This window comes from Acinetobacter sp. SM34 (assembly GCF_022012365.1).
In the GTDB taxonomy this organism is placed as follows: Bacteria; Pseudomonadota; Gammaproteobacteria; order Pseudomonadales; family Moraxellaceae; genus Acinetobacter.
Genome location: NZ_JAKLTP010000019.1, coordinates 1 through 57,671, shown reverse-complemented (window position 1 = coordinate 57,671; position 57,671 = coordinate 1). Strand labels below are relative to the sequence as shown.

Annotated in this window: 42 protein-coding genes, 1 tRNA gene, 1 pseudogene and 1 CRISPR repeat array; of the genes and pseudogenes, 27 read left to right on the top strand and 17 right to left on the bottom strand. The window is 39.4% G+C overall.

Going from position 1 to position 57,671, the window contains the following annotated elements; all coding sequences use genetic code 11:
- Nucleotides 1-51: 51 nt before the first annotated feature.
- The 3 genes from LZZ98_RS14365 to LZZ98_RS14355 all read right to left on the bottom strand — a co-directional run bounded on the left by LZZ98_RS14365 (nucleotide 52) and on the right by LZZ98_RS14355 (nucleotide 1,749).
- Nucleotides 52-477 (bottom strand): GFA family protein, encoded by a 426-nt coding sequence (locus LZZ98_RS14365; RefSeq protein WP_237788435.1) that lies wholly within the window; start codon nucleotides 475-477, stop codon nucleotides 52-54.
- Nucleotides 478-496: 19 nt separating this feature from the next.
- A complete protein-coding gene (locus LZZ98_RS14360; protein ID WP_237788434.1) occupies nucleotides 497-1,135 on the bottom strand; it encodes an FMN-binding negative transcriptional regulator in 639 nt (212 codons plus the stop codon).
- A 131-nt stretch (nucleotides 1,136-1,266) separates the two neighbouring features.
- On the bottom strand, nucleotides 1,267-1,749 hold the full coding sequence (locus LZZ98_RS14355; RefSeq protein ID WP_237788433.1) for an Lrp/AsnC family transcriptional regulator: 483 nt from the start codon (nucleotides 1,747-1,749) through the stop codon (nucleotides 1,267-1,269).
- A gap of 130 nt (nucleotides 1,750-1,879) precedes the next feature.
- Here LZZ98_RS14355 and LZZ98_RS14350 point away from each other — a divergent pair, with 130 nt between their 5' ends.
- Both LZZ98_RS14350 and LZZ98_RS14345 read left to right on the top strand, forming a co-directional pair.
- A complete protein-coding gene (locus LZZ98_RS14350) occupies nucleotides 1,880-2,509 on the top strand; it encodes a LysE family translocator (RefSeq protein ID WP_237788432.1) in 630 nt (209 codons plus the stop codon).
- A gap of 56 nt (nucleotides 2,510-2,565) precedes the next feature.
- Complete coding sequence (locus LZZ98_RS14345) at nucleotides 2,566-2,991, top strand: GFA family protein (RefSeq protein ID WP_205683573.1); 426 nt, start codon at nucleotides 2,566-2,568, stop codon at nucleotides 2,989-2,991.
- 543 nt (nucleotides 2,992-3,534) lie between these two features.
- On the opposite strand, the gene LZZ98_RS14340 is transcribed toward LZZ98_RS14345, so the two are convergent.
- The 7 genes and pseudogenes from LZZ98_RS14340 to LZZ98_RS14310 all read right to left on the bottom strand — a co-directional run bounded on the left by LZZ98_RS14340 (nucleotide 3,535) and on the right by LZZ98_RS14310 (nucleotide 8,481).
- The gene (locus LZZ98_RS14340; RefSeq protein ID WP_237788431.1) at nucleotides 3,535-3,957 is read right to left on the bottom strand and encodes a MerR family transcriptional regulator; all 423 of its coding nucleotides are present in this window, start codon (nucleotides 3,955-3,957) and stop codon (nucleotides 3,535-3,537) included.
- Nucleotides 3,958-4,000: 43 nt separating this feature from the next.
- A complete protein-coding gene (locus LZZ98_RS14335) occupies nucleotides 4,001-4,501 on the bottom strand; it encodes an SRPBCC domain-containing protein (RefSeq protein ID WP_237788430.1) in 501 nt (166 codons plus the stop codon).
- Nucleotides 4,502-4,772: 271 nt separating this feature from the next.
- Nucleotides 4,773-5,512: pseudogene (locus LZZ98_RS14330) on the bottom strand (DUF4262 domain-containing protein).
- A 74-nt stretch (nucleotides 5,513-5,586) separates the two neighbouring features.
- The gene (locus tag LZZ98_RS14325) at nucleotides 5,587-6,117 is read right to left on the bottom strand and encodes a gamma carbonic anhydrase family protein (protein ID WP_237788429.1); all 531 of its coding nucleotides are present in this window, start codon (nucleotides 6,115-6,117) and stop codon (nucleotides 5,587-5,589) included.
- A 97-nt stretch (nucleotides 6,118-6,214) separates the two neighbouring features.
- Nucleotides 6,215-7,363 carry a D-alanyl-D-alanine carboxypeptidase PBP5/6 gene (gene dacC, locus LZZ98_RS14320; protein ID WP_237788428.1) on the bottom strand — a complete coding sequence of 383 codons (1,149 nt, stop codon included), beginning with the start codon at nucleotides 7,361-7,363 and terminating at the stop codon, nucleotides 6,215-6,217.
- A gap of 118 nt (nucleotides 7,364-7,481) precedes the next feature.
- Entirely contained in the window at nucleotides 7,482-7,871 is a 390-nt protein-coding gene (locus tag LZZ98_RS14315) for an MCR_0457 family protein (protein ID WP_442862720.1), read from the bottom strand.
- Nucleotides 7,872-8,103: 232 nt separating this feature from the next.
- Nucleotides 8,104-8,481 carry an MCR_0457 family protein gene (locus LZZ98_RS14310; RefSeq protein ID WP_237788427.1) on the bottom strand — a complete coding sequence of 126 codons (378 nt, stop codon included), beginning with the start codon at nucleotides 8,479-8,481 and terminating at the stop codon, nucleotides 8,104-8,106.
- A gap of 110 nt (nucleotides 8,482-8,591) precedes the next feature.
- Between LZZ98_RS14310 and surE the strand changes: the two genes are divergently transcribed.
- From surE to LZZ98_RS14295, 3 genes are all read left to right on the top strand, one after another.
- A complete protein-coding gene (gene surE / locus LZZ98_RS14305) occupies nucleotides 8,592-9,362 on the top strand; it encodes a 5'/3'-nucleotidase SurE (RefSeq protein WP_237788426.1) in 771 nt (256 codons plus the stop codon).
- 115 nt (nucleotides 9,363-9,477) lie between these two features.
- On the top strand, nucleotides 9,478-10,287 hold the full coding sequence (locus LZZ98_RS14300) for a peptidoglycan DD-metalloendopeptidase family protein (protein ID WP_237788425.1): 810 nt from the start codon (nucleotides 9,478-9,480) through the stop codon (nucleotides 10,285-10,287).
- A 94-nt stretch (nucleotides 10,288-10,381) separates the two neighbouring features.
- Nucleotides 10,382-11,311 carry a LysR family transcriptional regulator gene (locus tag LZZ98_RS14295; protein WP_237788424.1) on the top strand — a complete coding sequence of 310 codons (930 nt, stop codon included), beginning with the start codon at nucleotides 10,382-10,384 and terminating at the stop codon, nucleotides 11,309-11,311.
- 54 nt (nucleotides 11,312-11,365) lie between these two features.
- Here the strand turns inward: LZZ98_RS14295 and LZZ98_RS14290 are convergent, their stop codons facing one another.
- On the bottom strand, nucleotides 11,366-12,577 hold the full coding sequence (locus LZZ98_RS14290) for an aspartate aminotransferase family protein (RefSeq protein WP_237788423.1): 1,212 nt from the start codon (nucleotides 12,575-12,577) through the stop codon (nucleotides 11,366-11,368).
- Between the two features lie 163 nt (nucleotides 12,578-12,740).
- Between LZZ98_RS14290 and grxD the strand changes: the two genes are divergently transcribed.
- Nucleotides 12,741-13,082, top strand: coding sequence for a Grx4 family monothiol glutaredoxin (gene grxD / locus LZZ98_RS14285; RefSeq protein WP_086175639.1), 342 nt, complete (start codon nucleotides 12,741-12,743; stop codon nucleotides 13,080-13,082).
- A 68-nt stretch (nucleotides 13,083-13,150) separates the two neighbouring features.
- On the opposite strand, the gene LZZ98_RS14280 is transcribed toward grxD, so the two are convergent.
- Complete coding sequence (locus LZZ98_RS14280; RefSeq protein ID WP_237788422.1) at nucleotides 13,151-15,802, bottom strand: Lon protease family protein; 2,652 nt, start codon at nucleotides 15,800-15,802, stop codon at nucleotides 13,151-13,153.
- Between the two features lie 184 nt (nucleotides 15,803-15,986).
- Here LZZ98_RS14280 and LZZ98_RS14275 point away from each other — a divergent pair, with 184 nt between their 5' ends.
- The 4 genes from LZZ98_RS14275 to rpmE all read left to right on the top strand — a co-directional run bounded on the left by LZZ98_RS14275 (nucleotide 15,987) and on the right by rpmE (nucleotide 20,497).
- Nucleotides 15,987-18,149, top strand: a complete 2,163-nt coding sequence (locus LZZ98_RS14275) for an AmpG family muropeptide MFS transporter (RefSeq protein ID WP_237788421.1) — start codon at nucleotides 15,987-15,989, stop codon at nucleotides 18,147-18,149.
- Nucleotides 18,150-18,442: 293 nt separating this feature from the next.
- Complete coding sequence (gene gloA, locus LZZ98_RS14270) at nucleotides 18,443-18,844, top strand: lactoylglutathione lyase (protein WP_237788420.1); 402 nt, start codon at nucleotides 18,443-18,445, stop codon at nucleotides 18,842-18,844.
- A gap of 226 nt (nucleotides 18,845-19,070) precedes the next feature.
- On the top strand, nucleotides 19,071-20,069 hold the full coding sequence (locus LZZ98_RS14265; protein ID WP_237788419.1) for a bile acid:sodium symporter family protein: 999 nt from the start codon (nucleotides 19,071-19,073) through the stop codon (nucleotides 20,067-20,069).
- A gap of 203 nt (nucleotides 20,070-20,272) precedes the next feature.
- Nucleotides 20,273-20,497 (top strand): 50S ribosomal protein L31, encoded by a 225-nt coding sequence (gene rpmE, locus LZZ98_RS14260; RefSeq protein WP_001200845.1) that lies wholly within the window; start codon nucleotides 20,273-20,275, stop codon nucleotides 20,495-20,497.
- Nucleotides 20,498-20,584: 87 nt separating this feature from the next.
- Here rpmE and LZZ98_RS14255 read toward each other — a convergent pair whose 3' ends face one another.
- Genes LZZ98_RS14255 through epmB form a run of 3 tightly spaced genes read right to left on the bottom strand, consistent with a single transcriptional unit; the run spans nucleotide 20,585 to nucleotide 25,456 of the window.
- Nucleotides 20,585-22,699, bottom strand: coding sequence for an EAL domain-containing protein (locus tag LZZ98_RS14255; RefSeq protein WP_237788418.1), 2,115 nt, complete (start codon nucleotides 22,697-22,699; stop codon nucleotides 20,585-20,587).
- The gene (locus LZZ98_RS14250) at nucleotides 22,681-24,426 is read right to left on the bottom strand and encodes a GTPase (RefSeq protein ID WP_237788417.1); all 1,746 of its coding nucleotides are present in this window, start codon (nucleotides 24,424-24,426) and stop codon (nucleotides 22,681-22,683) included. Before LZZ98_RS14250 ends, LZZ98_RS14255 begins: the two co-directional genes overlap by 19 nt.
- Nucleotides 24,427-24,439: 13 nt before the next feature.
- Complete coding sequence (epmB, locus tag LZZ98_RS14245; protein WP_237788416.1) at nucleotides 24,440-25,456, bottom strand: EF-P beta-lysylation protein EpmB; 1,017 nt, start codon at nucleotides 25,454-25,456, stop codon at nucleotides 24,440-24,442.
- Nucleotides 25,457-25,526: 70 nt separating this feature from the next.
- Here epmB and efp point away from each other — a divergent pair, with 70 nt between their 5' ends.
- The 14 genes from efp to LZZ98_RS14175 all read left to right on the top strand — a co-directional run bounded on the left by efp (nucleotide 25,527) and on the right by LZZ98_RS14175 (nucleotide 51,723).
- Nucleotides 25,527-26,096: an elongation factor P gene (gene efp / locus LZZ98_RS14240; protein ID WP_086175500.1), complete on the top strand. Its 570-nt coding sequence runs from the start codon at nucleotides 25,527-25,529 to the stop codon at nucleotides 26,094-26,096.
- A 173-nt stretch (nucleotides 26,097-26,269) separates the two neighbouring features.
- On the top strand, nucleotides 26,270-28,375 hold the full coding sequence (locus tag LZZ98_RS14235; protein ID WP_237788415.1) for a carbon starvation CstA family protein: 2,106 nt from the start codon (nucleotides 26,270-26,272) through the stop codon (nucleotides 28,373-28,375).
- The gene (locus LZZ98_RS14230; RefSeq protein WP_143223877.1) at nucleotides 28,372-28,674 is read left to right on the top strand and encodes a YbdD/YjiX family protein; all 303 of its coding nucleotides are present in this window, start codon (nucleotides 28,372-28,374) and stop codon (nucleotides 28,672-28,674) included. The genes LZZ98_RS14235 and LZZ98_RS14230 overlap by 4 nt, the downstream gene beginning before the upstream one ends.
- A 153-nt stretch (nucleotides 28,675-28,827) precedes the next feature.
- On the top strand, nucleotides 28,828-29,733 hold the full coding sequence (locus tag LZZ98_RS14225; RefSeq protein ID WP_237788442.1) for an AAA family ATPase: 906 nt from the start codon (nucleotides 28,828-28,830) through the stop codon (nucleotides 29,731-29,733).
- Nucleotides 29,734-29,754: 21 nt separating this feature from the next.
- Nucleotides 29,755-30,663 carry a DUF58 domain-containing protein gene (locus LZZ98_RS14220; protein WP_442862721.1) on the top strand — a complete coding sequence of 303 codons (909 nt, stop codon included), beginning with the start codon at nucleotides 29,755-29,757 and terminating at the stop codon, nucleotides 30,661-30,663.
- 3 nt (nucleotides 30,664-30,666) lie between these two features.
- Nucleotides 30,667-32,676: a transglutaminase family protein gene (locus LZZ98_RS14215; RefSeq protein ID WP_237788414.1), complete on the top strand. Its 2,010-nt coding sequence runs from the start codon at nucleotides 30,667-30,669 to the stop codon at nucleotides 32,674-32,676.
- Nucleotides 32,677-32,707: 31 nt separating this feature from the next.
- A tRNA-Val gene (locus tag LZZ98_RS14210) sits at nucleotides 32,708-32,784 on the top strand.
- Nucleotides 32,785-32,954: 170 nt separating this feature from the next.
- Nucleotides 32,955-33,902 carry a type I-F CRISPR-associated endonuclease Cas1f gene (gene cas1f, locus LZZ98_RS14205; protein ID WP_237788413.1) on the top strand — a complete coding sequence of 316 codons (948 nt, stop codon included), beginning with the start codon at nucleotides 32,955-32,957 and terminating at the stop codon, nucleotides 33,900-33,902.
- A gap of 367 nt (nucleotides 33,903-34,269) precedes the next feature.
- On the top strand, nucleotides 34,270-37,650 hold the full coding sequence (gene cas3f / locus LZZ98_RS14200) for a type I-F CRISPR-associated helicase Cas3f (protein WP_237788412.1): 3,381 nt from the start codon (nucleotides 34,270-34,272) through the stop codon (nucleotides 37,648-37,650).
- Between the two features lie 14 nt (nucleotides 37,651-37,664).
- Complete coding sequence (gene csy1, locus LZZ98_RS14195; protein ID WP_237788411.1) at nucleotides 37,665-38,915, top strand: type I-F CRISPR-associated protein Csy1; 1,251 nt, start codon at nucleotides 37,665-37,667, stop codon at nucleotides 38,913-38,915.
- Entirely contained in the window at nucleotides 38,915-39,796 is an 882-nt protein-coding gene (gene csy2, locus LZZ98_RS14190; RefSeq protein ID WP_237788410.1) for a type I-F CRISPR-associated protein Csy2, read from the top strand. Before csy1 ends, csy2 begins: the two co-directional genes overlap by 1 nt.
- Nucleotides 39,797-39,822: 26 nt before the next feature.
- Nucleotides 39,823-40,836 (top strand): type I-F CRISPR-associated protein Csy3, encoded by a 1,014-nt coding sequence (gene csy3, locus LZZ98_RS14185; protein WP_237788409.1) that lies wholly within the window; start codon nucleotides 39,823-39,825, stop codon nucleotides 40,834-40,836.
- A 2-nt stretch (nucleotides 40,837-40,838) separates the two neighbouring features.
- Nucleotides 40,839-41,438 (top strand): type I-F CRISPR-associated endoribonuclease Cas6/Csy4, encoded by a 600-nt coding sequence (gene cas6f, locus LZZ98_RS14180; RefSeq protein ID WP_237788408.1) that lies wholly within the window; start codon nucleotides 40,839-40,841, stop codon nucleotides 41,436-41,438.
- A 131-nt stretch (nucleotides 41,439-41,569) separates the two neighbouring features.
- A CRISPR array of direct repeats spans nucleotides 41,570-51,027; the repeat unit is 28 nt; unit sequence GTTCACTGCCATATAGGCAGCTTAGAAA.
- A gap of 237 nt (nucleotides 51,028-51,264) precedes the next feature.
- Entirely contained in the window at nucleotides 51,265-51,723 is a 459-nt protein-coding gene (locus tag LZZ98_RS14175; RefSeq protein WP_086176375.1) for a DUF2147 domain-containing protein, read from the top strand.
- 564 nt (nucleotides 51,724-52,287) lie between these two features.
- Here the strand turns inward: LZZ98_RS14175 and LZZ98_RS14170 are convergent.
- Both LZZ98_RS14170 and LZZ98_RS14165 read right to left on the bottom strand, forming a co-directional pair.
- Nucleotides 52,288-52,758 (bottom strand): hypothetical protein, encoded by a 471-nt coding sequence (locus tag LZZ98_RS14170; RefSeq protein ID WP_237788407.1) that lies wholly within the window; start codon nucleotides 52,756-52,758, stop codon nucleotides 52,288-52,290.
- A gap of 83 nt (nucleotides 52,759-52,841) precedes the next feature.
- A complete protein-coding gene (locus tag LZZ98_RS14165) occupies nucleotides 52,842-54,092 on the bottom strand; it encodes a YncE family protein (RefSeq protein ID WP_237788406.1) in 1,251 nt (416 codons plus the stop codon).
- Between the two features lie 352 nt (nucleotides 54,093-54,444).
- On the opposite strand from LZZ98_RS14165, the gene LZZ98_RS14160 reads away from it, so the two are divergent.
- The 3 genes from LZZ98_RS14160 to LZZ98_RS14150 are packed head-to-tail and all read left to right on the top strand — an operon-like array spanning nucleotide 54,445 to nucleotide 57,346.
- Nucleotides 54,445-55,233 (top strand): tellurium resistance protein, encoded by a 789-nt coding sequence (locus tag LZZ98_RS14160; protein ID WP_237788405.1) that lies wholly within the window; start codon nucleotides 54,445-54,447, stop codon nucleotides 55,231-55,233.
- Between the two features lie 20 nt (nucleotides 55,234-55,253).
- The gene (locus LZZ98_RS14155) at nucleotides 55,254-56,387 is read left to right on the top strand and encodes a toxic anion resistance protein (protein WP_237788404.1); all 1,134 of its coding nucleotides are present in this window, start codon (nucleotides 55,254-55,256) and stop codon (nucleotides 56,385-56,387) included.
- 41 nt (nucleotides 56,388-56,428) lie between these two features.
- On the top strand, nucleotides 56,429-57,346 hold the full coding sequence (locus tag LZZ98_RS14150; RefSeq protein ID WP_237788403.1) for a hypothetical protein: 918 nt from the start codon (nucleotides 56,429-56,431) through the stop codon (nucleotides 57,344-57,346).
- Nucleotides 57,347-57,671 lie beyond the last annotated feature (325 nt).

Below are 57,671 nucleotides of genomic sequence, written 5' to 3'. Positions count from 1 at the left end.
CCCATTTTAGATTTCTTATAAGGTGTATTATTAATTTTAGGAAATCTTAAATTAATCAAAATAATCCTCTAACTCACTCCAACTTGGTAACTCTAAGTATTCCTGATCTAGTTGTATTACAGGTGCCCAATTACTCTTTGAGTTAATACAGAATCCTAATCTTTTCTTAATTATTGGCGTCTCATCTAGCAATCCAAGTGGAATCCATATGAACGAGCTATTACCAACTTTATTAGGAACTGGAGATCCACAACTTATACAAAAGCAAGAAGTAAAACCTGAGTCTTTTCTAAATGTTCCAATAGAATCTATACCAGAAACCCACTCAAATAATGTTTCATTCACCAAAGTCGCTGAATTTGCTCCAGTACCACTTTGTTTACGACATAAGCTGCAATGACAGTGATACATCGTCTGAATATCTTTGTTGATTGAGAATTTAACCTTTCCGCACAAACAACTACCGCTATTTTTCATTTATTAACCTTATATAATTCTATATTTCTTCCGTACTTGAGATATTCAACATTAGATTACTTAAATTATTTTTACCTTTAGTAGCTAAAACTTTAGCTACACTTGAAATATCATTTTTATTTCTATTTTGACTTAATTTAAATTTTCCCACTAAGTCTGTAATCTCAATTTGTATTCCTACAATATGTTTCATCCTTTCGTTGATAAAGTCCGCTGGTGCATCTGTCATTTTCCAAGGAATCTCTTGATTAGACTCATGTTCTCTAGTAAGACGAGCCAAAATACCTCTTAATATTTTTTCATCTTCAATAATTCTGGCTTTACCTTTTGCATGAATAACTACGTAGTTCCAAGTCGGAACAACTTCATGATGTTCAAATTTTCCTACATACCAATTAGGAGATATATAAACATCATCAATTCGGAATATTACAAGTACATTGGCATCATTCTTTAAAACTTCAGCTAAAGGATTTTGTCTTGATATATGTGCCAGTAATTTCCCAAAATCCCCCTTGTCAGGCACTAATTCAAAGGGAATATGGTTAGCATCTAACTCACCATTGGAATATGTAACGATACAACCAAAAGGATGTTTTTTTACTAAATCATGAAGAATATCTATTCGTCTTTCTTCAAAATGAGGCGGTAAGTACATTTAGTTCTTTCTATAGTTTTGACGTTGTATTACATCAAATTAAGGTAATTAATGGCTACTTATCAACTCTTATTTAACATAATGGCCATTATAGTAAATTCTATTTTTGCTCTATCTAAAGTAAGAATGTTTTATTGAGAGATTTTAATTGGGAATCCTATAAAAGGCTTTATTTCTTTTAGAACAAACATACTTTGCATTTCCTTTATTCCAGGCAATCTTCTAATCGTTGACATTGAGAATTCAGCATAAGTATCAAGATCTGGTGATACAACTTGAAGTAAAAAATCTGCATCTCCTCCAATGCTGTAACATGCAACGACATAATCTAGGGCTGTAACTTCTTCTTCAAATTTTTTAGCTTCCTTTTCGCTATGACTATCAATAGATACACGTATAAATACCATTACGCCTAAATCTATTTTTTTGCGGTCAAGTAATACTCCATATCCTTTAATAATGCTTGTATCTTCAAGTTGTTTGACCCTACGCCAACAAGGAGAGGTAGATAAGTTTAATCGTTCAGATAATTCGACTGTTGTAATACGTGAGTCTTTCTGTAGCAACTCTAAAATTTTTACATCAGTTTTATCGATTTTTTTATTGGCAGGCATAAATATTCAAATAATTAACTAAATTAGAAATTTTATACCCTTTTTAGAGGTTTATATAAAACAAATAGATCAATTTACTCTTTGTTTTTATAAAAAAATAGATCTAATATTTTTCTTGATCTATTTTCAAATGGACTATCTAGCACAACTCACCATATATCTTTTTACTTTATCTTTAGCAGCAATCCTTCCTGGGCCAGGTATGACAGGGCTAATGTTTAAAACACTTACTCAAGGCTATAGAAATGGTGTAATGATGCTCCTTGGCCTTATTACGGGCGATTTAATTTTTTTATTAACGTCTATTTTTTTACTAACTTCTTTAACTCAAATTTTTCCACATTTTTCTTTCTATTTAGTCATGCTATCAAGCATATATTTATTGTATTTAGCTTATAGCTTTTGGTCTTTCAATGGTGATCTCTTACAAACCCAAGATAAAGGTACGGTAAGCGAAACTATCTTTTCTTATCGGGATGGGCTATTTATAACGCTCAGTAATCCTAAAACCATTTCATTTTATCTAGCAATTGTTCCTTCTATTTTTGGAGCATCTAGCTTGAAAGAACAAACTTTTTCTTTAATCGTAATAACAATTATAACTTTGGGGATCACTGGTGGTCTTTATGTATTTTTTTCTTTGAGTCTAAAAAAAATTCTACGTAATTTAAAAATACAAAGTGCTTTGCTTAAAGGTTTATCTCTAATGATGTGTATCTTAGCTTTAAGCATCATATACAGAGAATTCCCACCCATTTAATATAATGGCTGCTATGCAGGATAATGATTTAATAGTTATCCTTTTTTACATTAAAAATGTCCAAACCTCTTTATAAATATAGGCAAAATATGATTCAGGGTAGTTGTTGTTGTGGTGCTGTTAAATTTGAGTTGAATGCTGTTCCTGACATGATGGGAACATGCCATTGTTCACGTTGTCGTAAGCTCGGATCGAGTACGATTATTTTTGTGAAAAAAGAATCCTTTAATTTGCTTCAAGGTAAAGAGTTTATACAAACATATAAGCCTGAACCGCCATTTAGCTATGTGCGAACGTTCTGTAAAAAGTGCGGAACTGCTTTGGGTGAAATCGGTTCAGAGAGTGCATCTTTTCCAATACCAGTTAATTGTTTGGACGATGATCCTATCTTAAGAAATCAGTTCCATGTTTTTGTTTCATCTAAGCCAGCTTGGTATGAAATAGAAGATGCTGCACCTCAGTATCAGGAAAATCCAAATTAATTGATCATTAGAGTAACATCAAAAAAAAGCCCAAGATTAACACTTCTTTAAAAGATGAAAATTCAATGAATGACTGTCTATTTAACATAATGGTGGTTATACGAAACGTGTTTAAAAATATTATTATTTATCAAATACTTAATCGCAAAAAAACCAAAATCAAAAAGATTAAAAAACACACGATTTAACAACTCGTGTGTTTTTTAAGCAAATCTGTAATGTTTAGCCAATAGAATTGGCTAAAAAACGCTCAATTTTAGCATTTTTGTTTGGTTATCAAGGTTCCAGGCTATGAAATTAGCCCCAATTTCTGCGGATAAACCTGGGACAGTTTTTAGCCGACCTTGTACGCATTTGCTTACGTCAATTACGGCCCTTTGCGCCTGTACGACCTGGCTGCAATTTCCTATGATGGATTCATTAGGAACAGGAAGTTCCACACAATAATAAGAACATAGATACGCACAAGGACTGTAAGGTACGACAGGAGTTATACCGAGCGAACCCATATGAAAAACCCCGGCAGGATGCCGGGGTTTTTCATTAACATGTATATTTTGTAAGGTTATACAAATCTTCAATCTTATTTTTTATTATTTTCTGATTTTTAACAAAAGCATTTCCTTCAATATATTTTTTAATATCATTGAGGGTTTCTTTTCCATATTCCAATAACTTAATTTGTTTGCTAATCATTCCTATTTTATTATCAATCAATTGATTAGAAATAATATTACATGTTTCAGAAGGAGATTTTTTTTCAAGTTCAATTAGCTGTTTAATTTCGTCTAAACTAAATCCAATCCCTTTTAAACATATAATTAGTTTAACTGCTTGTTCATGTTTGTCATTGTAACTCCTATAACCATTTGCTAATCGATCAGGAATCAGTATCTTACTTTTTTCATAAAAACGTAGAGTATCTAATGAAAGACCATGCTTTTTAGAAAATTGACTAATATTCACCCATCTATCCTTATTTTTTCATCTAATTTTTTTAAACATAATTTCATCTATGACTATGACCTTCAACATATTTTTTGAAGGATTCATTCATGATCTCAAAATTTAATTTTGTAGGTCGAATAATAAAATAACTTAAAATAGGCACAAGCAACCCAATAAAGTCTTCTTTCTGAATTAATTGAGTTGTATTGGCATCAATTTGAGTAAAAATGAATTGATGTCGACCATTAAACAATCCATTTACATAGAGTTTACCTTCCCATTCTAGATGATAGTCATCAAGCTCTTTTACTACAGGCCTCATTCGAAATTGTACTTTTCTATTTTCATCATATAAATCTACAGTAATTATTTGACCTATATGGGTGGGGAACTGATCAAGACCAAATAAAGTATTCCATTCTGAATAAGATGAAATACATGTAAATATTTGCCAAACATGATTTAGTGGTTGATTTATAATAATTTTTGTTTCTATACTTTTATGTCTAAATAAAAAGATCAGAAGGAGAAAAAGTGCAATGATAGTAAAAACTAATTTCATGGAAAAATGTCTTTATTACTGAATAAGACAATCATTCTAAGGTTAGACCTTACTCCAAGCTCAAGGAAAATCAACTTAGATATTAGGTTAAAATTTAACATAAAATCTCTTATACGAAATTTAAGTGTAAGCCCCAAATAGAAATATCCGGTTTCTCCAAAGTAAAAATGTCCGTTTTTAGAATATGCGCTTTTCCTTTTTCGTCAGTGGACTGGCTTTCTTGGGGATACTGTTTTTTAAAAACTTATTCATCCTCCAATTCAGTAATCACTCATTCATCACCGATAAATTTTCGGTCAGCAGCTTGGCCATATTGCAGATCAAACATTTCATTCAAAGTCGGATCTCGATCAATCAAATGCTTTAAGCCAATCAGCTTATAATCATCATCAACTAAAGGTTCTTCAGTTAAAAATTGCCAATCGCCATTTTTTTCATGAAGTACGGTCAATATGGGCTGTTGTGATTCAATCCATTGTCGTGTGGTAAATATTCCTAAATTTGTTGGTTCGCGAAACTTAAAATTCATATTGCGATCGAGTAGAGGCTGATCATATAAAAATTCTTCTTGAAAACCCGCTTTCCAAGGGAACTTGTCATTTCGGTCTGTCCACACCAATTGAAGTGCAGGGAATTCATCATTTTCATAATAACTTTGAGCAATCCCAAAATAAAATCATTTATATTTTCAGCTTTAACTTTTAAGAATTGACAGCGACTAGCTTTAAAAAATATATCTGAATATTCATGCTCTAATTGAATCACTTCACCGCTTTGAATCACTTCAGCAATGTGATTGAGGATGGTGTGACAGAGTTTTGCAGACAAGCCGAAACAAATAATTTCAGGATGCCCATAACTTTGGTAAAGACCAATGCTATAGCTAAAAGGTGGTGAATAATCAGTGTGATCAATCGACATCACCTGCAAGCCGAATTTTTCGATATTTATTTTTGTTCGCTTTAATAATTCACTTCGATCAGGGCATTGATGATCTTCTGTATATTGCATAGGAATTCATTATTGATATTTTTAACATCCTAAAATACAGAAGATTCAATCGAGGGACAAACCTGATTTTGGGATTATTTATAATTCCCAGAAACCTTCACATAATTCTGTGCTGAATAGGGCAAAAACGCCATTTCCTTTTCAGTCAGAGGACGGGCTTTTTTCGCAGGACTACCAACATACAACCAGCCACTTTCCAGAACTTTTCCGGGTGGAACAAGCGTACCTGCACCAATCATCACATCATCTGGAATTACGACATCATCCAGAATAATGCTGTTGATGCCGATCAAAACACGGTTGCCAATAGTACAACCATGTAAAGTTACATGATGGCCAATGGTGACATCCTCGCCAATAATCAGTGGCGAGCCTTCGGGTTTATCCGCCTTTTTATGGCTGACATGTAGCATGGCATGATCCTGAACATTGGAGTTCTTGCCAATACGGATATGATTCACATCGCCACGAATCACGGCAAAAGGCCATACCGAAACATTTTCCGCTAAACTGACTTCACCAATCACTATGGACATCTCATCAACGTAGCAAGTGGCATCAATTTTAGGATGCTGATTTAAATAAGGGCGAATGTTCTTTTTCATATCGGGTATGCAGTGCTCAAGTTTTGTAGGAATTATAAAATAAAAAAGCATCCAAACCGAGGTAGGGATGCTTTGGTCTAATTTAAAAAAACCAAACTTAGAACAAGTTAGCGAAGAATTGTTTAAGGTGGTCGATCATTTTTGCAAAAAAACCCGCTTCTTCAACGGCCTGAAGGGCAACAAGTGGTTTTTCAGCAATCACTTTACCATTTAAAGTGGCAACATATTTACCGACCACTTGACCTTTTTTAAGTGGTGCAGTCAGTTTAGGTTGTACAACCAATTGAGTTTTAATGGCATTGGCTTCGCCTTTAGGCATGGTCACGTTAAAGTTTTCAGGTAGGCCAATTTGAACATCGTTAGTTTTACCGTACCAAACTTTTGATTTAGCCAAAACCTGGTTTGCAGGTTGAACTTTTACGGTTTCAAAGCTTGCATAACCCCAAGCTAAAAGTTCACGTGTTTGTGATGCACGCTCGTTCATACTTGGTGCACCAAAAATCACTGAAATTAAACGCATTGGACCACGTTTAGCTGAAGTCGTTAAGCAATAACCGGCTTCTTCAGTATGACCTGTTTTTAAACCATCCACACTTGGGTCGGTATAAAGTAATGCATTACGGTTACCTTGCTTAATACCGTTAAAAGTGAATTCTTTTTCAGAATAGATTGGATAGTACTTTGAGCTGTCATGAATGATATGTTGAGCAAGAGTCGCCATATCTTTAGCAGTCGAGTAGTGACCTTCAGCAGGCATACCTGTTGCATTGATAAAGCTGGTATTGGTCATGCCAATACGTTTTGCTTCTTCATTCATCATGTGGGCAAAAGTGCCTTCATTGCCGGCAATATGTTCTGCCATGGCTTTAGAGGCATCATTACCCGACTGAATGATAATTCCGCGTAGCATTTCCAATGCTGTTGCAGTGCCGTTCAGCGGTACATACATACATGATTCTGTACTGCTACCACGACACCATGCAGATTCGTTCATGCGAACTTTTTCATTTTCAGTGAGATCGCCACTCAATAACTTTTGTTCGACGAGGTAACTGGTCATCATCTTGGTCATTGAAGCAGGAGCAAGTTTTTCATTTTCATTTTTTGATGCGAGGATTTGCCCTGTCTCATAATCCATTAAAACATAAGATTTATTATTGAGTTCTGGTGGTGCAGATAAGACAGTTGCTGCGTATGTGAAGCTCGGCAATAGTAATAATGCAGCAAGGGCGCTTTTGTGGGTCATTCTGGGTGGTTCCAATATCTTAATAATAAGCACAAAGAGCTTTGCATTTTAGGACAAAGCAAAGCTGACTTCTATGGGGGAAATCAGCTTATTTCAAAAGTATTGTAACCAATTTGTGTTATTTGCTATATGTGGTGAGTTCCTGGCAAATTTCCAGGTTTTTTGCGTCTCCCGCTTTTTTCGCATCTGTGCGTGCTTCAGTTAAAATAGACTTAAATTTTTTCTCTTTACTGAGTTTGGCCAAGCTGGAAACTGCATTTTTTTCTGCCGGTAAATATTCTTGGGCCAGCTTTGCATAACCTTGTTCAAATTTAGCCTGATCTTTCACTAATCCTGGGCATACTTCTGAAAGTACATAAATAGCTGCCAGTTCCTGCTGGGTGACTTTTTGTAGCGGAGTAACTTCAATATTTTCATCTTTTTGCGTGGCTGCATGGGTCACAGAAAGTGTCATGAGTACAGTAGTGAATAGACCGAAACAAGCAGATTTGAATAGAGATAATTTCATTGAAACAGACCTAAATTATTTATAAACATCACAATAAAAATAAGCTTAACCATATTTTTGGTAATTGTAAGTACACAAATGTATTGAAGCTGTTGAAAATGATGCTAATCCTCAAAAACTTGTAGATAAGAAAGGATTAAAAAAGCATAAAGAACAGTCTTCTTTATGCCTATTATCATCACTATAAGATACTTCTTAATATTTTAAGTGTCTTATATAAAGTCAGAGCGATTTATTCAGGCTGATAAGCCAAGACTTCTTCGCAAACCGATTTTTGTTCATCATTACTGGTTTCTTTTGCAGCCTGACGGGCCTCATTCAGTACAGATTTATATTCTGAATCTGCTTGAATTTTATCAAAAGTCATCGATTTGTCTGAATAATCTTGCAGATAAGACTGAATCAAGAGCTGAATTTTTTGATCAAATTTTGCATTTTTCCCTATAATTGCCGGGCATACTTCAGTCATCACTTGAGTTGAAGCAAGATCTTCTTTCACAATAGTATTGGCTTCTTCCTGAGATAAGCCTTCATTGGCTAAAACAGTGGAAGATAACAATGCCGCAATGCCGAACCCTAATAAGCCACGAAATGATAAAGTTTTAATCATTTTAAAGTCACACTTTTTGAATAAATGTTGAGCGTCAAATATATATAATTTTCTATATAATTCAATCAAATGTTGTGATTAGTCATTTTTAACCATTACGAGATATTTAAGTGAATATATTAATTGCCAATGATGATGGTGTTTTTGCTCCCGGGCTTCAGGCATTGGCTCAAGCCTTGGCTCCTCTTGGTCGTGTGGTTATTGTTGCTCCTGAAAGTGAACGCAGTGGTTTTTCCAGTGCCCTTACTTTAGACCGTCCCTTACGACCGATTCAGATTGCAGCCGATGTTTGGGCAGTCAATGGAACACCTGCAGATTGTGTCTATCTGTCCATGAATGGTTTATTCGATTTTGAATTTGATCTGGTGGTCAGCGGAATTAATAGCGGGGCAAATCTGGGCGATGATGTGCTTTATTCAGGAACTGTCGGCGCAGCATTTGAGGGGCGGCTAATGAAACAGCCTGCCATTGCTGTATCTATGGCTGGGCCAAATGTACGTTCTTATGACAGTCCGAACGATTATGCAGTCGCAGCACAATGGGTGCATGATTTTATTGCTCAGGGTTTGCCAGCGTTACCACCACGCCATATTTTTAATGTGAATATTCCAGATATATCTGAATTGCAAGGTTCAAAAATTACTTATCAGGGACGTCGCAGTCAATCTAAACCTATTACCAGTCATGTAGACCCACGTGGACGTCAAGTGTATTGGATTGGCCTGTCAGGTGAGGCTGTGGCTGAACCTAAAAAGGGTTTAACTGAAATAGAGTCGGACTTTTTTGCTGTGGCAAATGGTTATGTCAGTATTACTCCGATTCAAATGGATGCCACAAATTATGAGATTTTGCACACATTACATGCACAGTTTTCTAAATAGTGCCGAATAGTGTTATAACTTTGTGAAAAAGCAGAATTGAACATATTTTTCAGGTACTTTTTTGCTAATCTTAACGTAAATCAATAAATACATTTATGTGTAAAGAGGAAGATTAATGCACTTGGTGTCACAATATCGCTTATTTGCTGCGCCTACAGCATTGTTGAAGACCATTGTGTTGTCTACAGCTGTTGTTTCAATTGCTATTTTGAGTGGTTGTGCGTCAAAACCGCAAATTCAAAATGCAACACGTTATGTGACTGCACCGGATTACTATACGGTTCGTTCTGGGGATACCTTAAGCGGGATCGCCGCACGTTATGGTTTAAGTTATCTCAGCGTTGCCGAGATGAACGATATAGATGTCCCGTACCGTATTTATGTCGGGCAATCTTTACGTTTAAAAAATTCCGGATCACGCCGTACCACAACAACACAAGCCGTGGCACAAGCTGCACCTATTCAGCGTCAAACAGTTCAACTGCCGACTACACCGGCTACAAGCACTGCTCCGGTAACCACCACGACTGCACCTGTGGCATCCTCTAAGGTTTCTGCCTTGCGCTGGGTAAAACCAAGTAATGGGGCAGTCATTGCAAACTTTAATGTTGCTGCAAATGTGAAGGGTATTCGCTATAGCGGTAATACAGGTGATGCAATTTTTGCTGCTGCTGATGGGCAAGTGGTGTATGCAGCAGATGGTTTGAAAGAATACGGTAACTTGATTTTGATCAAGCATATAGATGGTTACATTACGGCTTATGCACATAACAGCAAAATGAATGTGAGTAGCGGTCAGAATGTGACAGCAGGACAGAAAATTGCTGAAATGGGTTCAACAGGCACCAATCGCACCATGCTCGAGTTTCAGGTACGCCTAAATGGCAAACCAATCAATCCGACTAATGTTTTACCAATAAATTAAATTTTTCAAATACAAAAAATAAATTTCACCGTATAATACAATGAGTTGCTTTTATCAAAAAGATAAGAGCACTCATAAGTTCAGAGGGAAATTTATGTTAGATCAACTTCGAGCAATGGGTGTATTTGCTTGTGTTGTTGAAAAAAGCTCGTTTAGCGGTGCTGCACGTGAGTTAGGAATCACCACCAGTGCCGTGAGTCAGCAAATTCGTTCATTAGAAAATGAAATGGAAGTTACACTTCTACATCGATCTACTAGAAAATTAAGTCTGACTGAAGCTGGACAAGCTTTTTTCCACAGCTGTCAAGAAATGCTTGCCGCTGCTGAGCGTGGGAAAATCCGTATCAACGAGTTGCGTGATGACTTGGTGGGGGATTTACGCATTGCCACAACCCCGGAACTTGGTGCTAATCATGTGATTCCTGCATTGTCTCACTGGATGCAGGCACATCGTCGGCTCGCTGTACATATAGAAGCAGATAATCAATACACCGATTTAATCGAGGGACGTATTGATATTGCCTTACACATGAGTCCAAAAATTGAAGATCATAATTTGAATGTCGTGCCACTGGCTCTGGTGGAGCAGGTTTTAGTGGCGTCACCGAGTTATTTGAATCAGTCTGCGCCTGTGTCAAGACCTGAAGATCTAAACCATCATGATCTGATTCCAGTCAATATTATGAAAAATTATCAGCATTTTTCATTTCAACACGCAGGGCTGGGCGAAACAGTAAATCTGGAAATGAAATCACGTTTCAGTACCAATAACGTCCTGGTTGCAAAATCTTTATGTTTGCAAGGGCATGGTATTGCACGAATTTTATATCTGGATGTAAAAAAAGACTTAGTCAATGGCTCTCTGATGGAAGTTTTACCCGAGTGGAAACTATCTCATTTCACTTTATATGCCGTCACGGCAAAAAAAGATCAGCAACCAACGAAAGTTCATCGCTGTTTAGAGGCATTAAAACAATACTTTAGCCAGTTACCCGGCGGAAGAATTTATCAAACAGTCTCATAAGAATAAAGCACAAAAAAGCCGCGATCAGCGGCTTTTTTAGATTAGATTGAAGGCTTAAGCTAAATAATTCTTGATCATTTTAACCAGACGTTCAATCAACTGATCGGCCTGTGGTTGGTCAATGTTCAGCGGTGGTAATAAACGAACAACCGAACCCGCCGTCACATTGATAATCAAATGATAGTCATCACGTGCAATATTGACCAATTCGCCACACGCTTTTGGCAATTCAATACCAATCATCAGACCAAAACCACGTACAGTCACGTTTTGATCGGCTAATTGCTGTTTGAATTGTTCAACAATATAAGCACCCATTTTTGCTGAATTTTCAACCAGATTTTCTTTTTGAATGGTATCAATCACAGTGTAAACTACACGTGAACCCAAAGCAGTACCGCTATAGGTTGAACCATGGTTACCTGCAGTGAGTACGCCCACGCCACGACCTTGGGTCATCACGGCACCAATCGGGAAGCCATTACCTAAACCTTTGGCAGTGGTGAGTACATCTGGAACAATATTGGTATGCTGGTAAGCAAAGTATTTACCGGTACGGCCATTACCTGTTTGAACTTCGTCCAGCATCATCAACCAGTTATGCTGGTTACAGATTTGGCGAATGTCTTCAAGATAGCTAAAGCCTTGAGGTGCAGTATTTACACCACCTTCACCCTGAATTGGTTCAACCAGAATTGCCACGATGTCTGGGTGGTTGATGGCAGCTTCTTCAATCGCTTCAATGTCGCCAAATGGCACACGAATAAAACCTTCTACCAAAGGTGCAAAACCTTCCTGAACTTTTTTGTTACCGGTCGCGGAAAGAGTCGCCAGGGTACGGCCATGGAAAGAATGATCTGCGACAATGATTTTTGGGGTCTTAATACCTTGCATATGGCCAAATTTACGGGCAATTTTAATTGCACCTTCATTTGATTCTGCACCACTATTCGAGAAGAAAATTTCTTCCATGCCGGAAACTTCAGCCAGTTTTTGTGCAGCAGCTGTTTGCCAAGGCACTTCAAAAATGTTGCTGGTATGAATCAGGGTCGCTGCCTGTTCGGCAATCGCTTCAGTCACCGCTGGGTGTGAATGACCCAGACCACATACAGCAATCCCTGTTAATGCATCTAGGTATTCAGTACCATCTTCAGTATAAAGATAAGAACCTCGTCCTCGGACAAAGCTGATCGGCTGACGGCCAAATACCGGCATCAAATGAGATGGTTGATCAGTTTGCACAGGAGCAAGGGTAATGTTATTCATGACTAACTCTTATCTGTTAGGAGGGAAAAATAAAAGTTTATATAAGCAAAATCCAGGGCAGATTAAAAGCCCAAATGTAAATAAAAATGGAATTATTGCTTTAGACATACTGTTTCCTCCAGTTTTGGGTATAATGCGAGGCAGATTAGTTGAGGATTTATCAATGACTGAACAAGTACGCGATACTGAAGCGTTAATTCGTGACCAAATTGCTAAACATGCAGTGTTACTTTACATGAAAGGTACACCACAATTTCCACAATGTGGTTTCTCTGCACGTGCGGTAGAAGCTCTCAGTCAAATTGGTCGTCCATTTGCTTATGTCAATATTTTGGAAAATCCAGATATTCGTGCAACTTTACCGAAAATTGCAAATTGGCCTACATTTCCACAATTGTGGATCAATGGCGAATTAATCGGTGGTAGCGATATCATGCTCGATATGTTCCAAAAAGGTGAGTTAAAACCTTTGGTAGAACAGTACAGCCCAGCGCCTGAAGCTTAATTCAGTGTGATGATGTTGTATGAAAAAAAGCGCCTTGAAGGGGCGCTTTTTTTATGTCTCAGAAAATGTCATGCATCTTCGGGGTTGCTGTCTTGATTATGCGCTACAGCTTCAACGGATGTTGCTGTTTCAGCTTCATTAGAAGTTGTCTCAGTTACCGCTTCAGCTTTGGCCTTTTTTTTGTCTTTTTTCTTTTTTTTCTTTTTCTTTGGTTCTTCTTCAAGTTCGGCACCATCTTCCAGCGCCTGCCAATATTCTAATTGCGCCATGACTGCCGCAAAGATAGAACCTTTACTGTAACGACCTTTTTTATTCAGTGTCCCCACAGGACGTGCCATTAACAGTTCAAGAGCCTGATCAATGGTTGCAATGGCATGAATATGGAACTGACCTTTGGCTACCGCTTCAATCACATCATGGCGTAACATCAGGTGTTCCATATTTTGGCGTGGAATAATCACCCCTTGTTTTCCAGTCAAGCCTTGTAACTTGCAGGCATCATAGAAACCTTCAATTTTGGCATTGACCCCGCCAATCGGTTGAACCTGACCCAATTGGTTCATGGAGCCGGTAATGGCCCAGGACTGGTCAATAGGTAACTGGCTAATCGCAGAAATAAGCGCAGAAAGTTCAGCTACGGTTGCACTGTCACCATCGATTTGGCCATAACTTTGTTCAAAGGCGAGGGCAGCCGAGAAATGCAGCATTTGTTCGCGGCCAAAGTGAGCTTTCAGGAAGCTCGACATCAGTAATACGCCTTTGGCATGCAATGAGCCGCCCAATTCGACACTACGTTCGATATCCAGAATATCACCGCCGCCCTGATACACCGATGCCGTTAAACGTGAAGGTAAGCCAAATTCAACATCGGCATATTGAATTACCGACAGGGCATTGATCTGACCTAAACGGTGACCTTTGGTCTCGATTAACTGTGTGCCACGGGTTAAATCTTGCCAGTACAATTCACGTAAATAACCTAAACGATATTTGCGATGATCAAGTGCAGTATTGATATGTTTTTCTGAAACTGATTTATCGCCGGCTTGGGCGGCATGATGATGCGCTTCCCGGATTAGATCACCCAAAGTGAGGGCATGTAATGACAAGGAACTTTGGTCTTCAGCCTGACGGCTTGAATCGGTAAGTAATGCAGCCAGCGCAGAACGGTCAAAAGGCAATAGTTTATCGGCCTGAACATAGTCCGCAATCAATTGCATATAGGCTTGTTCATTAATGTCATTACGTTGTAATGTGTCGGTGAAATCGGCGCGAATTTTAAACACGCTGCCGAGTTCAGGTTCCAGTTCTAAAATTTCATAATAAATTTCAGGTTCTGCAAGCAAAATCACTTTAATATTTAATGGAATCGCCTGTGGTTCTATAGAGATGCTGCCGGTTAAGGTCAGCATATGTTCCAGCGAGGACAGCTTTAATTTTCCGGATTTCAATGCACGTTTTAAACCTTGCCATGCATAAGGCTGTTCCAGCAGTTGTTCAGCTTCGAGTATCAGAAAACCGCCATTCGCCCGATGCAGTGAACCTGGACGGATCAATGTAAAGTCAGTGGTGATGGTGCCATTTTGGGTAAGCTGTTCCACATGACCCAATAAGTTGTAGTGGGTAGGGAAATCTTCAAAAATGACTGGTGCACCGCTATTCGGCTTATAGGTAACAATGATATTGGCTTGATAGCGTGAGGGCACACGGCTGAAGCTTCCTGGAGAAAAGTCATCTTCTTCTTGCTCAAGAATAATTTCTACATTATTGATAATATCTTCAGCATAATATTGCAGATATTCAGTTAGTCCATCGACATCGGGATATTTGTTCTGAATTACGTCAATGCGCGGCATCACTACCTGTTTGGCAATGTCACGGTTCAAGTGTTGCACCTGATCCCGTGCATCATCTTCCAAATCACCTAAATGTAGACCCAAACGCTCCAGTTTTTTATTCATGTAGCGAATGTTGGAGGCAATTTCTGCGCGCTGTTTGCTATTTAGGGCATTAATGTCTTCTTTAGACATTTCCTGATATTCATTGTCTTTCAGATGAACCGGTACGAAGCAGTGCTCGTCATCTTGTGAAATCAGTTTTAAATCAAAATCTGCACCTTCTTTGGTCAGTTTGACCAAGGCCGTTTGTTGTTCATCGCCAGTTTGCTCGCGAATCATTTCAATACGGTTGTGATAGGTTTCAGCAGTAAAGCGTCGTTCCAGCTGTTTTAAAATGGTTTGCCAGGTTTGATGTAGCAAAGCCTGAAATTTAGGGCCTTGTCCCGCAGGAAGTTCAAGTGCAATTGGCTGACGGGGAAACTTGAAATTATTGACATACACCCAGTCATTTGGCGTTTGCATGGTCTTGGCATGCTGTTGCAGCAAACGCTTGATCATGGTGCGTTTACCTAAGCCTGCCGTACCTACTGCAAAAATATTATAGCCTGAGTAAGGCAAGGCGATACCGGCCTCAACAGAGGCACGTGCGCGGTCTTGCCCAAGAAAGTCATTGAGCGGTTTTATTCTTCGTGTTGACGCAGGAATTTTTTCAAGATTAGGCGTGTGCGTCAGTTGCTTGGGTTGAAGCTGGGTTTTGGTCAGGGTGTTTTGAATTTCCGGTTGATCGAATGCTGAAATTAAGCTGCTTTGTATAGGGGCTGGTTGATTTACTGTAATGGTTGCAGATAATGTGGAATTCATTTGATCGAGTTTTTGGGGCACTGTTTAAATCCAAAACTAAAATATTGCAATAGAGATTTAAAGGTATACAGGTTTAGTTGAAAAATTCAAGCAGGCAGCTCGTTTTTATCGATAAAATAAAATAATGATTTCATAATTATTGTTGAAACTGAACCTATTAAGCGTTTGAATAGCAGCATTCAGTTTTGCAGAAAAAAACAACGCAATGACAACACAATCTACAGGGTGGAAATCTGCCTTTACTGCTTTTCTCGATCGTCGTGCACTGATCATGCTGTTTTTAGGTTTTTCGGCCGGTATTCCCATTCTTTTGATTTTTTCCAGTTTGTCGTTATGGCTGGGTGAAGCGGGCATTGAAAAAAGCGCAGTGACATTTTTTAGCTGGGCAGCCCTGGGTTATTCATTCAAATTTGTCTGGGCGCCTTTGGTTGATGAATTGCCGGTACCATTCTTGACCAAGCTACTGGGGCGACGTCGGGCCTGGTTGCTGATTGCACAAGTTTTAATTATCAGCGCTATCTGCATTATGGCTTTTTCTAATCCGGCACTCGGTCAGGGGTATTTGTATCAGATGGCCGTGGGAGCGGTGTTATTGGGTTTCTCTGCAGCGACTCAAGATATTGTGATTGATGCCTACCGTATTGAGCTTGCAGAAACTGAAATGCAAACCGTGCTTGCCTCTACTTACAATGCAGGTTATCGCATCGGGATGATTGTGGCCGGTGCAGGTGCGCTATTCCTTGCAGCATCACTGGGAACCGCCAAGGGAAACTATATTTATAGCGCCTGGAAAATCACTTATCTGGTTATGGCTGCAGTCATGCTGGTCGGAATCATGACTACTTTAGTGATTCGTGAACCGCGGGTTGAGCGTACTTATAAAGATTATAAACGTAGCGATTATTATCGCCTGGTGGCAGTGTTTTTTGTGGCCGTAATTGGCTTTGTCGTGAGCTATATTTTTTCTGGAAATTTAACGGAATCTGTTAAGGCACAATTTGAAATTACCGATTCATTGTTATTGTTCTGCTTTGAAACATTACGTTTTATAGGATCTGCTGCGGTAGCCGTATTGCTAGGCACATTATTGGTGAAAATGGGTGCGGTCAATAAGCATATGGCTGTTGAAACCTGGATCAATCCAATTGCCGATTTCTTTAAACGCTATGGCGTAAAGCTTGCTTTGGTCTTGTTATTGCTCATCGGTTTTTATCGCATCTCGGATATTATTGCCGGGGTCATCTCCAATGTGTTTTATCAGGATTTAAACTTTAGCAAAGAGCAGATTGCGGAAGCGGTAAAAATTTATGGGGTGATTTTTAGTCTGGTCGGTGGTTTCTTGGGTGGTTTGCTGGCACAGCGTATGAACATTATGAAACTGATGTTTGTCGGTGCAGTTCTGGCTAGCTCAACCAACCTGATCTTTATCGGTTTGGTCAAATCTGGTCAGCCTACGCATGATGTTCAAGTCATGGTCGGTCAGCACAAGTATCAGGTTCAATCGGATGAAGTGGGTTACTGGAAGTTAAATGTACCAAATCAGGTTTTGGCACAAGCTAATGCCGTACAGGTTCAAGTACAATATGATGATAATGCTCAGCAGCCAGTAATCAGCGCTGTACCTTATTTAAAACAGGATGCGCAACAGCAGGGTGCTAAATCGAGCATGATGCAAATTCTGCCGGTGACCAGTGATAATGTGATTAATGCACATGAACAAGAGAACAGTCTAGTAGTGCGTGGCCAGTATTTTGGACAGCCATTGACTGAAACACAAAAAATTGTCTTGCATTTAGATGAACAGAAATTTGATGCCAATCTGGACAAAACTGGGGTATTTAGCGCGGCCATTCCAGCAGCAAGCCTGGCAAATTCAGCATCGAAACAGCTTGTGGCAGAAGTGCTAGACAATGATAAAGTCATTTTAAGTACACAGCATCGCTATACGGTCGATATGAACTCAAGCATAGCCAAAGGTCTGGATGTCGATGTTCAGCCTTTAGCTGCAGTCAATGCTCAATCAACTGATGATGTTGAAATTAGCGGCAAGGTGATTAAACCTTATAGTTCATTGTGGTTATATTTTGCCATTATTGTCGATAACCTGGCATCTGGATTGGCGGGTGCAGCCTTCATCGCATTTTTGTCCAGTTTAACCAGCGTATCTTTCACCGCAGTGCAATATGCTATTTTTAGCTCACTGATGACTTTAACGCCGAAGATTTTAGGTGGCTATTCAGGTACCATCGTGACCAATATTGGTTATCCGAATTTCTTCCTGATGACCACACTGATTGGTATTCCAATTTTAATATTGGTGGTTTGGGTCGCGAAGTTATTGCGTGAACATCAGCAACAGTCCAACTAAGCTCACATTTTAAAACTGTATCAATAACCCATTTTATTTAGAAGATGAAATGGGTTTTTTCTTTGGACGAAAGTCGAGGCAAGCGTTCAGTATTACTTATTAAATAGCCTAAGCAGAGAATAAGCTATCATCATGGTAAATCGTGATTTCAGTTTTATATTGATTTAAAAAATGTATAAACACTGAGGGAAAGTAGAACAATAAGTAATAGCAATAGCTAGATTGTTAAATTGAATTCTTCACGCTAAATCCCTATAGTATCTGTAAAAATTGAAAACTCAGGAAAATGAATCATGCGCATGCTGCATACCATGTTACGTGTAGGCAATCTGGAACAATCTTTAAAGTTCTATACTGAAGTACTCGGTATGACTTTGCTTCGTAAACGCGATTATGAAGAAGGTCGATTCACTCTGGCTTTTGTTGGCTATGGGGATGAAGAAAACCATACTGTACTGGAATTGACGCATAACTGGGACACAGAAAGTTATGAGCTGGGCAATGGCTATGGCCATATTGCTATTGCGGTCGATGATGCCTATAAAGCCTGTGAAGAGATCAAGGCACGTGGTGGTAAGGTGGTGCGTGAAGCAGGGCCAATGAAAGGCGGTGTAACGGTTATTGCTTTTGTTGAAGATCCGGATGGTTACAAAATCGAGCTGATTCAGCAAGATGCCAATGCGCGTAATAACTAATAGACTTCTTTCATAATTATTAACACCCTCTTTATTTTTCTCCCATAGGGAGAAATAAAAGGAATTTATGAAAGAAGTCTAATCATAAAGTGATATAGATAAACAAAATATTCAACATTGAGTTGAAAAACTGGCTTTATTTATTCAGCCCAGTAAGATGAAACTTTACCGCAAGGTAAAATCAATTATTGGGTTTTTTATTGGCTGTCATTTACAGGATGTAATAATGTTAAAACTATTGGCATTGGACCGCTTTACCATTTTGCTGGTAGTGATGGTAATTTTGGCCAGCATTGTTCCGGTATCCGGTTTCGCTGCCGATGTCTTTGGAATTATTACCACCATTGCGATTGCAATTCTATTTTTTTTGCACGGTGCAAAGCTTTCTAGAGAAGCTGTAGTGCAAGGCATGCTGCACTGGAAATTTCATGTGGTGGTCTTTGCATTTACTTTTGCATTGTTTCCGGTACTGGGGCTGCTGGCTCAACCTGTTTTATTACCGTTATTAGGTAAGGAGCTGTACTGGGGCTTTTTGTTTATGTGTTTCTTGCCCTCTACCGTGCAATCTTCCATTGCGTTTACTTCGGTAGCAAAAGGTAATGTCGCCAGTGCAGTGTGTAGTGCTTCATTTTCCAATATCGTCGGTATGTTTATTACCCCGGTGTTGGTCAGTTTCTTTATTCTAGGTCAGTCACAGCATGGTTTTGATCCAACTTCCTCGATTATCCAAATTACCTTATTGCTGCTGCTTCCTTTTATTTTAGGACAAATGCTCAGACCTTATGTTTATCCCTTGATGCTGAAAAAGCCGGGAATAGTCAAAGCATTTGATCAGGGGACCATTCTTATGGTGGTCTATGCTGCTTTTAGTGGGGCAGTGGTGGCAGGATTGTGGCAAGAAGTGAGCTGGCAGACGTTGCTGATTTTGACCATAGCCTGTTCAGTATTCTTGACTATCATCATGCTATTGGCTTTATATCTTCCAAAATGGCTGGGTTTTAACCGGGAAGATCAAATTGCCATGTTCTTTTGTAGTTCCAAAAAAACATTGGCCAGTGGAGTACCGATGGCACAAATCCTGTTTATTGGTCAGCCTTTGGGTATGATCGTTCTCCCAATTATGATTTTTCATCAAATTCAGCTCATGGTCTGTGGAGTCATTGCCAACTACTGGTCAAAACATCCTGTAGATGAGTTTAAAGAAATAGAAGAGTGTAAAGAATAATTCGCTATCTGCTATTTTTTCCCGTATAATTGCGCCCACTTGTTGTGCTTAGCTCTGACGGTATCCGTCTCGGTGGGCCAAAAGAATGGTCTGTTGTGGTGTTGGTCTAGCTTTTTCCTGGATTAAGCTTATTCCTCATGAATCATGAGAGTGATCAATTGCGATGACAGCATAAGCCTTTCTTAACTTAGGAGTAATCGACGATGCGCGCCGATATTCACCCAAAATATGAAAAATTAGTTGCTACTTGTTCATGTGGTAACGTAATCGAAACTCGTTCAGCGCTTGGTAAAGAGACTATTTACCTAGACGTATGTTCAGCATGCCACCCATTCTATACTGGTAAACAAAAGAATGTGGACACTGGCGGCCGTATCGACAAATTCAAACAACGTTTTGCTGGTATGTCACGTTCTATCAAACGTTAATACCCAAAATGAAAAAAACGGGCTTCTTGCCCGTTTTTTTATGTCTGTCATTTCATCAATGACGCTATGACAGACGTTGTACAAGACCTATTGGTCTTGTACATCAATCAAATGATCCAGTTTTTTCTGGAAATAATCACCCTGAATAAAACGTGCATCCACATTCCATGCATTTGCAAACAGAGTCATGTCATTGAGGTCACGTAGCATGATTTCGCCAGGTTTGATTTCCTGGAAAGAACTCAACTTTTCCTGTAATTCCTGCATCGTTTTTTCTGTCTGCAACATTTTGGTCAAATTCTGATGTAAAGTTAAACAATTCACATCAAGTTGACGTAACATCGACTCACTATAAATGGTATTCCCAAAGTCTCGAAGGGAGACCTCAGCACCAAATTGGCGCAATTGGGCAATATGCTTTTGGGCATCCGAAATATTTTGGCTAATATCTTCTTCCGAGAATTGTAAAATTAACGGCTGCTTCAATTTACTGCGAACAATAGTAATGAGTTTCGAAATAAATTCAGGGAAGGTTCGGTCGTGTAAGAGCACGGCTTTATTCAAATTCACGATCAATTTTGCTTCAGGATATTGAGTAATGAAATTATGGAGTTGTTTACATGACTCCACTAATATCCAGCGATCCAGTTTAATGGATAATTCAGGATCTTCTGCGAGTTCTCTTAAACTGGCTAAATCTTTCCATGTATTTTCATAAATAAAGCCGCTGGTCACTTCATAAGTATATAAATTGGTGTCTTGCTTGTCATAAAGTTGCTGATATTTAAGGTGGATTTCACCGCGATCCAAACTTTGTTGCAAGGCTCTGAGTAGGGTTGCTTCAGGTGAACTAGGGGCTGCCTTAATTTCTGGGTGCTGAAGTTCAATGCTTGGAATGTCTAATGGTGCATCCAATACAAGTGATGGAGTTGGTTGATTTTCCGGTAAGGCAGTTTTATAAGCTGAAGCTATAAATTGTCCAAAATGTTTTTCATCGCGTATTTCAGAACCTAACAGTGTATAACCAATTCTCAGATTAAGCGGATAAGAGGTTTGACTGATTGACAATAATTGCGGTTTTTTTAGCGAGCTTAAACCTATAAGTTTGGATTCAAGTTTGGCTTTGGACTCGGCTTGGAATAAACCCACATAAATCCCTGAACTCATTTCAAATAAAGGCACATGGGTTTGTTCTTTTAAAAATTCTTTAACCGTGCTGAAATAATTTTTAAAAGTATCCCATTCACCTTCAAAAATGCTGTCAGGGCAGGAGCTCAAAGAGAACAGAACCAGTGCATTAATGTCAGAAGGTTGTTGATTAATTGTGCGATTAATCAACTGATAAGTATTAGGCTTTTGAGCATCGGCTGTTACTGATGTGGTCTGAGCTGATGGTGAAGATTCAGTATCAATGGTAATTTGTAAAGCATCTTCTTCATCTGTAGAGGGTAAAAACTCAATTTTCAGCGGATTTGGAATAGATACCTGATTATTCAGGCTATTGATCTCAAAACGCCCTAAATCAAACTGACCTTGGGAAATTTTTTTAAAGCGCAGTTTAAAGTCATTTAAATCTTTAGGCTGAAGCAGATCCAGTAAGGGGAGGCCCACAATTTCATCTTCATTTTTGAGGCCAAAAAGTGCTAAATATTCGAGGTTTGCCTGAACATGAATACCTTCCTGAATCAGTGCAATGGCCTTGTTGCTTTCTTGTACCAAAGACTGAGCATGGGTTTGAGCCGTTTCTAGCTCTTCCATGAGATGTTGTTGAGTTAGGACTAAACGACTTAATGAAAGTGCACGTAAAAGACCAAGGTAAAAACGATCTGGATAATCCAGATTAAGAATGTCATAGACCCCTTTACGAATATAACCTGCGTATTGATCGGCCTGATAATCCTCAGGTTTGAGCAGGATCATAGGCAAGTTGGGTTGATTTGATAAGCGAATCAGGCTCAAAGCCTGTTCATATTTTAAGTCGTAAGCACGGCCAAAAATAACCAGATCCCAGGTATGGTGTAATTGTTTTTCGAAATTTTGTAAATCATCAAGCAAAGTTGCATGTACCACATGTTCACTCGATGTTAAAAGATCACGGATTTGATTAAAACGTATTTGATTATCATCGATAATGAGTAAACGTGTTTCAGTACGTTTTAACTTTTTAGACAATAATGGATTTCTCACTTCAATGCTTCCCATAAATCGTGATTCTTAATTTCATTCGTTTGCTTATTAATAAAGTTTTTGATCAGAATTTCTTGTTGCTCATTCAGCAACTCGAATTCAAAACGAATAAAACTTTGTGTAATGATTTGAGCTTTAGTTAAATAAATTTTTATTTCTTCTTGTCCTAAACGTAGATGAATCGTTTGTTTTTCTCTAAACATGTGTGAACCAGACACCACCAGGCTGGTTGATACATCATCAAGTTGGGTGGACTGAACAATCAGGGCTGGTTGGTAATTATTGCTATGACGATCTGTTTTGACCATAACAGCACAAGGGAATAAATCTTGTGCCAGTACTTCTAGTCCCAGTTCCAGGCTCTTGGCAGTTGACTGCTTGATCCAGCGGACTACACCACCACGCCACGGACTATGGGTGTTTTCCTGAATTAAAATAAATTCGCCAGTTTTTAAATTCGCAGGCGCAGCGCCATTCCATTTAATTCTGTAACCATTCACACTGATGTCCAGAACTTCTGCGGGATAAATTTGTTTGGCTTCGCGGTCTAAGGTTTTAGCTGTGCTGATTTCAGCAGGAATATTCGAATTCATCGAATTGATAAAGCTGCTTTCATTGTGGAACTGATAATTTGTATCTAGATCCAGAGTTTCATGAAAGTTTTTACCTTTAGACAGGTAGAAATGTGCCACTGAAAGACTAAAACAGATTTGCAGCTGTGCAGAATATTCATAACGTTCATGACGACGCTCAGTATTGGTCGTAAGCAGGTTATGAATATGGAAATGTAGTGCCGGCGTTAAGAACAGCTTTTCATTACGCGATAGATAACCTGACTTTTTGGTTTGAGTTTCAGAGAGGTGATCTAATAAATTTTGTGTTGAAATATAGATGGTCGGTTTATAAAGACTGGATTGATTGGTATTAAAAACCGGTGGGTAGTCTTTATTGGTATCGACAATATAACGAGAAAGCGTGGTTTCTTTAGGTAACACATGCACCAGTTTTGCCCAGTCAAAACTGCATAAATACAAGCCCTGCATTTCCGAAGGCCGGATTTGATGGGTATTTAGAATTTCCAGCAATACCAGTTGTGAATAAGCCTGAGTAATGGTCTGTAAAGGATGTTGCGTATCCAGTATCTGGTTAATATTGGTTTGATAAAAATTATTTTTCATTGCACATTCAATCAGCTGATGTGCAATTAACCATTGTCCAAATAAAGGCGTGCTGTATAACAGGTGTTGTTGATAGAGCAATAAAGAGAGTTGCTGCAAGGCATAATACGTAGAAACGATTCTTGCGGTTTGCAAACTTTTCTTTTGATTGAATGCAAAGATAGAAAACTTTTGGATGCTAAGCTGTGTGTTGCAGCGTTTTGAAATATCGATATAAATTTTGGCAAAATGACTGCGTAGCAGGATCGCAAGTTCAATGATCTGGTCACTACGATCGTTGGTAATGAGTCCCTGATTGAAAAAATGCTTTTCCAGACTGCCTAAAACATTATCAATGGTAGGATGTAGGATTTGAATCAAGTCAAAACGCAACATTTCAGGACATTTAAGTTCTGATATTTCCAGTAATGCATTGAAAAGTTCTTTGGAGGAATTCCCCAATTGAAGAATGGATAAATTGGATACCCAGTCTTGCAACCCCTTGGTATTGGTTGGGCAGAAGCTTAATTTTTCCAACTTTAAATCTGTTGGTGTTTGGAAGATATCTGAATTACTCATAAGCATCGTTATTATTAACTCAAAAAGTTGAAACTCCAAAAAGCGGTGTTTTATTTTTTTCGCCCGCGATTTCCCTAACGAGTTTAGGAACCAAATATCCTGGCAGGTTCTCTAAAACCTCTTCATATATACGATTAATTTCTTCAGGACTTAAGTCAAAATGATGGGCACCTTTTACTTTATCTAATACATGTAAATAGTATGGCATCACACCCGCCTCAAACAGACGGTAACTTAAATCCACTAAAACCTGCGCAGAATTATTAACCCCATTTAATAAAACCGCTTGATTGAGCACGGTAATTTGATGTTGAACCAATATGGACAGTTTGGCACAAGTAAAATCATCAAGCTCAGCAGCATGATTTGAGTGTACCACTAGAATAATGCGCAGCCTACTGTTTTTTAATAGGGAAATTAGCTCTTCATCGACACGGTTGGGGATTACGATAGGAACCCGTGAATGAATTCTCAAAAATTTAATTTGCGGCATGGACTCAAGACGTTCAATCCACAGGGCAAGTTTCCGGTTAGACAAAGTAAGTGGATCACCACCGCTCAAAATCACTTCGTTTATATCTGGTTGTTTTTGAATATATTGCTTAATATTTAACCAGTCTTCGTTTTTAGGCAGGTTTTCTTGATAGGGAAAATGACGGCGGAAACAATAGCGACAGTGAACGGCGCAAGCACCAGTCAAAGTGAGTAAAAAGCGCGATTTGTATTTATGTAATACACCAGGTTGTTGATTGGCCTGTTCTTCCCCTAAAGGATCAGTTATAAAACCAGGATGATCTTCAAGTTCCAGATGATGGGGTAATACTTGTAATAGCAGGGGATCAAGCGGGTTGCTAATGCTCATTTTTCCGACGAATGCACGCGGAACACGTAATTTAAACTGTTCAGAAGCCAGGATAGCCCCTGATAATAATTGATCAGGCGAGAGTTGAAGCGCATCAAGCAACTCTAAAGGATCTGTAATTAGGTCACTCAGTTGAGATTGCCAGTTTTGCTCTTGATACAAATAGTTTATCATGCCACGTGTTAAAAATAATGCTAGTCTAGCATTAATAGATTTAAGTTAGTAAGTTTGGAGTGAGCCTTTCATGGCCAATTATTCTACAAATGACTTTAAGCAAGGTCTTAAAGTAATGCTTGACGGCAACCCATGTTCAATCATGGAAAATGAATACGTAAAACCTGGTAAGGGTCAAGCATTCAACCGTGTAAAACTTCGTAACCTTAAAACGGGTAAAGTTTTAGAAAAGACATTCAAATCGAATGAAACACTTGAAGGTGCCGACATCGTAGAAGTAGAAATGAACTACTTGTATAACGATGGTGAAATGTGGAACTTCATGGATCCTGAAACTTTTGAACAGATCACTGCAGACAAAACTGCAATGGGTGATGCTGCAAAATGGTTAAAAGACGATTCTAACGAACTTTGCACAATTATGTTGTTCAATGGCGTGCCATTGTCAGTAAGTGCGCCAAACTTCGTGGTATTGAAAATCGTTGAAACTGATCCAGGCGTACGTGGTGATACTTCTGGCGGCGGCGGTAAACCAGCTAAACTCGAAACTGGTGCAGTTGTTCGTGTACCATTATTCGTGCAGCAAGAAGAAAGCGTTCGTGTAGACACTCGTACTGGTGACTATTTAGAACGTGCATAATGGTTTTAAAATAGACTATTATCGAAAGGGATGATGAAAATCATCCCTTTTTTTATGCCAAAGTATTACATGAAAAGCAAAGTATGAGGAGTACAGTCGCAAAGCAAGAAACAGCAATTATACCGAACAATAAAAATGAACGCTGATTTATGCATTAGATATGAGGGCTTTACATGGAAACAATTCAACCGAAGTTAACCCTAACTTCAAAAATAGTGTGGCTTCTAGTCGCGATTTTAGGCGCGGTATCATTCGGGATACTCGCAATCAGCAGAGGAGAACATGTTAATGCAGTCTGGCTCGTTCTGGCTGCCATCTGTGTATATAGCATTGCTTATCGCTTCTACAGTTTATTTATTGCCAATAAAGTTTTTGAACTCAATGCACGACGATTAACTCCAGCGCATCGTTTAGCCGATGGTCTGGATTATGTTCCCACTAATAAATATGTCCTGTTTGGTCACCACTTTGCAGCCATTGCAGGTGCTGGGCCTTTAGTGGGGCCAATTCTTGCCGCGCAAATGGGTTATCTGCCTGGCACCATCTGGTTGTTGGTGGGTGTGGTTCTTGCAGGTGCTGTACAAGACTTTTTGGTATTGTTTATTTCGACCCGCCGTGATGGACGATCACTGGGTGAAATGGCAAAGCAGGAGCTAGGTTCCTTTGCTGGTGTGATCGTGATGCTGGGTGCGCTTGGTGTTATGGTGATCATTCTGGCGGTATTGGCATTGGTGGTGGTAAAAGCCTTAACCAATAGTCCATGGGGAGTGTTCAGTATTTCAGCAACCATTCCAATTGCATTATTTATGGGCGTATATATGCGTTATATCCGTCCAGGTAAAATTGCCGAAGTTTCAATTATCGGTTTTGTGCTGATGATGATGGCGATTGTCTATGGCGGTAATGTTGCGGCTGATCCTTACTGGGGACCGATCTTTACACTGTCTGGTACGCAACTGACTTGGTGTTTAATCACTTACGGTTTCGTTGCTTCAGTCTTGCCGGTTTGGTTGCTGCTTGCGCCACGCGACTATCTTTCTACTTTCTTGAAGATTGGTGTGATTGCCGGTCTTGCAGTCGGGATCATGGTGGCATTACCTGAAATGAAAATGCCTGCGGTAACGCATTTCATTGATGGTACGGGTCCTGTATTTGCAGGCTCAATGTTCCCATTCTTGTTCATTACCATTGCCTGCGGTGCTATTTCAGGCTTCCATGCCTTGGTTTCTTCGGGAACGACACCAAAACTCATTGAAAATGAAGTCGATATTCGTGTCATTGGTTACGGCGGTATGTTGATGGAATCTTTCGTTGCTGTCATGGCGATGATTTGTGCCACCATTCTTGAGCCGGGAGTCTATTTCGCAATTAATGCACCTGCTGCCGTATTAGGCACCACGGTTGAAAGTGCTGCTGAAGCGGTGCGTACTTTGGGCTTTGTGGTGACCCCTGAAGCATTGACTTTACTTGCTCAGGAAGTAGGTGAAAGCTCGATTCTTTCGCGTACCGGTGGTGCGCCAACATTTGCGATTGGTATGGCGCACATTATTACGGAAATTTTCAATAACCGTTCCATGATGGCGTTCTGGTATCACTTCGCGATTCTGTTTGAAGCCTTATTCATTTTAACTGCCGTAGATGCCGGTACTCGTGCTTGCCGTTTCATGGTTCAGGATACGGTGGGTATTGTGATCCCTGCGTTGAAACAATCGCACAATTTCTTTGGTAATCTGTTTGGAACCGCCGTAGCTGTTGCAGGTTGGGGGTTCTTTGTTTATCAAGGTGTGATTGACCCACTTGGCGGTATCAATAGCCTATGGCCTTTATTTGGTATTGGTAACCAAATGCTTGCTGCAATGGCCCTGATTTTGGGTACTGTCATCTTGTTCAAAATGAAGAAAGAGAAATATGTTTGGATCACTATTTTTCCAACCATATTCTTATTTATTACCTGTATGACAGCAGGTTGGCAAAAAATCTTCCATGAAAATCCAAAAATTGGTTTCCTGGCACAAGCCAACCGATTCTCTGATGCAATTGCGCGTAATGAAATTTTAAAACCAGCCAAAGACATCGCTGAAATGCAAACGATTGTATTCTCGAATCAAATCAATGCTGTACTTTGCGGTTTCTTTATGATTGTGGCGATTGTGATGGTGTTTGCTGCCATTGGTGTGATTCGTCGTGCATTGGCAGATCCTAATCCAAGTGTGCATGAGTCAGAAGCTATTTACAGTGATGAGATTAGCCCAAATGAAGTGGCAGGAGAGGTGAAATGAGTTTAAAAGATCAAATTCGCCAGAAGCTAGCCGTGGGTAAAATCATTAAATTCACTGTGCTGGCGCAGCCGAAAAAGTTTTTGATGCTGAATGGGATTAAAACCATTCAGATCATTTGGCAACGTCTACAGCAAAGCTTTCGCCTGATGGTGGGTGTGCCGGATTATCAGACTTATCTGGAGCATATGCAAAAGAATCATCCGGACTTGGTCGCAATGGATGCCAAAACATTTTACCGTCACTGCGTGGATGTACGTTATCCAAGTGCAGCGGGCGGAATGAAAAAATGTCCTTGCTAACGTGATGAATCATTTGTCAGAAATCTTTTGATTTGTTTGGAAAAACTACAAAACGGTGTATGTTAAACATGCACCGTTTTTTATTGAGGAAAGAGTGTGATTTGGGGTACGAATAAAGTTCAAAAACAAGAACTCACGCCAGCGCAGCAAGAGCTGAATTTTCAGGTGGAATCTTATGCTGCAAAAATTCAGGCATTTCAGGCTCAAATCAATAGCATTATTCTGGATAAACAACAGCAAACCAAACTGGCTTTAAGCTGTTTGCTGGCCGGTGGACATGTGCTGTTTGAAGATTTGCCCGGACTGGGTAAAACCACATTATCCAGTGCCTTGTCGCATATTGCCGGATTGAAGTTTCAGCGTATTCAGTTTACCAATGACATGCTGGCCAGTGATGTGATTGGGGTGAATATGTTTAATCAAAAAGAACATCAGTTTGAGTTTAAGCGCGGACCCATTTTTACCCAAATCTTGCTGGCCGATGAAATTAACCGCTGCAGTCCCAAAACTCAAAGTGCTTTGCTGGAAGCGATGGAAGAAGGGCTGGTGACGGTCGATGGGGTACGCTATGACTTGCCGCAGCCTTTTTGGGTGATTGCTACACAAAATCCGTTGTTCCAGAGTGGTACTTATAGTTTGCCCGAATCCCAGCTTGACCGTTTTTTGATGCGATTGTCACTGGGCTATCCATCGCGTTCAGCAGAAAAACTGTTATTACAGCAAGATTCCCGTTATGCCTTGATTGCCACATTGCAACACGTCTTTAATGAACATGAAATTTTAGCCATTCAACAGCTGGTGACGCAGATTTACATTGCCGATGTGGTGCTGGAATATTTGCTGGATCTGGCGACTGAAACCCGAAAAAGCCCGCATGGTTTATCCACCCGTGGATTACTGGCATTGAAAAAAGCAGCGCAAGCGCATGCCTTTATCGAACAGCGTAGTTATGTAACGCCAGATGACGTACAGGTGGTGTTTGCTGCTGTGGTGTCGCATCGTATTGGCCTAAGCGAAGCAGAAACCTTGCAGCTGATGCAGCAAGTCAATGTCAGCTAAAGGATGATTTACTTGACTAAAATTTTGATCCAGCCGTGGCAAAAATGGTTAGCGAAACGCTTTCAGTTTAAAAAAATCAAACAGCTCTCGCAAAAAGATATTCTGATTTTTATCTATCAGCAGGGCTATCTGTATTTGGTGTTGATCTTGCTGACCTTTATTGCCGGGATAAATTATGCCAATAATCTGATTTTGGGTTTTTGCTTTCTGGTCAGTGCCATTTTATGTATCAGCTTTTATTTAACCTTCAAGCAGTTGCATGGGCTCAAGGTTGAAGTTTCTGTTAATGAAGTGGGGCAGGCAGGACAGCAACTGGATTTGCAATTACATTTTCAGCAAGCACAAAAGCAGCCGCGTTATTTGTGGGTTAAAACCAGTCAGCACCTGGAAAAAATCTTCATTTCAGAATTGAAGCAAAATATGACCTTGTCTTTTTTTACTGAAAAAAGAGGGCAATTTGATTATCCAACCCTGCAGGTATATTCGGTTTATCCCTTTGGACTGGTACGTGCCTGGACCTATTTTTATTTAAAAGAATATTCATGGGTGGCACCCAAAGCGGCCTTGTACAATGCGGAAAATAAGCAGCATCAGCAAAATTTTGAACCGGATATGGACGAATTTCGTGAACTGCGAAATTTCAAGGCTGGAGATAGCTTGCAAGCTGTGTCATGGAAGCAGGCAGCACGTGGGCAGGGTTTATATATCAAGGTATTTGAACAGCACAATGAGCAGCTGAATATCGAAATTCATTATAGCAATATGCCAAGTAGCCAACATGAAGAAAAATTAAGTCTCATGATGGGCTTAATTGAACAATGCGAGCAAATACAGTGTGCATATGCAGTCTTTTTACCACAGGCTGAATTGGCTGTAGGCCTCGGTGAAAGTCAGTTATTACAGGCCAAAAAACTTTTGGCGCAGGCTTAAATCATGATTCATGCACAGATCAGAACCTCGATGCTGATGACCCTGTCCTTGATACTGATGACACAGGTTCTTTTTAACCCTCCGGTGTTGAGCCTGATTTTGGTCCTGATGATCCTGTGTTTATTTTATAGTTTAAAAGATCAGTCCAAGGCCTTATCCAGAATTTGGACTTTTGTGCTGACTTTCTTTGCCTTGGCTGCAATTTACTTTAACTATCAAACTTTTATTGGCATAGATGCTGGCGTTGCCATTTTATCGATTTTCTTATTTGCCAAGGCCTTAGAAAGCAAGAATAAACGCGATGTGATTATCCTGTTTAATTTTGCCATGTTTGTCAGTGCCAGTTCATTCCTGTTTAGCCAGTCCATTTGGATGGCGCTGATGGTGGTGTTATGTTTACTCAGCTGCCTGATCGGGTTGTATCGATTGCAGACTCATGAATTTAAACAACTGCAAAATCAGTCCAGCGCATGGCAAAGTGATGCCAAACATGTGGGAAAATTGCTGATTCTGGCTTTGCCTTTTTTTATCTTGCTGTTTGTATTTTTCCCGCGTTTGCCGCCGCTTTGGGCAATTCCGGTTCCGGTACAAAAAAGTGTCACCGGAATGAGTGACAGCATGTCACCGGGTGATTTTGCTGAGCTGTCACAGTCGACCAGTCTGGCATTCCGAATTATTGGCAATATGAAGCAATTGCCAAGCCGTAATGAGCTGTATTGGCGAGCCATGGTTTTAGATCAGTATGATGGCAGAACCTGGACCAGCAGTTTTGTGAATGAACAGTTGGTCGTAAATCAAGATGTTCAGAAAAGTAAATACAGTTTTGATTATCATTATTTAGCGGCTGATCCTCATGTCAGGTGGGTGATGGGCTTAGAGAAATCACGACCATTACAGCAGAACTATCAATTAAAACAGGATGGTCGTATTACGCCGGTGCGAGAAATTTTGCAGAATCAGCCGATTGCATTGCAGTGGCTGGGGAATGCTCATACGCAACAAGAGGCCTTGTACACAACAAGGTTATTGCAACAAATCAATACCAAAATACCAGAGCGCTTAGATGAGCAATCACGCCAGTTTGCATTAGAGATGTTTAGGCAGAGTGGACAGCAACCTGAACGTTATATAAGCAATATTTTGCAGTGGTACAAGAGTCATGACTTCGCCTATACCTTAAATCCCGGATTATTGGGGGAAAACCGGATCGATGAATTCTTGTTTCAATCACGGCGTGGTTTTTGCGAGCATTATGCCTCGAGTTTTGCCCTGTTAATGCGTTATGTCGGAATTCCTGCACGTGTTGTGATTGGCTATCAGGGTGGCCAGCTTGCACCGGATCATTCCAGTTGGGAAGTACGCCAGCTCGATGCGCATGCATGGACAGAGGTACTCTTAAATGGTAAATGGCAAAGAATTGATCCTACTGCGATTATTGCACCGCAGCGGATAGATGGCGGAATGCAAAATTATATTGAAAGTGATCGCAGTGTTTTGGGCAATAAAGAGCAAAAGTGGAGATACCGCCAATTTGCAGTGATGAAAAACATGCGAATCTGGAGTGATTATGCGAGTTATCAATGGCAAAGCAAGGTTGTGGGTTATGATGCCGAAAAGCAGCAAGGCTGGTTGTCAAAGTTAGGTATTAAAAGCGCTTATGCCAGCAGCATCATTATGCTATTGAGCATTCTATTGGTGGTGGTGGTTTATTTTATCTGGATTTTTTATCGAAATAATCAGTCTGTTTCTGCCTATGAGCGTGCCATTCAACAATTTTCCAAACAATTGGAACTTAGCTTGCGCAAGCAGCCTGCGGAAACCTTTTATAGCTGGATGCTTCGTTTGGCTGAACGAACAGAACAGGATCAACAACAGATATTTGCGCAAACGGCACAGCATTATCAGCAACAACAATATTCATTCCTGCAAAATCATCAGCAAATAAAACAATTTAGAGGAATGCTTAAAACTTGTGCAGATACGTTAAAAAAGAACAGAAAGCACTTGTCTTAAAAAATAAAAATGAATATTATTCACAGCACTTAGGTGTATAGCTCAGTTGGTTAGAGCGCTACGTTGACATCGTAGAGGTCAGCAGTTCGAGTCTGCTTATACCTACCAAGATTTTAATAAGCAGATTCTTTTTGAATCTGCTTTTTTTATGCCTAAAATTTTGATATTGAGTGAGTTGCACATGAGCGACATAGTTTGTCGTAATTGTATTTTAGTCGAATTGCATAAGTTATTGAATTTATTATACTGAAAAAAATAATTTCCGAAAATTAATAAAAATGGAACAACTGAATCCTTCTGATTTAAAAGCGATCTTGCATTCTAAACGAGCAAATCTCTATTATCTGGAACACGCACGCGTCATGCAAAAAGATGGTCGGGTGTTATATCTGACCGAAGCTAAAAACGAAAACCAATATTGGAATATCCCCATCGCTAATACCACAGTCATTATGCTGGGCACGGGAACATCCATTACCCAAGCGGCGATGCGGATGCTGGCCGGTGCAGGAGTATTAGTCGGATTTACAGGCGGTGGCGGTACGCCTTTATTTATGGGCTGTGAAATTGAATGGATGACCCCGCAAAGTGAATATCGCCCAACCGAATATATGCAAGGCTGGATGCAATTTTGGTTTGATGATGCAAAACGCTTAGACGTTGCCAAACAGTTTCAATTGGCTCGGATCGAATTTATTAAAAAAGTGTGGGCCAAAGATCGCGACTTAAAAGCCGAAGGTTTTTATTTGGATGATTTAGATGTCCAAAATGCGCTAGATGGCTTTGAACGGAAAATTCCAAATCTGAATAAAGTCGGTGATTTACTCCTGACAGAAGCAGCGACAACCAAACAGTTGTATAGAATCGCGGCGACACGTACGGGTTTAAAAGATTTCAGCCGAAATCCTGAGCAGGGGGATTTAGCCAATGACTTTTTAAACCACGGCAATTATTTAGCTTATGGCTTAGCAGCAACAACACTTTGGGTTTTAGGGATTCCACATGGTTTTGCAGTAATGCATGGTAAAACCCGTCGTGGTGCTTTAGTTTTTGATGTGGCGGATTTAATTAAAGATGCAGTTGTTTTGCCTTATGCTTTTATTTGTGCGAAAGAAAAGATGACCGAGCAAGAGTTCCGCCAACAAGTGCTACAGAAATTTGTAGAGCACAAATGTCTCGATTGGATGTTTGATCAGGTGAAGAAAAATGCAGGAATGATAATTTAAAAAGATATATCTATTATGGATTGTTTAATTTTTTAATTGATGATATTTTCTTCAATATTCGTTACTGGAGAGTATATTTCTATGTTTAAGTATAAAATTTGGATTTTTATTTCAGTTGTTTTGATGATTAATGTTTCTCTAACATTTAGTCCTCAATTAAATTTAAACATTACATTGAATAAGTTATGAGTATAATAAAGTACTTAAACTACCATGTAGGTAGCTTAGAAAATAATAGATATATCTTTGATATGTCGTACTGTTCACTGCCATATAGGCAGCTTTTTGTAAAGGTTGGATTAAATACTTTTGGTCCAACCTTTAAAGTTACATCTTTCATGTTTTTCTATTTGAAGGATGTTTCCATATGATCGTAACCTTCATTTCCCAATGCGAAAAAAAAGCCATTTCAAGAACACGCCGAGTCCTTGATGCCTTTGCCGACCGCATAGGAGATAACACCTGGCAAACGGTCATCACCGAAGACGGTTTGATTGCAGTGAAAAAGCTGCTACGGAAAACGGTCACAAAAAGTACTGCAGTGAGTTGCCATTGGATACGTGGACGGCGCAGAAGTGAGTTGCTATGGATTGTGGGGAATCGGAATAAGTTTAATTCAGAAGGCATTGTGCCGGTGAATACAACCAAGAAAAAGCTCGATCAAAATAAATGGGAAAATGATTGGCATTATTTGCCTTTAATTAAAGCTTTAGTTGCTATCTCGGCTTTATTACATGATTGGGGCAAAGCCACGGTTTTATTTCAGCAAAAACTAAGAATTAAAAATAGTACTTTTAAAGGTGATCCATTGCGGCATGAATGGATTTCGTGTTTATTGCTCAATGCTTTGGTTCATTCCTCAGAAAATCCTCAATCTGATGATGCTTGGTTAAATTTATTGCTGCATAAAACATGGGAAGAAGATCAGCTCAAAGCAGTGTTGGCAAAAAACTTAGATAAAGCTAAAGGATTGGACGATCTGCCACCATTGGCACAGCTAGTTGCATGGCTGATAGTATCTCATCATCGCTTACCCAATTTAAAAGATGATGTAGAATTGAAGTCTTTTTCTACCGAACCTGTTGAAAATTTTGAAGACTTATTCTATTTTATTGATGCAGACTGGGGCTATAAAAATAAATTTGATGAAAAAGAGTATCAACAACGGCTGTTACAATGTTTTCAGTTTGAACAAGGTTTACTAAGTCAATCTGCTGAATGGACCAAGCAAATTAAAAAATGGTCGGCACGCTTATTGCTGGAAAAAGACAATATTGCACAAGTTTTAGCAGATGGCAGTTGGCGTGTAGTGCTGCATCATGCACGTCTATGTTTAATGATGGGGGATCATTATTATTCATCTTGTGATGCGGATAAAACGTGGAAAACGGATTTAAGTTTAATTGCCAATACAGATCACATCAGCAAACAGCCCAAGCAGTTTTTAGATGAGCATTTAGTGCGTGTTAGTGACAATGCCATGCGTATGGCTCAATCACTCAGCCGTTTGGCGGATGACATGGAACCAGCGTATGACATTCAAAAATTGAAAAAGAAAAGTCCGCAAGGTTTTGAATGGCAAGACAGTGCAGTTAAAGAAATTAAGCAATTTAAACAAAAACATGTAGATGCAAGTGAGCAAGGCTGGTTTGTTGTCAATATGGCAAGTACGGGCAAAGGAAAAACTATTGCCAATGCCAAAATTATGCAAGCACTGTCTAAAGATGGGCAATCCTTACGTTATGTTCTGGCGCTAGGACTCAGAACTTTAACTCTCCAGACAGGGGATTCGTACCGCAAAGATATCGGTTTAAGCAATGATGAGTTGGTGGTGTTAATTGGCTCTAAAGCAGTACAGGAACTGCATAACGAGCAGCAGAATGAAAATGAACAAGCTGATGAGCATTATGATGAAATTGGTTCGGAGTCCTTGGAACAGCTTTTGGATAATGAGCTTGATTATGGCGAAATGCCTCAAGCGGATTTTATGGATATCTTATTTCCTGCAAATCAAGCCGAGCGAAATAAAGCCTTCTTATATAAACCTGTATTGGCTTGTACCATCGACCATATCATGTCGGCAACTGAAACCAAGCGAGGCGGGAAGTATATTCTGCCGAGTTTAAGACTTTCTTCTTCAGATTTGGTCATTGATGAAGTGGATGATTTTGATGGGCAAGATTTAGTTGCTATTGCTCGGCTGGTACATTTAACTGCCATGCTAGGCCGCAAGGTAATGATTTCATCTGCGACCATTCCGCCTGCATTGGCAGAAGGGTTTTTTAATGTTTATCAGCAAGGCTGGAAGTTATATTGCGCTTTCAAAAAAATCAAAAATCCGCAAGTGATTGGCATGTGGGGCGATGAATTCAAAGCGCAAATTCAAGCAACTGATTTAAGTGAATCTGATCGAATCATTCAAAATTATAAGCAAGGCCATGAGGCTTTTGTAGCAGTTCGGGCAAAATCCTTAGCTGAACAAATTGTGAAACATAAAGCCTATATCATTGAATGTGCAGATTTAGTAGCGCAAAAAGAACAAAAACAGCTCGATGAAAGCTTGCAGCAGCAGTATTTTGAGCGCATTCGGCAAAACATTGAAAAATTACACCATCAGCATCATATGGTTGATGTGCAAACGGACAAAAAAGTATCCTTTGGTGTCGTGCGTGTTGCCAATATTCCGCCTTGTGTGGCGTTAACACAATATTTACTCAGTGCTGAATGGCCGGAAACTATTGCACCGCGTTCAATGGCATATCACAGCCGCCAAGTATTGCTATTGCGTAGTGAGCAGGAACGGCATTTAGATCAAGTCTTAAAACGTAAAGAAAAACAAAATGAGCAACCGGTTGCGTTTTCAAATGAAGTGATTCGACAGCATTTGAATGGTACAGACGCTGAACATGTGATTTTTATTTTAGTGGCAACGCCTGTAGAAGAGGTTGGACGAGACCATGATTTTGATTGGGCCATTATAGAACCATCATCTTATCGTTCAATTGTTCAATTGGCAGGACGTGTTTTACGGCATCGAAAACTGGAACAGGATATTATTGAGCCGAATATAGGATTGATGCAGTATAACTTAAAAGGCCTGCGCGGCGCCAAAGTGGCATTTGACAAACCGGGCTTTGAAAAAGATACCGGCAAAGGAAATTTTAAACTCGAGACCAAAAACCTTTCTGAGTTATTGGAGTTGGACGAAAAATCTGGCATTAATGCGATTCCGCGAATCCAAGAAAATAACCCTTTGCAGTCAAAGAAAAAGCTTGCAGATTTAGAGCATGCGGTCATGGCCGATGCTTTGACCAATTACAAGCAAGTTGGGGCAAAGCCGCTGAATGCCTGGCTTACCCAATATTGGTTTTTAACTGCATTGCCGCAGCGTTTCACACCGTTTAGACAGAGTTCTCCAAATATTCAGCTTTTTGCAGTGTGGAAAGATCGTAAGCTTGTGCTGTCTGAAAGGAATGATTTTGGTGAGTATATTGACCGGAATGGTTTTTACAAAATTCACCATCATGAGTTGACGGAATTGCAGCAGCAACGGTTATGGTTAAATCGAAATTATTACGACATTTTGTGTCGTCTTGCTGTTGATAAAGTTTCTGAAAATCAGCATATTGACGATGAAATAGAAAAATTATCAAGACGTTATGGGGAAATCATGTTGCCACAACATGATGAAGATAAAACGCTGATGTATTCAGACCAATTTGGTCTAGTGGTTCAATATTCGAAATAAAGGGAGGGGGAGAAATGATAGAAAGTATTCAAATATTCTTGAATGAAAGAAAAGAACTTTGGTTAAAAGATCGTCTAAAGAAAGCTGAAAATGACACAGAAATTGCGGGCTTACAACAACAAGCTGAAGATAAGTTTAGTTTGCAAGAATGGCTACCAGATGCTGCAAAACGGGTAGCTCAGCTGTCAATGGTGAGCCATCCCAGTAAATTTAGCCATCCAAGCGCTAAAACATCGAGTGTTATTGCGCAGGTGAAATTTGAACAAGATGGCTATTTGCGCAGCGGCAATGTGCAATATCTATTAGATGTTTTTGGAAATGCGGCTGCAATGGATGTCTACAAATTTTTATCACTGGACTTAACTGCAGACTTTACAGTTTTAGATGGTTTTGAAAAAGATGATCAGGTGTTAAAAAGCTTGATCGAAAAATCATCATTGGATTTTGCAAGTTTAAAACAATCTTTCTTAGTGATTAAAAATGATGATGCTTCGAGTAAAACCGATCATTTGGTCAAGCAAGTATATTTTCCAATTGAAAATAGTGAATACCATTTACTATCCATTTTGACGCCATCGGGTTTGATTACACAGTTCAAGAAAAGCATTGATAAGCTGCGCTTTTCAGAGGCAACTAAAGAGGCAAAAGAGAAGCGAAAAAGAAATGAGCATGATGCTGAGGGCTATGCAGATATTTTTGATTTAACAGTGACGGCTTATGGAGGGACTCAACCACAAAACGTCAGTGTGCTGAATAGCCAAAATGCCGGCCGTGCCTATTTATTATCAAGCTGTCCACCTATTTTTGAAAAACGTGCAGTACGATTGCCTAAAACGGACTTTTTTGCACAATGTTTATACCGAAAAAATTATCAGGATAGTTTTATACAACTGCATAAATTTATCCAGTTAGATTTAAACAATATGGATATTCGAACTGCAATTCGCAACATCATTCAATTTGTGATTGATCAAGTGTTATTACAGGGCTTTAAAATTCGAGAGTTTTATCCGGAAGGTTGGTCAAAGCAAGATTATTACGCAAGTTTACCAAAGTTACAGCGCGTATGGCTCGATCCAATTTATGCCGAACAGCGTGAAAACGATAGTGAATGGCGCAATGAGTTAAGTGAAGATATTGCACGTTGGATTTTACGCAGTTATGAAAAAGTCATTAGCGATGCCTATATCTTAGGAACAGGTGAAGTTAATGATGTGAAGCAACGTGTTGAAAAATCATTGCAGCAAGCGAAGGAGTTTTTTTAATGCGCCATTTTTTATTGATTCCACATCTTAAACTTCATAATTCCAATGCCATGAGCAGTCCATATACCATCGGCTTTCCTGCAATGACAGCATGGCTTGGTGCAGTGCATGCTTTACAGCGTAAATTAAAGCAACAAGGTTGTGATTTAAACCTAAATAAAGTGGCCGTCAGTTGTCATGAATTTAATTTGCAAACCTATAAAGGGCGGGGCGATTTTGTACATTCAATTGTCGGGACAGCCAATCCACTTGATAAAGATGGCAACCGTCCTGCATTTATTGAAGAAGCACGCTGTCATTTAGATGTGTCACTTCTAATTGAAATTGAATCTTTATCTAAAAAGCAAAGAGATTATTTACTCGAGCTTGTACAAGGTATCGTGGCGAGTATGAAATTTGCCAGTGGCGATGTACTTGCTGTTAAGACATGTGCTGTACTTGATTTTGATGATGAAAGTCAAGAACAACAACTGCGCCCAATTTTAAATAAATTGATGTTGGGACATGTCTTGATCGAACGCCGTGATTTAGTTTTAGCCAGTATGCAAGAAGGCAAAGATGCTTTGGATAGTGTACTCGATTATCTCAAAGTCACACATAGTTCGACTCAAGATGACGACGGCAAAGTGACATGGACATCCAAACGTAAAGTGCAAGGCTGGCTTGTTCCGATTGCGGTTGGTTTTCAAGGGATTTCTGAATTGGGCCAAGCTAAAAATCAGCGTGATGTACATACACCGCATCGATTTGCAGAAAGTATCTTGACTTTAGGCGAGTTTGTGATGCCTTACCGTATTGAAAACATTGATCAACTATTATGGCAATATCATGTTGATCTAGAAAGTAATTTATATATTTGTCAAAACTTAACAACAATTTAATTTGATATAAATAAGGGGAATATCTCATGGCTAAAAATGAAAAAGCAGTGGCAAGCGTACTTGCATTTGAAAAGAAACTGGTTCCATCTGACGGTTATTTTTATGGAACAACTTGGAATAATCGTACAGAACAAACCGCGTTAAAACTGATTGAAAAGTCTGTACGCGGAACAATCTCAAACCGTTTAAAACCGGCTGTTGCAAGTGATTCATTAAAGTTAAATGCAGAGGTTGAAAAAGCGAATTTACAAACCGTTGATGCATGTGCATTAGGTGAAAATCAGGATACCTTAAAAGTTGCTTTTACTTTAAAAGTCTTGGGTGGCATTGAGAATCCGTCTGCTTGTAATAATGAAACCTTTTTGAAATCTTATCAATCTGTTGCTAAGCAGTATGTGGAGCAGCATGGATTTGAAGAATTATCTAAACGTTATGCTTTAAATATTGCCAATGCACGCTTTTTATGGCGTAACCGTGTAGGTGCTGAAAAAGTAGAAGTGGTTGCTCAAGTGAATGGTCAAGAAGCGATTACTTTTAATGCATTCGATTATGCACTGCATAATTTTGAAACTGCTGATACGAAAGTCCAGCACTTGGCAGATCAGATTGCTCAAGCACTAAAGGGTGAGGTGCTATATTTGCTGATTAAAATTGAAGCCTATGCTTTGGTTGGAAAATCACAGGAAGTGTATCCAAGTGAAGAATTAGTCTTAGATAAAGGCAAGGGCACGAAGAGTAAAATTCTTTATGATGTGAATAATGTTGCTGCGATGCATTCTCAAAAAGTAGGTAATGCACTGCGCACAATTGATACTTGGTATCCTGAGTTTAATGAAAAGCAAACAGCGATTGCCATTGAGCCATATGGTGCAGTGACTAATTTGGGTAAGGCATATCGTACACCTAAGGCTAAACAAGACTTTTTTAGCTTATTTGATAAATATGCTTTAGGTGAAAGCCTAGAGAATGCAGAACAAGAACACTATGTGATGGCTGTATTGGTTCGTGGCGGTGTATTTGGTCAAAGTTCTAAGGATTGATTATGAAATTTTATCAGGAAATTACCTTGATTGATCAGGCTGAAATTTCCCCTTATTTCATATGGTCTAAGCTTTATGCTCAGTTGCATCTTGCTTTAGCTGAACAGAAAGATACCAATGAAAAAGTAAATATTGGCGTGTCATTTCCAAAATATATTTTTGAACCGAAAACTGAAGAACGTAAAGTTAAAATTCATCTAGGAGATAAACTTCGGATTTTTGCACAATCTGAAGCAGATTTAGAAAAGTTGAATATTCGGAAATGGTTAGATCGTTTAACTGACTATCTGCACATTACCTCGATTCGTGAAGTACCTAGCGAAATCAAAGAATATTCAATTTATAAACGCAAACAAGTAAAAACTAATGCGCAACGTTTGGCACGTCATCGAGTGAAGCGTGGTGATATTGGTTTTGATGAGGCATTGGCACGGTATAGTCATGTTGTGACTACAACTGATTTACCTTATATCCAAATGAAAAGTTTAACTTCTGACAAAAGTTTTAAATTGTTTATTGAAAAGAAACCTGCGACAAAATCTGAAACTCAGGTTTTTAGCACCTATGGATTAAGTTCGGTATCTTCTGTACCCGAATTTTAACCCAATATTTTTTAACTCTTTAACAGCTTAATAAAATCAATAAGTTATAAACGTGGGTTAAAACTTGGGTCTTTTATAGATTTTTAAGATTAACTCACTGTTATAACTTTATTTTTTGCTTTAAAATTACTGTTCACTGCCATATAGGCAGCTTAGAAAACTTGCCCCTCCGGCTGGGCGTCCACGTTTTCGTTCACTGCCATATAGGCAGCTTAGAAATGTTGTCGTAAATACGTAAATCCACAATCATTGTTCACTGCCATATAGGCAGCTTAGAAAACCATGCCTTAAGCTCTACAAGCCATTTCGCAAGTTCACTGCCATATAGGCAGCTTAGAAAACATCATTTTAATTGTATTCGACATTGTTGATGTTCACTGCCATATAGGCAGCTTAGAAAAAGATGGAACCCATTGTTTGTTTTCCAATTCGGTTCACTGCCATATAGGCAGCTTAGAAATAAACGCCTGTATCAATTCTATGAATCTGCTAGTTCACTGCCATATAGGCAGCTTAGAAATAAACGCATGGATATGTCGGTAACTGTAAAACGTTCACTGCCATATAGGCAGCTTAGAAATACACAAAATACAACTTCGCGTGCTGCAACTTGTTCACTGCCATATAGGCAGCTTAGAAATGAACCATTTTTACCAACAACTAAATAATTCAGTTCACTGCCATATAGGCAGCTTAGAAACTAATAAAGATACAGACGGAGACGGTAAACCCGTTCACTGCCATATAGGCAGCTTAGAAAAATATAGTGAACAGCAAGACCCTTTCTTTTAGGTTCACTGCCATATAGGCAGCTTAGAAAATTAACAGGAAGACACATAGTCTTTTTTAAAGGTTCACTGCCATATAGGCAGCTTAGAAAAGAAATTGCAACGGAATTATTTTTCTTAAATCGTTCACTGCCATATAGGCAGCTTAGAAAAACAGGTGGTAAAAAATACACATGTAGTAATGGTTCACTGCCATATAGGCAGCTTAGAAACAATGAATCAAGCACATCTCCCAATGCTTCAAGTTCACTGCCATATAGGCAGCTTAGAAAGTCTTTTTCAGAACGGTAAACTGATGGCAAGAGTTCACTGCCATATAGGCAGCTTAGAAATACCTTGCTTGAAATATAATTCTTTTGTGTGTGTTCACTGCCATATAGGCAGCTTAGAAATGGACGCGTTCGATCCGGTAGAACGAAAAGTAGTTCACTGCCATATAGGCAGCTTAGAAAATTGGCCCAATCTTTTTCCATACACTCAATGAGTTCACTGCCATATAGGCAGCTTAGAAATCTTGCTGAAACATAGCCAACTGAAGTGATTTGTTCACTGCCATATAGGCAGCTTAGAAACGTTGAAAAATTGTTATAGTAGGAAAAAGATATGTTCACTGCCATATAGGCAGCTTAGAAATCACAACAATCATTGCGCCAAAAACATAAGCAGTTCACTGCCATATAGGCAGCTTAGAAATACTGGTGAATTAACTGAGCGTAGTTTTTTAAGTTCACTGCCATATAGGCAGCTTAGAAATGGTGTTATTGCAATTCAGTCAACAACTGATAGTTCACTGCCATATAGGCAGCTTAGAAATGAAGGTGATGTAATTCCTACTGGTGAATTAAGTTCACTGCCATATAGGCAGCTTAGAAACCAGTAGCGAGATGTGTCATAAGCCTTTTTACGTTCACTGCCATATAGGCAGCTTAGAAAAATGCGTCCAGATCGCCTTCAGCAAATGGCTGTGTTCACTGCCATATAGGCAGCTTAGAAATTATGTTTTATGATGGATCACAACACTACAACGTTCACTGCCATATAGGCAGCTTAGAAATCCTGGGGGCGCGTACAGCGGATAAGATGCGAGTTCACTGCCATATAGGCAGCTTAGAAATTGTTGAAGTTGTAATTGATCCATAACAGACCGTTCACTGCCATATAGGCAGCTTAGAAATTGTAAAACACTAGGGTCATACATTTCCCGACGTTCACTGCCATATAGGCAGCTTAGAAAAAATCATAAATAAGAATGCGATCCAAAGACAAGTTCACTGCCATATAGGCAGCTTAGAAACCACAAAACCCTCAAGCCTGTTCTGTTTATACGTTCACTGCCATATAGGCAGCTTAGAAATTAGATAGTTCACAATTTAGAGATGTAAAAATGTTCACTGCCATATAGGCAGCTTAGAAAAGCAGGAACACCAGTACCCGCATTAACAACTGTGTTCACTGCCATATAGGCAGCTTAGAAAATGGACACGTAGAAGCTGTCGCAGTGGATTGGGTTCACTGCCATATAGGCAGCTTAGAAATGTATAAGTTGTGCCAATTGGCACAGTAGATGGTTCACTGCCATATAGGCAGCTTAGAAAGATTGTTGATGTCAATGCGGCTGGTGAGAGTAGTTCACTGCCATATAGGCAGCTTAGAAAATTTTGGCAGTAGATCGATTAGACGTTGTAATGTTCACTGCCATATAGGCAGCTTAGAAATACTGTTTGTGAAGCTGCTCAAACTGTTATCTGTTCACTGCCATATAGGCAGCTTAGAAAAATTGAAACCGAAACCCCAGCTGAAAATATCGGTTCACTGCCATATAGGCAGCTTAGAAAATACCAAAACGACTTAATACAAAAGATTGACCGTTCACTGCCATATAGGCAGCTTAGAAAATCAATGCAGCACAGACACCGAGAACGATTAAGTTCACTGCCATATAGGCAGCTTAGAAATTAATTACACAAAATATGATTTAGCAGTATTAGTTCACTGCCATATAGGCAGCTTAGAAATTGAGTATCGCGATAAGCGGTTATCATTACAAGTTCACTGCCATATAGGCAGCTTAGAAAACTGGGGGAATATTATCCTCTGTTTTATCAGTGTTCACTGCCATATAGGCAGCTTAGAAAGATATCCTAAGCACTGGTATCGTGCATTGGATGTTCACTGCCATATAGGCAGCTTAGAAAACCCACACCAGCCGCGAAAGTTCTAGGGACATGTTCACTGCCATATAGGCAGCTTAGAAAACCACGTCCTGATATTCCGCAATGGCAGATCAGTTCACTGCCATATAGGCAGCTTAGAAATTACAGCCAGAAAAAATCTGCTGGTACTTGGGGTTCACTGCCATATAGGCAGCTTAGAAAGGTTGGCTCATCTATTGAAGATACGATTGCATGTTCACTGCCATATAGGCAGCTTAGAAAATTGATTAGCTTAGGATCTTCTGGGTCATTATGTTCACTGCCATATAGGCAGCTTAGAAAAGTTTTAAATTACCAGGTGATCGACCACCACGGTTCACTGCCATATAGGCAGCTTAGAAAAGTTTGGGGCGTCGCAGCTCAAATGAGTGATAGTTCACTGCCATATAGGCAGCTTAGAAATATAGAAGCTGCGGGGAATTATTTACAGCGGGGTTCACTGCCATATAGGCAGCTTAGAAATGCATAAGGAAATTGCGGATTATATAAAGTTTGTTCACTGCCATATAGGCAGCTTAGAAAATGGTGCGGTCTAACTCAGATACATCATTGAAGTTCACTGCCATATAGGCAGCTTAGAAAGAGACGTTTAAAAGCTTCGGTCACAGGATCAAGTTCACTGCCATATAGGCAGCTTAGAAAACATCAAAAGGACCTTGCGTATAGATTGGCATGTTCACTGCCATATAGGCAGCTTAGAAATTAACAGCTAACACTAGACAAATAATTTCATTGTTCACTGCCATATAGGCAGCTTAGAAAAGCGGCACCACGAGCAAGAACCTTTGCAACACGTTCACTGCCATATAGGCAGCTTAGAAATTTGCAACACCTGTAGCAGTTGGAGTAACAATGTTCACTGCCATATAGGCAGCTTAGAAAATCTGGAACAGGCATAATTGAAGCAGTGAAAGGTTCACTGCCATATAGGCAGCTTAGAAACATTGCCACTCTTTTAATCCGTTCCCCTCCAAGTTCACTGCCATATAGGCAGCTTAGAAATGTTGGACAAAATGGTTATATTTTACCGATTAGTTCACTGCCATATAGGCAGCTTAGAAATTCGGATCGTAAAGATCTTTACATTGTTCAGGGTTCACTGCCATATAGGCAGCTTAGAAAGCTTGGATCTGTTCGATTGGCATCATCCCAGGGTTCACTGCCATATAGGCAGCTTAGAAATATTGTTAATGGTGCTGTTACTACTACTTTTAGTTCACTGCCATATAGGCAGCTTAGAAAAGTTCGAACCCTGCGGGATTCTCTGTATCTAAGTTCACTGCCATATAGGCAGCTTAGAAATGTTGCAGTATTTGCTTGATCAGCAGCAGCTTGTTCACTGCCATATAGGCAGCTTAGAAAACAAAAAGCAGGAAATTCAAGTTTTAAATCAGGTTCACTGCCATATAGGCAGCTTAGAAACTGACCAAGAGCATTGCCTTGAGTAGTATCCAGTTCACTGCCATATAGGCAGCTTAGAAACCATAAACTTTATGCAGATATTAACGGATTAAGTTCACTGCCATATAGGCAGCTTAGAAATTGTGTAAATGGGGCACATTTAATTTTTTGATGTTCACTGCCATATAGGCAGCTTAGAAAATACAGCAGCGCAAGTTTTTCCTGTCCCTGTTGTTCACTGCCATATAGGCAGCTTAGAAATTGCTCACTTATATAGTATTTAATTTTATAGGGTTCACTGCCATATAGGCAGCTTAGAAAACGGGTTAAACCCAAAATCAAATACCGGCTATGTTCACTGCCATATAGGCAGCTTAGAAAAGTCCACCCTTGATAGATTGTTCTGGGTTATAGTTCACTGCCATATAGGCAGCTTAGAAATGACTGGGTATTTGATGTAGTAAATAGCAGGAGTTCACTGCCATATAGGCAGCTTAGAAAAGCATAAGGAAATTGCGGATTATATAAAGTTTGTTCACTGCCATATAGGCAGCTTAGAAATGACTGGGTATTTGATGTAGTAAATAGCAGGAGTTCACTGCCATATAGGCAGCTTAGAAAAGTGACTAAAACCACTATTGTCGTACCTTGCAGTTCACTGCCATATAGGCAGCTTAGAAATTACCAAAATTAGATTGCTGCATTTCCTGTAAGTTCACTGCCATATAGGCAGCTTAGAAAGAAGCATCAATACTTGGAGTTTCTTACTGGTTGTTCACTGCCATATAGGCAGCTTAGAAAAATGTGTTCTTGGATAAGGCTGCTGGAGTTCGGTTCACTGCCATATAGGCAGCTTAGAAATACCACGTTTTTATCGCAAAATAAAAGTAAAGGTTCACTGCCATATAGGCAGCTTAGAAAACATCAAATGGAATACCATCAACGATGATTTTGTTCACTGCCATATAGGCAGCTTAGAAAGTCCATTTAATTACCTATTTAATTTATTTAAGGTTCACTGCCATATAGGCAGCTTAGAAATCTGTGCTGTAACAATAGCAGTACTTGTATCTGTTCACTGCCATATAGGCAGCTTAGAAATATCCGAGAAGTTGGAGGGCTTGACATTATCAGTTCACTGCCATATAGGCAGCTTAGAAAAGAGGACAAGGTGTAGGTCTTATTGCAGAACAGTTCACTGCCATATAGGCAGCTTAGAAAACAGAATATCGCGATCACAGGCATACCGAACGGTTCACTGCCATATAGGCAGCTTAGAAATTGTGTAAATGGGGCGCATTTAATTTTTTGATGTTCACTGCCATATAGGCAGCTTAGAAAGTAACAGGTGATAATGCTGTGCCTAACGCATTGTTCACTGCCATATAGGCAGCTTAGAAACCGATAAAAAATCTAATACCTATACATTAGTCGTTCATTGCCATATAGGCAGCTTAGAAATTAGTGATCCTGAATTCACTAAGAAAAATACATGTTCACTGCCATATAGGCAGCTTAGAAATTCTGGAATCAAGCCGTTTTGGTCGCGAATCTGTTCACTGCCATATAGGCAGCTTAGAAAAATGGTAAGGCATTTGTATTTGCCCTTCCTACGTTCACTGCCATATAGGCAGCTTAGAAATGAATATCCTGCACTTCTTGTACAAGGTTTCAGTTCACTGCCATATAGGCAGCTTAGAAAAAAACGACTTAAAATAAAATTACCAGCAGCAGGTTCACTGCCATATAGGCAGCTTAGAAAATGGAAGCATTGGACCAGAAGCCACCGGCATTGTTCACTGCCATATAGGCAGCTTAGAAAGCATCTTCCATGCGTGTGCAGATTTGCAGCTTGTTCACTGCCATATAGGCAGCTTAGAAATTACTCATACGTCTTGGATTTATGCTGATGCCGTTCACTGCCATATAGGCAGCTTAGAAAGTTATGTATGACATCTTTACGATTATTGGTGAGTTCACTGCCATATAGGCAGCTTAGAAAATGAAATGCCAAGCTCCTCATCAAAAATTCGGGTTCACTGCCATATAGGCAGCTTAGAAAACCGTATCGGTTAAGTTGATATCCACCCGTAAGTTCACTGCCATATAGGCAGCTTAGAAAACTCTACCAACTGAGTTACATTTCCTTTTTCGGTTCACTGCCATATAGGCAGCTTAGAAAAAACACAAAGATATCCCCACCTTCTTCAGCTTTGTTCACTGCCATATAGGCAGCTTAGAAACTGCAATATAAATTGTGTCGGCTTCTGTTTCTGTTCACTGCCATATAGGCAGCTTAGAAACGCTAAATTAAAGATACCTTGCATACCTGTATGTTCACTGCCATATAGGCAGCTTAGAAATATTTGATATATTATGACTATGATTAATAATCGTTCACTGCCATATAGGCAGCTTAGAAATAGTCCAATTAAGACTATGTACAATTATAATAGTTCACTGCCATATAGGCAGCTTAGAAATGACTCTGTTTATTATGCTGATAACCGTGAAAGTTCACTGCCATATAGGCAGCTTAGAAAAGTTAAATCAGAGTCTGAATAGGCCAATGGCAGTTCACTGCCATATAGGCAGCTTAGAAAATTTCATAGATCGCCCCAAAGCGTGGTACTGGGTTCACTGCCATATAGGCAGCTTAGAAAACTGGTCGTACTTGTGAATAAATTGTTAGAGTGTTCACTGCCATATAGGCAGCTTAGAAATTTGTCAGTCGATGTAACAGTAAAGCCCGGTGGTTCACTGCCATATAGGCAGCTTAGAAAAGCGCGGTATTGCATTGTGCGATATTTCGCAGGTTCACTGCCATATAGGCAGCTTAGAAAAATGGCAATAAAAGAGTTTCATCACCCCCTAAGTTCACTGCCATATAGGCAGCTTAGAAAGTAACGTGGACAGCTCAAACGCGTAAACAATTGTTCACTGCCATATAGGCAGCTTAGAAATTGCCCTTTAGTAACAAGAATAGAATCTAGATGTTCACTGCCATATAGGCAGCTTAGAAATAAGTTTGAAAAAATATTTAAGCTCACTACTTGTTCACTGCCATATAGGCAGCTTAGAAATCAACAGCTACTTGAACTGCTTTTTGCTGAAGGTTCACTGCCATATAGGCAGCTTAGAAATAGCAATGTATTTTTTGGTGCACGTTGGACTGGTTCACTGCCATATAGGCAGCTTAGAAAAACGTTTCCAAATACATCCACATTTTGGTCAATGTTCACTGCCATATAGGCAGCTTAGAAATAACTCTCGGCGATTCTGTTTAAAGAATTTCAGTTCACTGCCATATAGGCAGCTTAGAAAATGCTTCGCAATCTAAAGCAGGGCAAATATAAAGTTCACTGCCATATAGGCAGCTTAGAAATTACTTCGTTTTGCTTTGCTTTATTTCAACAGGTTCACTGCCATATAGGCAGCTTAGAAAAGTAAACATAAATAGCATTATACGAAATCAGTGTTCACTGCCATATAGGCAGCTTAGAAAGACGAAGATCGGGATCGTTGGCGTAAAGAACGGTTCACTGCCATATAGGCAGCTTAGAAAACTCATTCAGCGCATAAACCTGAGATTCAGTCGTTCACTGCCATATAGGCAGCTTAGAAATTCACCTTTATGGACAACACCGGCTGTTTCATGTTCACTGCCATATAGGCAGCTTAGAAACTGCTGTCATCCAAAGTTGCTTGGTTTGAAGAAGTTCACTGCCATATAGGCAGCTTAGAAAAAGGTCAAAAAACAGGTACGTGTTCTTTCTCTGTTCACTGCCATATAGGCAGCTTAGAAAGTCAAAAGGCTGTCAGCGCTGTAAAAGAGGGCGTTCACTGCCATATAGGCAGCTTAGAAAGCAATGCCTGCGTCGGATGATTATGTTGCTATGTTCACTGCCATATAGGCAGCTTAGAAATGCCAACAAGCTCTTTTAACTTTTCTTGAACAGTTCACTGCCATATAGGCAGCTTAGAAAAATCGCATCACGGCCTTTTTTAGTGGTTACATCGTTCACTGCCATATAGGCAGCTTAGAAATGCAAGAAAATCAGGTGTTTCAGCATGAGCAGGTTCACTGCCATATAGGCAGCTTAGAAATTTCCTTTATTCACCGACTTATATAAATGATTGTTCACTGCCATATAGGCAGCTTAGAAATGTCCGTACAATTTATACAAATATTGCTGATTGTTCACTGCCATATAGGCAGCTTAGAAAATCTGTATACCGTACTGAGAAAGACGGTAAAGGTTCACTGCCATATAGGCAGCTTAGAAAACGTGATGCTTGGGAGCAGGCTGAAAAAGATCGTTCACTGCCATATAGGCAGCTTAGAAATCCACCTGTTCCGGAACCGGCCGATACTATTTGTTCACTGCCATATAGGCAGCTTAGAAAGTGAGCACGTCGGCCTGAACATTGGTGATGTAGTTCACTGCCATATAGGCAGCTTAGAAATTATACGGCTCCACACCCATTAACAGGCGGATGTTCACTGCCATATAGGCAGCTTAGAAATTTGGAATTCCCCCAATAAATAAAGTCTGGTTGTTCACTGCCATATAGGCAGCTTAGAAAATCCAGTTTTAATTTGAATGCAATACGAATGAGTTCACTGCCATATAGGCAGCTTAGAAATTTAACGGCGGCATTAGTGGCGCACTCATTGGGTTCACTGCCATATAGGCAGCTTAGAAATATCGAAAATGAGCTAACAAATACATCAACTAGTTCACTGCCATATAGGCAGCTTAGAAAAGCAATACTAATAGTACGCGCGGTCTGTAGTTGTTCACTGCCATATAGGCAGCTTAGAAAGCTATTTGCCAAAGTTAAGGCAACGGAAGCATGTTCACTGCCATATAGGCAGCTTAGAAAAAACAATGCTAGAACTTTCGCAATGCTGCCACGTTCACTGCCATATAGGCAGCTTAGAAATTTCCAGTCCAGTCGGGCTTTTTTTGTCTGTGGTTCACTGCCATATAGGCAGCTTAGAAACTTTAGCGTTAGTTGGTATTGCATCAGGTCTTGTTCACTGCCATATAGGCAGCTTAGAAAACCCAAGTCTTGCGCCAATTTATTAGCAGCAAGTTCACTGCCATATAGGCAGCTTAGAAAACGTTCTCTAGTGTGGACTTAACTCCCGAAAAGTTCACTGCCATATAGGCAGCTTAGAAATCATAGGGCTGGGTAGTGTTACTTCGTTATTACATGTCATGGTTTTCTTTAATCCTAGCTTAATAGTAATTGAACGTTGTAAAAATGATGATATCTTTGATTAATTTTTGAAATAGCTATCAAATATATATTTAATTTTAATGAAATTAATGTCTTAATAGAAAAATAATTGTTATACTCTCGCCAATTTTGAGCACAGCTGTGCTTATTTACTTCTTTGAATTGTAAATACTTTTTATGAACCGTAAGTTTTTTGGTGCTACTGCATTATTTTTTGGGCTAATCAATCCATTAGCTGCTATGCCATTTGACCCGTTAATCGGCACTTGGAAAGTTATTGATGATCGTACTGGTTATTATGTTTCAGACATCGTGATTCGTAAGAATTCTAAAACACAACAGTATAGTGCTGTCATTACTAAAAACCGATCTTTACCTGGTGTTGCAAGTTCTGAAGTATGTAGTAAATGCCAAGGTGAACTGAAGAATCAGCCAATTTTTGGAATGGAAGCTCTTAAAGGTCTTGTTGCTGATGCTACCAATAAACAATTTAACAAGGGTCTTTGGATTAATACGCAGGATGGGCGTGTATATGATATTGATGCCAGTTTAAACGCTGCTGGAGACCAAATGAAAGTCTATGGTAAAGCCAAAAGTGCCAATGTAACTAGTATCATGACTTGGAAGAAGCTCTAATATAGTTCTCAAGTGATTATTTTTTGGTAAATAAATTATAAGTAAGAATAAGCAAAAGAAACCCATCACAGGGATGGGTTTTGGGAATTAGTGCTACTTAGTTATTACAAGTCTCGTCTTCGTATGAAACCTTGAGTAAATATTAATCAGCTAATATTTCAAAAATAAGAAACCCACCGAAGTGGGTCTGTGCGATTGAATACTATCCGTAGTATTAGGGTGTGAAGATAGACCCATAAGATGACATTATTGTTTAGGTTTGCTTTATAAATAACCATGTGGATTATTTTTTCTTGAAATAAAAAGTGATCAGCAATATCACGATAATAATGAGAATTACTGCAATAACAGCTCTTTCTATGTTGGTCTCCTGCAAATCACATGCGAATATTTCAGCATTGAATATTGTCTTTTTTCTTATAGTAGTCCAAAGCTATGTCCAGATGTTCACTGCCATATAGGCAGCTTAAAAGAGGTACGATTTTGGAGCTTACGTCTTAACAGTTCATTGCCAGGCATAGCTCAAGATTACATTTAAAACCCTTCAGAAAACTTCCTTCATTTTTATATCGAACTGTGCTTAAGCTGTTCTAACTCTATAATATTTTGATCAATCTGATGTTCCATTACAGGTAAAATCTGCTTTAAGAACTGGCAATATGAAATGGCTTCATTCGCAGCAACCGTACCTGTTTTGACCAGCTGTTTTTGCTGTTCTAACATTTGGCTCACCTGACGTAAATCGGGTTGCTGTCCATGACTCAAAGCGTCGCTAATTGCTGCGAAATTTTGATACAGTCGGTCACGTTGTTGAATTAATTCTGCCTGATTGGATACCGCCACAGGATTGGCTTGAGCTGGTGCGCTAAGGACTGCTTTTTTTTCTAAAGTAGTTTCAGTTGGAATTGGTTTTTCTTTCGGTTTTGCTGTATTTGGTAGAGTTGGGGAGAGCGGTTTAAATAGATAAACCACAATGATGAGTAACAAGGTCACAATAAAGCCGATAATAAGACCAAGTCGTATGCTGCGATTCATGCCAGAAATCCTGCTCTTGCATTTAAATTAAAAGCAGACCCAATCTTAAGATCAGGTCTGTACGATTTATAACAAATAAACAGTTAAGGTGTTGACCAGCCCGCAGGTGCATAACCGATCCGCACACGTTGAGGATGATTTCCTACAGGAACACTCATTACTTTTTCACCCGTTGCAAAATCAATGACGGTAACCACATCATTGGCGCTCTCTGAAATCACACAACTTTTTCCATCCGAACTTTGTGTCGCCCAGTAGGGTTTGCCTGCAGCTATCAGCTTGCCAGCTTTCAATGTTGAACGGTCGACAATGGTTGTATAGTCATCCATAGTGCCTGCCACACATAATTTCTCACCATCAGCACTGATGGATAATCCATGATGACGGGAGTCATTTACATATTTTGCCCGGTCAGAGGGAATGGTAGAGCTGCCCGGTAATTGGCCAATGCGAGTGATTTTATCCTGATTCAGGTCATACTCGATCAAGCCATTAAAAAATGAAACTTGCGCATAAATTTTAGATTCATCCTTACTAAACACGACTGGACGCACAGCATTGGATAAATCTTTACGACCTACCGCATCCAGGGCAGGACGGAAATCAATCGTTTTGATTACTTTATATGTGTTGGCATCAGCAATAGTGAGCAACCGTTTACCCTTGGTAAAATCTTGCCATGCAGCATCCATAGATGTTTCCACATTACCAATGGCTGAGTTTAGAATCTTTGTGCCACCGTTAAAGAAAATATTCTCATGCGGTTTGTCGCCTGTTGCAAAGCGTCCAAGTTCTTTACCGGTATTGATATCCAGCACCTGAACCACATTGCCCGAAGAAGCCGATACGGCTAAGCGTTGACCATCTGGAGAAACTGCCATATGGTCGGCACGGAAGCCTTCTACAGGAGTACGCCAGTTGATCTTGCCAGTCGCAATATTAATAGAAATGACATCGGCAAAACTTGGACGAGATGCAACTATCGACTGACCATCTGGCGTAGAGTACATATCATCTACAAGCTGATCATGACCTTCGCCAGCGCTGGTCTGAATATAAGTATAGGCAATCAGTTTAACGGGATTGAGGTGGATTTCCAGCAAGCGCTCTTTACGATCAGAAATCATATTAATAACACCGATCTTACCAAAATTACCCGATGGACGAATGACTGTTACCGTTCCATCCCAGTTGTTGCCAACAAAAAATACTTGCTGACTATTCGCCGGGACAGGCATTACCGATGTTGCAGCGTTGCTATGCAGGGAGGTGAATGCGATTGATGCAAATAACGCATTTACGCTCCATTTGAGGAAAATATTTTTGTTTTTCATATCATTTTTCTCCGATTCAGATCCATGAAATCGATTTTTTATTTGAATTTTCATTACTGTCTAATACTCCTGTATTAGCTGAGCCATAGATTAAAGAATTCACCAGTCAAATCATGAATAATCCGATAAAATACGTGCCAGAATTGACCATCAATGAAGTTGTTATTTTATAAACATTGAATAATCAATTAATTGGTAGAGTAGGATGGATTATTTTTCCGACAGAATGTCGAATCCATATTTTTATTTTTTTGTTACATCTTTGATTTAAATGTCGAAAATTGCAAAACGCTACATGATATTTTGTACAGAAGCCGTACTATAAAAATGATTTTGTTGAGTTTGCAATATTATGTCTCAGATAGATGTTCTGGTTGCTTTGGCCGATATTGAGGTAAATCAGGCTGAGCTGCTCTCTATTCAGCGCAATGATTTGATCCCTTTGCTGCAGGATCAATATCGCCTGAATCATTATGCCGATTCTGTGATTCAGGCCCAGTCGGTTTTATTAAACGGGGTAGATCCACACCTGACCCGGCAATTAAGTAGCACTATAGAGCAGCTGATTCAGGCCTTGGCCGATTCAAAAAAATATTTAACCCGCCGTAAGTTTAATGCCTGGCAAAAGTGGTTGGGGGTTGATCTGGAATATGGTTCGGGGCAAGTTGAGTATTATAAAAACCTGGATCAATTACTCAATCGGGCCAATCATTTAAGTCAAAAATTACAGATTGAGATTCAAAAGTCGCAGGCACGCTTTCAGCAATTGCTTGGGCATCGCGAGCAAATGGCGAAATACATTCTGGCTGCGCAAGAATTTTTGCTGGAATATCCAAATTTCGTCAAGAATCAGCATCCTCTGGATAATTTTTCAGAAAGATTATCGAAAAAGATCAATTCATTACAAACCTTGCAGGCCAGTAATGATATTGCAATTACACAGATGCAATTATCTCAGCAACTTTCTTTTGCTTTGCTGGACCGGTTTAAAGAAGCACAGCAAGTACTGATTCCGGCTTGGCAATATCATGTTAAACAAAGCAATCAAAGCGGTTCGGGCATTGAATTGGAAAAGCTGGATCATAGCCGGGAGACTTTGATTAAAACTTTAAGAAAATCGTTAGAGAAACCTATACATTAATGATCATATTCAGGTGAAGCATGACTGATTTTAAACCTCAAGATTTACCCGCTGAAATTACTCCAGACGTGGTTCAGCAAAAATTTCAGCTACTGAATTTAAAAGAAATTGGCTTGCAGGATTCTGACTTTAATGAAGTGATGAATGCACATCAGGAACTGGCTGAAATGAGCCATAACGCAGTGGCTGAATATGGGAAAAATATTGCGACAAAAACTTCGGGTTATACCGATGAGCTGCTGAACCTTGTACAAAATAAAGAACTGGATAGCACCGGACAAAAATTGAATCAGGTGGTGCAGGTTGCCCAGCAGTTAAATAGCAGCAGTATTTTAAACAAGAAAAAGAGCAGTGGTTTCTTCGGGGGCTTGATCAGTAAAATGAAAGGGGCCAAGCAAAGTTTCAATCAGCATTTTAATAGCACCAAAGAACAGATTGATGTATTGGTCAAGGAAATTGAAACTTCCCAATCGGGGTTAAAAACCCGTGTCGACACTTTGGATAAAATGTTTCAGGGGGTGCAGGATGAATATAAGCAATTGGGGATTTATATTGCTGCCGGAAAGTTGAAAGAGCAGGAAATTCAGCAGCAAATTGCGGCTTTAAGCAGCCAAACCCAAGATCAGCCAACGGTGCAAAAGGTCTATGACCTGAATCATCTGGCCAATAATCTGGAAAAACGGGTCAGTGATTTACAGATTTTACAGCAGTCTGCCATGCAAACCTTACCGATGATCCGGATTATTCAGTCCAATAACCTGATGCTGGTGGATAAGTTCTATGCGATTAAAAACATTACCTTACCGGCATGGAAAAACCAGATCAGTCTGGCCATTTCCCTGAATGAGCAGAAAAACAGTGTACAGCTGGCCAATAGCATTGATGACGCGACCAATGATCTGTTACGCCGTAATGCCGACCTGCTGCATCAAAATTCGGTGGCTACGGCCAAAGCCAACCAGCGCTCAGTGATTGATATTGAAACACTTGAACATGTACAAAATACCCTCATTAAAACAGTAAATGATGTGATTCAGGTGCAAAAAGAGGGTATGCAGAAACGTGCTGAAGCCACGACACGCTTACGTGCCTTGCAGGAAAATCTGAATCATCTGGTGATTGAATCCAGTCGCAGTGAGGTCAATCCATCTTAACCCTATACTTAAGTTCATTGTCTGACTTCAGGAGAAACCGTTTGCCCCGCTTAGATGAATATGCTGTAAATCCGCAACAGATTGAATCGGGTGTGGTGGTGCTGAAGAAACGCCAACGCAATGTGATGTTATTGGCGATGACCAGCAGCACCATTTTTCTGGCATCTGTGGTGGCGCTATTTTTACAGCATGATTTTGTCTATAGTTTTTTTGGGATTAGCACTGAGTTAAAGCAATTACATATGCCCATGAGTGTAGATGCAAATCTGGCCGAACTGGGTCAGCATACGGATTATTTTAACAATCTGTTGTCGTGGTTTGGCTGGCTGATTCTGAAGCTGTTCGTGTCTTTTGTCGGGGCATTTTTTGTCATTCATTTTTTGAAAAAAATCCGTTTCTTTTATATTCGCTTTCAATCTTTTATTTTGAAGTTTGTCGGCTGGATCATTGCTTTTGTTGTGCTGTGGTCAGGCCTGACTTATCTGCAATATGATTTAAATAATGATGACCGTGATGTTTATGCCAAAGCTATTCAATATGATAAAAATATTCAGCAGAGTGAATTGGCCCAGTATTTACAGCAATCTGATGTAGATGCATCAGTAAAAGCCTATTTGCTGGCACAAACGGCACTGCTACATAAACCTGTCGATAAAGATAGCGCTATTCCTCAAGTCTTGGCGTTGGTCAAAGCGGAAAAAACAGATCCAAATTTTATTGAATATGGCTTTAAACCCGAACAGTTATGGACCATGCAGCATCAGTTATATAGCAAAACTTTGACCCCGATGGCTGAAAGTGTGTCCAAGCAGGTGCAACAAGCTGAACAAATGAGTGTGGTGGCGAAATTTTTTATCATTGTAATTTCGGTTCTATTTACAATTTTAAGCTTGGTTTTATTTTTCTTGGCGCAGCACTTAAAAGCAAGAATAATCAGGGTGGAACAGCGTATCCATTGATAAAAATGAAATTTTATCAAGATAAAATTCAAAAGCCCCGTATAGGGCTTTTTTACTGTTTTGTGATCTTGTTGAATCGTTGAAGTGAATTTAATGAAATTGCAAGGGTAATCAATTACTTAAGGTTAAACAAATTCCTTATTAATCTGATATTTCGATTATAATTATAAAAACAAACTGTTTTACCTATATTTTAGATTTTATTATTATTCTCTCATCAAATAAATATTTACTCCTTTGGAGACGTTAGCCATGTTAGATCAAAATACTTCAGCCCAACTTAAAACCTTACTGCAACGTCTGGAAAGCCCGATTGAACTGGTCG

Coding starts and splice junctions, on each gene's coding strand:
- LZZ98_RS14365 (WP_237788435.1), bottom strand. CDS start 477: ATGAAAAATAGCGGTAGTTGTTTGTGCGGAAAGGTTAAATTCTCAATC.
- LZZ98_RS14360 (WP_237788434.1), bottom strand. CDS start 1,135: ATGTACTTACCGCCTCATTTTGAAGAAAGACGAATAGATATTCTTCAT.
- LZZ98_RS14355 (WP_237788433.1), bottom strand. CDS start 1,749: ATGCCTGCCAATAAAAAAATCGATAAAACTGATGTAAAAATTTTAGAG.
- LZZ98_RS14350 (WP_237788432.1), top strand. CDS start 1,880: ATGGACTATCTAGCACAACTCACCATATATCTTTTTACTTTATCTTTA.
- LZZ98_RS14345 (WP_205683573.1), top strand. CDS start 2,566: ATGTCCAAACCTCTTTATAAATATAGGCAAAATATGATTCAGGGTAGT.
- LZZ98_RS14335 (WP_237788430.1), bottom strand. CDS start 4,501: ATGAAATTAGTTTTTACTATCATTGCACTTTTTCTCCTTCTGATCTTT.
- LZZ98_RS14325 (WP_237788429.1), bottom strand. CDS start 6,117: ATGAAAAAGAACATTCGCCCTTATTTAAATCAGCATCCTAAAATTGAT.
- dacC (WP_237788428.1), bottom strand. CDS start 7,363: ATGACCCACAAAAGCGCCCTTGCTGCATTATTACTATTGCCGAGCTTC.
- LZZ98_RS14315 (WP_442862720.1), bottom strand. CDS start 7,871: ATGAAATTATCTCTATTCAAATCTGCTTGTTTCGGTCTATTCACTACT.
- LZZ98_RS14310 (WP_237788427.1), bottom strand. CDS start 8,481: ATGATTAAAACTTTATCATTTCGTGGCTTATTAGGGTTCGGCATTGCG.
- LZZ98_RS14300 (WP_237788425.1), top strand. CDS start 9,478: ATGCACTTGGTGTCACAATATCGCTTATTTGCTGCGCCTACAGCATTG.
- LZZ98_RS14295 (WP_237788424.1), top strand. CDS start 10,382: ATGTTAGATCAACTTCGAGCAATGGGTGTATTTGCTTGTGTTGTTGAA.
- LZZ98_RS14290 (WP_237788423.1), bottom strand. CDS start 12,577: ATGAATAACATTACCCTTGCTCCTGTGCAAACTGATCAACCATCTCAT.
- grxD (WP_086175639.1), top strand. CDS start 12,741: ATGACTGAACAAGTACGCGATACTGAAGCGTTAATTCGTGACCAAATT.
- LZZ98_RS14275 (WP_237788421.1), top strand. CDS start 15,987: ATGACAACACAATCTACAGGGTGGAAATCTGCCTTTACTGCTTTTCTC.
- gloA (WP_237788420.1), top strand. CDS start 18,443: ATGCGCATGCTGCATACCATGTTACGTGTAGGCAATCTGGAACAATCT.
- LZZ98_RS14265 (WP_237788419.1), top strand. CDS start 19,071: ATGTTAAAACTATTGGCATTGGACCGCTTTACCATTTTGCTGGTAGTG.
- rpmE (WP_001200845.1), top strand. CDS start 20,273: ATGCGCGCCGATATTCACCCAAAATATGAAAAATTAGTTGCTACTTGT.
- LZZ98_RS14255 (WP_237788418.1), bottom strand. CDS start 22,699: ATGGGAAGCATTGAAGTGAGAAATCCATTATTGTCTAAAAAGTTAAAA.
- LZZ98_RS14250 (WP_237788417.1), bottom strand. CDS start 24,426: ATGCTTATGAGTAATTCAGATATCTTCCAAACACCAACAGATTTAAAG.
- epmB (WP_237788416.1), bottom strand. CDS start 25,456: ATGATAAACTATTTGTATCAAGAGCAAAACTGGCAATCTCAACTGAGT.
- efp (WP_086175500.1), top strand. CDS start 25,527: ATGGCCAATTATTCTACAAATGACTTTAAGCAAGGTCTTAAAGTAATG.
- LZZ98_RS14235 (WP_237788415.1), top strand. CDS start 26,270: ATGGAAACAATTCAACCGAAGTTAACCCTAACTTCAAAAATAGTGTGG.
- LZZ98_RS14230 (WP_143223877.1), top strand. CDS start 28,372: ATGAGTTTAAAAGATCAAATTCGCCAGAAGCTAGCCGTGGGTAAAATC.
- LZZ98_RS14215 (WP_237788414.1), top strand. CDS start 30,667: ATGATTCATGCACAGATCAGAACCTCGATGCTGATGACCCTGTCCTTG.
- cas1f (WP_237788413.1), top strand. CDS start 32,955: ATGGAACAACTGAATCCTTCTGATTTAAAAGCGATCTTGCATTCTAAA.
- cas3f (WP_237788412.1), top strand. CDS start 34,270: ATGATCGTAACCTTCATTTCCCAATGCGAAAAAAAAGCCATTTCAAGA.
- csy1 (WP_237788411.1), top strand. CDS start 37,665: ATGATAGAAAGTATTCAAATATTCTTGAATGAAAGAAAAGAACTTTGG.
- csy2 (WP_237788410.1), top strand. CDS start 38,915: ATGCGCCATTTTTTATTGATTCCACATCTTAAACTTCATAATTCCAAT.
- csy3 (WP_237788409.1), top strand. CDS start 39,823: ATGGCTAAAAATGAAAAAGCAGTGGCAAGCGTACTTGCATTTGAAAAG.
- cas6f (WP_237788408.1), top strand. CDS start 40,839: ATGAAATTTTATCAGGAAATTACCTTGATTGATCAGGCTGAAATTTCC.
- LZZ98_RS14175 (WP_086176375.1), top strand. CDS start 51,265: ATGAACCGTAAGTTTTTTGGTGCTACTGCATTATTTTTTGGGCTAATC.
- LZZ98_RS14170 (WP_237788407.1), bottom strand. CDS start 52,758: ATGAATCGCAGCATACGACTTGGTCTTATTATCGGCTTTATTGTGACC.
- LZZ98_RS14165 (WP_237788406.1), bottom strand. CDS start 54,092: ATGAAAAACAAAAATATTTTCCTCAAATGGAGCGTAAATGCGTTATTT.
- LZZ98_RS14160 (WP_237788405.1), top strand. CDS start 54,445: ATGTCTCAGATAGATGTTCTGGTTGCTTTGGCCGATATTGAGGTAAAT.
- LZZ98_RS14155 (WP_237788404.1), top strand. CDS start 55,254: ATGACTGATTTTAAACCTCAAGATTTACCCGCTGAAATTACTCCAGAC.